This window comes from Hydrogenophaga sp., from assembly GCF_050250835.1.
Taxonomy (GTDB): domain Bacteria; phylum Pseudomonadota; class Gammaproteobacteria; order Burkholderiales; family Burkholderiaceae_C; genus Hydrogenophaga.
Genome location: NZ_JBFWNX010000002.1, coordinates 56,980 through 113,175 on the forward strand (window position 1 = coordinate 56,980; position 56,196 = coordinate 113,175).

Here is a 56,196-nt window from a genome sequence, read left to right on the forward strand (position 1 = left end):
TTTCGACCGCTGGTGTGGCTGCGAGCCACTGCGCTTCGAAGACGGCCTGTTGTTCAACAAACTGGTTCGCGAAGGCCATGCGGCACTTGCTCACATCCGCTGACTCCGGTGATTCGATCTCTCCACATCGGGTGGTCGTTCAACACACCCGCTTGCTGGAAATCCTTTCCAGGATTGCAGATTTGGGTCCGACAGGCGAAGTGATTTCTTTGTTCCGAGAGGCCGTGATTTGCCTTGGTGCTGAATCCGGGGTTTTTCTGAGCTGCCTTCGAGATGACGCGTCCCGAACATCCCTGCACACGCTTTGGGCGTGCGACCCTGAGTGGACTGCAGCCTACGCACGCCAACGCTGGTTCGAGAATGACCCGTGGTTGAGATACGCATCGCACGAAGCCGAACCCACTCGTTCCAGCGAGCTGATCACCGTATCGAGGGAGGAGGAAGCGTTTTCCCTTGCTGCAGCGGCGCATGGTTTCGCATCCGCGCTGGTTGCACCGGCCCCGAGTCAAGTCGGATTGTCGCGGGTTGGTGTCCTCTGCCTGGGCTCAAGAACCACGGCCTGCTTCGAGGGAGAAAACTTTTCACAGGCGCGTGTTCTGGCGCGAGCCCTTGCAATGGAACTGCATCATTGGATCGTGAAAGCCACGCGCCAGGAGTTGCTTGCCGGATCGGGCCTCAATGAAGCAGACCTGGAACTGCTACGGTACGAAGCGGCCGGCCACAGCAGCAAGGCCATTGGAGCCGCACTGAACCTGGAGGCCAAAACCATCGACTGCCGCTTCCAGAGGGTCAACGCCAAGCTTGACGCGCCGGACAGACGCACTGCCGCAAGGATTGCCCGTCTATACGGACTTTTGTAGGCAACCAATCAAGCGTCGTTGAATTGCCGGCGTTGCCCATCAACAGCCATTCACCTACTTCCCCCCCGTTCGCTCTGCGGCACCAGTGAGGCAACCGCCGGGCCCTCGGCCCCGCCGACTACTTCAACGAGAGGATGCTTCTCGCACCATTGAGCGCCACTAACGCAGCGATGGTGCCGATTGCGAGGTCCGGATAGCGTGGGCCTGTGAACGCGACGAGCACGCGTGCAAGGAAGACGCCACCGTTGGCAATCACGTCGTTCGCAAGGAAACTATAGCTCGCTCTCATGTGTGCTCCGTCATTCTTTCTCTTGGCCATCGCCCACAGGCAATAGGCATTAGCAACCAACGCAAGTGCCCCATGACGACCATCAACGTCGATGCAGGCTCGCCGCCGTCGATGAATCGACGCACCATCTCTCCGATGCTCTTGTATCGAACTTGGGCTATTTGTCTCGCCGTTGCGCTAGATCAAGTGACCTTACCCGCTGAAGATCAAACTGGTAGCAGCATCGGATTGGCCGGTGCGGCAACTCCATTGGAGATTTTCATGAACAGAATCGCAGTATTGGCCTTAGCAGCCGCTCTGAACGTCGCCGGTCCGGCCATTGCTCAGCAGCCCGCGGCACCACAAGCAGTAGCCAAAACACCGGCCGCCCCCAACGCTGCCGAGTTCGACAAGCAACTTTCTCGCCTGCAAGACCACTTCAAGCAAATGCAGTCCTACATGGAACGCATGCAGACTACACAAGATCCGCAGGAACGGCAGAAGCTGATCCAGCAGCACTGGGACGCCATGCAAGCTGGCATGAACCTGATGCACGGCACCTGGGGCCCCGGGCAGGGCTACGGTTGTTGCGGGGGTCCCGGTGGCATGGGCCAAGGCATGGGGCCGGGAATGATGATGGGACCGATGATGGGATGGGACCACATGCGCGGCTACTACTCGGGGCTGAACCCCGATCAGCTTCGCCAGCGTCAATACATGATGGACCAGTATGTGCCCATGCAGAACATGATGATGAACCACATGATGTGGCACCAGCAGTGGCAGCGTCTCCCGGCTCCCGCGAAGTGACGCCCAACAGGTGGGCCGTGCTCAGGCACAGTTGGTAGCTATTTCAACTCTTGCCCTCCAATGGGCCCCATGTCTTCGGGAGTCGGCTGTATTGGCAGGCACCGCAATTTGGGGGCTTCTCAATGGATCGCTCGATGCTGCCGAGCAGCCGGAGTTCTACTAAGGCGCGGCGCACGCCGATGTGATCCATAGGTCCAAACGGTGGTCCACTCCCAGAGTCCAGGGGAACGACAGGTCTGGAAGGAAACTGCCGCCGTTCGAGCGCTGCGTGCCGCGTTGACCGAAAGGCCACGGCGTAATAGTTCGATACCCTGACGACGAACATCCGAGACCAGACTTGAACAGGTATTGGGGTCCGCGGTCTGATTTGCAGCGATAGATGCCCGCGAAGAAATCGCTGTGTCCCATTGCTCTAGGCTCCATTGCTGCAATTCGGGCGCAAGCTTTCAATCGTGTCGAGCGGCAGATTTTGGAGGCGTTGCTGACCTTAGAGTTGAGGTTGAGGCGACAGCGGTCTGAGACTCGTCAACATTTACATCACGGTCTCGGAGATTTTCGAACGCGCTCTACCTCGCCCTTGACCAGCTCGAAGAGCTGTTCCGGATCGGTAGAAGACAGCGGCTTCCCGTTGACGAAGAAGGTCGGTGTGGCTCGAACCCCGATAGCCTTCAGATCCGAAACGTCCTGCGCCAGCAAGGTATCTACCGCACCAGAGGCGATATGCTTCCTTGCTTGGTCTACGTCGAGTCCGGCAGACTGTGCAAGGGCCCATGCGCGATCAGCGGCCTTCGCACCCTGGCCGGTCCACGCCCGTTGCCCAACCAACAAAGCTTCGAGCATGGGTTCGAACTTTCCCTGCGCGCGTGCCGCTTCAAGAATCTTCACCGCCTCCACAGACGCTTCCCGGTGAAATGGCGTGTACCGAATCACCAGGCGCGTCTCACGCGGAAACGCAGCAAGGATCTGCTTTACTCGGGGATGAAAAGCTTTGCAGGCTTCGCATGCAGGGTCGAAGAACTCGACTATGGTGACTGGCGCGTTCCCGGGACCTATGACTGGCGAGTGTGGTCGCACCATCGCACCGACTTGCTCTGAAGCCTGCAACGCGGCAGCCTGCAGGGTATGGCGCTGATAGAGAAAGACAGCGGCTGCAAACACCGCAAGGGCGATCAGCGCCGATAAAAAAACGATGTGGCGGCGGGTCATGTGGAATCCTCGGAGCGATGGGAGTTCTTGGAGACAAACAGCGGCGGCCCAAGTTCCCATCCCCTGCACCAGATGGCAACCTTGCTGTCGATGGGCGGGAAGAATAGTCCCTGCTGCGTTGAAAGCCGCCAGACCTTCGATGTGCCCGGTGCGCATGGGTTCTCAGGGCCAGCATCGTCAATCTCCATCGCGAATACACCCGCCAGTTTGAACCAGTACCTCACAAAGAGCTTGACACTGTAGTTGGTACAGGGTGTGAAATCATGGTCTCAAGTAAAGACCTATGGCCAACCAACACCACCACGAAAAATTGCCGATGCCCACCGCGCAACACGATCTCGAAGCCTGTTGCGGGACTGATCATGTCGCAGTTGCCCGGCCGAACCCTACAGACAGCTCGTCTTGTTGTGCGCCTGCGGCTCACGCTCATCTTGATTCTGGGAGCGTTGAATCGGCAGCGCCGAACACCTTTCGCATTTCGACGATGGACTGCACGGTCGAGGAGTCGGAAATTCGCAGCGCAGTGGAGCCCATCCCTGGAATTCGCGGTCTGCACTTCCGCCTTCCTCAACGGACACTGCGTATCGACGGGACCGATGAGGCGGTCACCGCCGCGTTGATCGCCATCCGCCGAGCGGGCTTCGCGCCCGAAGCCGTGACGGCTTCAGCGGGCCCTGAGGCCACGGACCATGGTTCGCACGACCACGCATCGGGCACTGGCACCAGCTACGCACGGTTCGCTGCTGCACTTATGTTTGCCATGGTTGCAGAAGGCATCTCCTTCTTCGCCCCCGAAACCATGGCCTGGAAAGCGGTGGGCATGGCGGTCGCTGCCCTCGCCATCGGGTTGGCAGGTCTGGAAACCTATGCCAAAGGCCTGATCGCACTTCGACACGGCAAGCTCAACATCAATGCCCTCATGTCGGTTGCCGTCACGGGCGCATTCGTCATTGGCCAGTGGCCTGAAGCCGCCATGGTGATGGCCCTCTATGCCATCGCGGAGCTCATCGAGCAACGCGCGGTCGATCGCGCCCGAAACGCCATCAAGGGCCTGGTTGACCTCGCGCCCGATGATGCCGAAATCCAGCAGCCTGACGGGAGCTGGCGCCGCATCAAGGCGACCGAGGTGGCGCTCGACTCCGTTGCACGGGTCAAACCAGGCGAGCGGGTCGCGTTTGACGGCATCGTCACCAAAGGCAACAGCAGCATCAATCAAGCCCCTGTCACGGGCGAGAGCATTCCTGTAGACAAAGAGCCAGGCAGTTCGGTCTTCGCAGGCACGATCAATGAAAACGGTGAACTCGAATTCCGCGTGACTGCGGCGTCGAGCAACTCCACCCTGGCCCGCATCATCCACGCGGTGGAGGAAGCGCAAGGCACCCGGGCGCCTACCCAGCGTTTCGTGGATCGCTTCGCGGCCATCTACACGCCTGCCGTGTTTGTCATGGCCTTGGGCGTCGCTGTGGTACCGCCGTTGCTGCTCGACTGGGCTTGGCTGACAGCGATATACAAGGCGCTCGTGCTGCTGGTGATTGCATGTCCTTGCGCGTTGGTGATTTCGACCCCTGTCACCGTGGTGAGCGGCCTGGCAGCCGCTGCGCGCCGAGGCATTCTCATCAAGGGAGGCACCTACCTGGAAGATGCCCGCCTCATCAAGGCCGTGGCGGTGGACAAGACTGGAACCCTGACCGAAGGCAAGCCGAAACTGGTGACGTCCAGGGCGTGGGGGCAAGCTGAAGAAGCCCGGGTGCAGCGTTGGGCCAAGAGCCTCGCCGCTCGCTCCGACCACCCCGTGTCCAAGGCCATCGCGGCGGGTATCGATGGCGCGGCAGAGGATGTTGATCGATTCGCAGCATTGCTGGGGCGCGGCGTCGAGGGCATGGTCGACGGCAAGGCCATGGTTCTGGGCAACCACCGCCTCATCCGGGAACGCAACCAGTCCGATGTCCAACTGGATGCCGAGTTGATCGCCCATGAAAAGCAAGGTCGTACTGTCACCCTTCTGGCGGACGACACTGGAGTTCTGGGCTTGTTCGCGGTGGCCGACACGATCAAGCTCACCTCCGTGGCGGCGGTTGCGCATTTGAAGCAACTGGGTGTCACCCCAGTCATGCTCACAGGCGACAACACGGCCACCGCGCAAGCAGTGGCCCAGGAGGCGAACATTGCCGATGCCCGTGGCGGTCTCCTGCCCGAGGACAAACTGACTGCCATTCAGGACATGCGCAAGCGCTACGGCCCCACTGCTATGGCGGGTGACGGAATCAACGACGCGCCAGCGCTGGCCCAGGCGGACATCGGCTTCGCGATGGGTGGGGCGGGCACGGACACGGCCATGGAGGCGGCCGACATTGTCATCATGAACGACAACCTGGGCCGGATCGCCGAAACCATTGAGCTGAGCCGCAGGACGCACGCGATTCTGTGGCAGAACATCAGCCTCGCTCTGGCTATCAAGGCGGTGTTCTTCGTGCTGGCCGTGGCAGGCAGCGCAACGATGTGGATGGCGGTTTTCGCGGATATGGGCGCGAGTTTGCTCGTGGTTGCCAACGGCTTGCGCCTTCTGCGTCAGGTCAAATCTGGCCAAGGCGAACCTGCCGCACTCAATACAGCACTGAACCTTCGCTGAACATGCTTGTTCCGCAAAAAGTGTGGCGCTATGCGCGCAACAACAAGTTGATATTTGAGTTTCGGGATACACCGGTGAAGCACCTCACGTCCTGCACGAAAGTTCGCCCATGAGCGACGCACTGGCCTTGAACCAGGTGAGTTGCGTTCGTGGTGGGCGCACCCTGTTCAGCGGCCTGAATCTGCTGTTGCCCAGCGGCCAGTTGCTTCGGGTGGCCGGGGCCAACGGTGCGGGCAAGACGAGTTTGTTGCGCCTGATGTGTGGCTTGCTCACGCCCACCGAGGGTCAGGTGCTTTGGCGCGGCCAGCCGCTGGCGGCGCAGCGCGAGCAGTGGGGCCGCGATCTGGTGTACCTGGGCCACGCCGCCGCGCTCAAAGACGATCTGTCCCCGCTGGACAACCTGCTGACCGCCTGCACGCTAGGCGGCCAGCCCGCGCACCGGGCAGGCGCGCTTCAGGCATTGGCCGATGCGGGCCTGCGCGGCTTCGAGCGCACACCCGCACGCCGGCTTTCGCAAGGCCAGCGCCGCCGTTGCGGACTGGCCCGGCTGGTGTTGGCGCGCTCGTCACCGCTGTGGGTGCTGGACGAACCCTTCAACGCGCTCGACACCGCTGCCACCGCCTGGCTCGAAGCGCTCATCCGCGCGCAGCTGCTGCGCGGCGGCTCGGTGGTGCTCACCAGCCACCAGGGTGTGGCGCTGGACGACACGCCGCACCAGGTGATCAACCTGTGAACACCCACGTGGCCACCCATGTCGCCACATCCGCCGCGCCGCAGGGCTGGCTGGAGGGCTTTTCCTGCGTCTTCCAGCGCGACTTGCGCATCGCCCTGCGGCGGCGCACCGACTCGCTCGCTGCGGTGGTGTTTTTCGTGATGGTGGTGAGCCTGTTCCCGCTGGGTGTGGGGCCGGAACCCGACCTTCTGCGCACCATGGCACCAGGCGTGGTGTGGGTGGCGGCCCTGCTGGCCTGCACGCTGCCGCTGGCGCGTCTGTTTGCCGACGATCTGCAGGACGGCACGCTCGAACAGCTGCTGCTCTCCACCCACCCGCTGCCCTTGCTGGTGCTGGGCAAGATTGCCGCGCACTGGTGCGGCTCGGTGCTGTTGCTGGTGCTCATCTCGCCGCTGCTGGCGTTGCAGTTCGACCTCTCGGCATCCAGCACCGGCGTGCTGCTGCTCACCCTCCTGATCGGCTCGCCGGTGCTCAGCCTGGTGGGCGCGATCGGCGCGGCGCTCACGCTGGGCCTGCGCGGCGGTGGGGTGTTGATGTCGCTGCTCACGCTGCCGCTGGTGATTCCGGTGCTGATCTTCGGCGCGGGCGCGGTGGAAGCGCACATCGCCGGGCTCGGTGTAGGTGGGCATTTTTCGCTGCTCGGTGCCTTGCTGCTGCTGAGCCTGTTTGCCGCGCCGCTGGTGACCAGCGCTGCCTTGCGCATCTCGATGGAGTGACCCCATGGGTTCAATCAACTGGTTTCACTACGCGGCACCGCAGCGCTTCTACCCGCTGGCGGGCAAGCTGGTGCCGTGGTTTGGCGCGCTGGCTGTGGTGCTCACCGCCGTGGGCCTCTACCTCGGCCTGTGGGTGGCCCCCACGGACGCGCAGCAGGGCGATGCCTACCGCATCATCTTCGTGCACGTGCCCACGGCCTGGATGTCGATGGTGGTCTACCTCGCCATGGCCACCTGGGCCGCCATCGGCCTGGTGTTCAACTCGCGCCTCTCGTCCATGATGGCCACGGCACTGGCTCCCACCGGCGCGCTCATGACCTTTCTGGCGCTGTGGACCGGCGCGCTCTGGGGCAAACCCACCTGGGGCACCTGGTGGGTGTGGGACGCTCGGCTCACCTCCGAGCTGGTGCTGCTGTTTCTCTACATCGGCTTCATGGCGCTGCACAGCGCCATCGACGACACCCGCCGCGCCGACCGCGCCGCCGGCCTGCTGGCCATCGTGGGCGTGGTCAACCTGCCCATCATCTACTTCTCGGTGCAGTGGTGGAACACGCTGCACCAGGGCGCCTCGGTCAGCATCACCAAGGCCCCGAGCATGGCCACGCCCATGCTGATGGGCATGCTGGTGATGGCGCTGGCCTGCTGGATGTACTGCATCGCGGTGGCGCTGGCCCGGGTGCGCTTGATCATGCTTGAGCGCGAACGCCACACCGTGTGGGCGCGACAGGCATTGGAGGCTGCATGAACTGGATTAGCTTCGGCGATTTTCTGGAGATGGGCGGCTACGGCCTGTACGTGTGGGGGTCGCTGGGCATGTGTGCCGCAACCGTGGTGGCCGAGCTGATAGTCATCCGGTTTCGCCGGCGTTTGCTGGCACAGGAAGCGGGCGATGAGCGCGCCACCGAGGAGCACACCGCATGAGCAACCGCATGAAACCCCGCAACCGCCGCCTGGTGGCCCTGGCCGTGGGCCTGGCCACATTGGCTGCGGCCACCGCGCTGGTGCTCAACGCCTTCAACAGCAACCTCGTGTTTTTCTTCAGCCCCACGCAGGTGATGGCCAACGAGGCGCCGAAGGAACGCAACTTCCGCGTGGGTGGCTTGGTGGAGCAGGGCAGCGTGGTGCGTGAACCCCAGGGCCTGACCATCCGCTTCATGGTCACCGACACAGCCCAAAGCATTCCCGTCACCTACACCGGCCTGCTGCCCGACCTGTTCCAGGAAGGCAAAGGCGTGGTGGCGCAGGGCAAGCTGGGCGCCGACGGTGTGTTTCGCGCCGAGCAGGTGCTGGCCAAACACGACGAGAACTACATGGCACCCGAAGCGGCCGAAGCCCTGAACAAAGCGCGCGATGCGAAAGCCCTGCCCGGGCAGACCTCGCTGGTGTTGCCCGAAGGAGCGAAACCATGATCCCCGAACTCGGTCATTTCGCCGCCGTGCTGGCGCTGGTCATGGCGCTGGTGCAGAGCGTGTTTCCGCTGGTGGGCGCGCACCAGGGCCGCCGGCACTGGATGGCGCTGGCCCGGCCCGCCGCGTTTGCGCAGTTCGTGCTGCTGCTGGTGTCGTTCGGCTGCCTCATGCACGCCTTCGTCACCAGCGACTTCTCCGTGCTGCTGGCCGCCGAAAACTCGCACACCAGTTCACCGTTGATCTACCGCATCACCGCCGTCTGGGGCAACCACGAAGGATCCATCTTGCTGTGGAGCCTGATCCTGGCGGGCTGGACGCTGGCCGCGGCCGTGTTCTCCGACCAGCTCGACGAGCCCATGCGTGCGCGTGTGCTCGGCGTGATGGGCCTGATCAGCGTGGGCTTTCTGCTGTTCACGCTGCTCACCTCCAACCCGTTCGAGCGCCTGTACCCGGTTCCGCTGGACGGGCGCGACCTCAACCCCCTGCTGCAAGACCTGGGCATGGCCATCCACCCGCCCATGCTCTACATGGGTTACGTGGGGTTTGTGGTGGCGTTTGCGTTCGCCGTGTCTGCGCTGCTGGCCGGCCGGGTGGACGCGGCCTGGGCGCACTGGTCTCGCCCCTGGACCACCATGGCGTGGTGTTTCTTGACGGTGGGCATTGCGCTGGGCAGCTTCTGGGCTTATTACGAACTGGGCTGGGGCGGCTGGTGGTTCTGGGACCCGGTGGAAAACGCGTCTTTCATGCCGTGGCTGGTGGGCACGGCGCTCATCCATTCACTCTCGGTCACCGAGAAACGTGGCGGCTTCAAGCTCTGGACGGCGCTGCTGGCGATCCTGGCGTTTTCGCTCTCGCTGTTAGGTACCTTCATCGTGCGCTCGGGCGTGCTGAGCTCGGTGCACGCGTTCGCCACCGACCCGGCGCGTGGCCTGTTCATCCTCGTGTTCTTCACCATCGTGGTGGGCGGCTCGCTCACGCTGTTTGCCTGGCGCGGCCCCAAGGTGGGCGGCGGCGGCCAGTTTGAAATGCTCTCGCGCGAAAGCCTGCTGCTGGCCAACAACGTGCTGCTGGTGGTGGCTGCGGCCGCCGTGCTCCTGGGTACGCTGTACCCGCTGATCATTGATGCACTCGGCATGGGCAAGCTCTCGGTCGGCCCGCCTTATTTCAACGCGGTGTTTGTGCCGCTGATCGCTCCCGCTTTGTTCCTCATGGGCGTGGGGCCGCTGGCGCGCTGGCGGCAGGCTTCGCTGGGTGACCTGGCGCACCAGCTGCGCTGGGCCGCCGGTGTGAGCGTGGCCAGCGCGGTGATCGCGCCCTTGGTGTTGCAGCGCTGGACACCGCTCACCGGCCTGGGCCTGCTGCTGGCAGTGTGGGTGGCCAGCACGGCGGTGCTGAATCTTGTGCAGCGCTTGCGCTCCCATCCGTCATCGGCCTGGGTCGCGTTTCGCGCCCAGCCGGGCAGCTATTTCGGCATGTTGCTCGCCCACTTCGGCGTGGCGGTGTTCATCGCCGGTGTCACGGTGGTGAGCAGTTTCCAGACCGAAAACGACGTGCGCATGGAAGTGGGGCAAACCGCCGATGTGGGCGGCCACAGCATCCGGCTTGACAAGATGGAGATGGTGCAAGGGCCCAACTACACCTCGGCCCGCGCCACGCTCACCGTGAGCCAGGACGGTGAGTTGGTCGCTGTGCTGAACCCCGAGCGTCGCATCTACACCGTGAGCCGCACGGCGATGACCGAGGTGGCCATCGACCGCGGCGTGATGCGCGATGTGTACGTGGCACTGGGCGAGCCGGTGAGCGAAACCGCCTGGAGCGTGCGCCTGCACCACAAGCCCATGGTCAACTGGATCTGGGGCGGTTGCTTGTTGATGGCGCTGGGCGGACTGATGGCCGTGATGGACCGGCGCTACCGCGTGCGCAAGGCCGCTGCCGTGGCGCCAGCTTCCACAGTGGGTGGTGGCCCTGTCTCGGCAAGACCGGTCTTGACGACGAAGAGCGCGCGCCCATGAAGCGTTACCTGTGGCCGCTGGCCATTTTTGTGGTGGTGCTGGGTTTTCTGGGTGTGGGCCTGCAGCTGAACCCGCGCGATGTGCCGTCGCCCCTGATCAACAAACCCGTGCCGTCCTTTCGCCTGCCCACGCTGGCCGCGCCCGACACGGTGGTGGCGCCCGACGACCTGCGCGGCCAGGTGTGGCTGCTCAATGTGTGGGCCTCGTGGTGCGTGGCCTGCCAGCAGGAGCATCCGGTGCTCATGGACCTGGCGAAAACCAGCGCCGTGCCCTTGATCGGCCTGAACTACAAGGACCAGCGCCACCTGGCGCTGGCCTGGCTCGGCAAATACGGCAACCCGTACAAGACCACGCTGTTCGACGCTGACGGCCGCGTCGGTCTGGACTTCGGTGTCTATGGTGTGCCCGAGACCTATGTGATCGACAAACAGGGTGTGATCCGCCTGAAATACACCGGGCCGGTCACGCCCGAGGTGGTGCGCGAGAAGCTGCTTCCGCTGATGAACGAACTCGGTGCCTGAGCCCATGCGTGTGTTGCTGATGACCGTGTTGTTGGCCTGGGCCCTGGGGCCGACTGGCGTGGCTGCGCAAGCGCCTACGGAATCGAAGGCCGCGCCCTTGTCGGCCGACCCGGCGCTGGAAGCGCGCGTGCTCAAGATCGCGGAGGAACTGCGCTGCCTGGTGTGCCAGAACGAAACCATCGCCGCCTCGCAGGCCGATCTGGCCAAAGACCTGCGCCAGCAGATCCGCGAGCAGCTCACGCAAGGCCGCACACAGGCGCAGATCCTCGAATTCATGTCGCAGCGCTATGGCGACTTCGTGCTCTACCGCCCGCCGCTGCAACTCAGCACCTTGCTACTGTGGGGTGGGCCGTTTGTGCTGCTGTTGCTGGGCGCCATCGTGTTGGTGATGCACATCCGCCGGCGCGATCCGCAGGCCGAGCCCGCGCCGCTGACCCCGGCAGAACTGCAGCGCGCCCAGCGCCTGCTCGACGATGCCGGAGACCCTACATGACCCTGTTCATCGCACTCGCGCTGGCCTTGACCGTTCTGGCGCTGTGGCCGCTGATGTCGGCGCTGAGGCGTCCGTCCGCCACGCCGGAGCGCCAGCGCGCATCACCCACCAACCTGGCCCTGCTGCGCGAGCAGCGCACCCAGCTGGACGCCGAACTGGCCGCCGGCCTGCTCTCGCCCGACGAGCACACGCAGGCGCAGACCGAACTGGCGCGCCGGGTGCTGCAGGAGTCGGCCTCGGCCGAGCGCAGCGCAGCAGCGTCGCCGCGCAGCGCGGCCTCGTTCGCGTTGTTGCTCGTCGTGCCCGCGTTGGCCGTGGGCCTGTACGCATGGCTGGGTGAACCCGATGCGGTGCGCTATGAGGCCGAGCTGGCCAAGGCACAAGGCGAGGTGTCGAACGAGGAGCTGGACGCCATGGTGCGCCAGATGACCCAGCAACTGGAGAGCAAGCCACCCGGTCAGGCGGTGGACGCGCCCGCCTGGGAAATGCTGGCACGCGCGCACGCCAGCCGCCAGCGGTTTGCCGACGCCGACAAGGCCTACCAGCGCGCGCTCGAACTCACCCCCGACAACCCCAACCTGCTGGCCGACCGGGCCGATCTGCTGTCGCTCTTGCAAGGCCAGAGCGCCGCGGGCGAAGCCATGCGTCTGGTCAACCGGGCGCTGGAAATTGATCCCGGTCACCCCAAGGCATTGGCGCTGGCTGGCAGCTCGGCCTATGGCCGCAAGGACTTTGTGTCGGCAGAAGCGTTCTGGCAGCGCGCCCGCGAGCGCGCCGCGCCGGGCAGCCCGTTTGCCCAGGGACTGGAGAGCAGCCTGGAAGCCGCGCGCGCGGGCATCGCGTCGCAACCGGGTGGCGCCGCGCGTCTGGCCGCAGCACCGGCCGATCCGCCACGGGCCGCCACCAACCACCCCGGTGTGCGCGGGCAGATCACCATCGCACCCGAACTGCAAGCGAAGCTGGCGCCGGGTGACACCTTGTTCGTGTTCGCGCGACCGGTGCAAGGCCCGCGCATGCCGCTGGCCGTGATGCGGGTGGCGGCGACCGCCGGCCCCCTGCCGTTTGCGCTTGACGACAGCCAGGCCATGGCGCCGGAGCTTCGCATCTCCATGCACGAGCAGGTGGTGGTGGAGGCGCGCATCAGCCGCACTGGGCAGGCCATGCCCCAAAGCGGCGACCTGCAAGGCAGCAGCGGCCCGGTGGCCAGCAACAGCGCTCAGCTGCAGATCAAGATCGACAGTGTCGTGCCCTGAAACGGCGCAGGTCAGGCGCGCGCGTCGAAGCGCTCAACGACGAGCCGCACCATGGTGTCAGGCTGCCACCCCGAACCGCAGGACTTCGTGTCGATGCTTTGAGACCGGATTGGCTGTCACTGGCCCGCGTGGGTACGGCGACTGGCAACAAGCCTACGCTTCAGAAGCCACAGGTGCACGCGTTACGTCCCCTTCTTGTCACCTCAATTTTTGAATCAAGCGAACGTACGCCAGCTCACTCATGAGTTCCACCAGTGTCTGCGTCACGATGACGGCCGGCAGGATGGGTATTGCTCCTGGCACCGAGAGCGCAAGTGGCAGGACGACCAATGAGTTGCGGGTGCCGGTACTGAAGGCAACGGAGCGTCCGGCCGTGGCTTCCAACCCAAACATGCGCCCCGTCAACCAGCCAAGCAGGGGCGCAAGGACAGCAAACGCGACGTAGATCGGCACCACGCGCCAAGCGGAGGTCGCCGCCGGGCCCAGTTGCGGCACCATCGCGGCAACCACGACGAAGAGCACCATCGCCGTCACCGGCACTGGTAGCAGGCCCAGCAAAGCCGAAACACGGGCTCCTTGCTCGCTCCTGGCGGCCCACAGTTGGGTCATGGCCGCCAGCACCAGTGGCACCGCAATCAGCCACAGGAATGCGTGAATGAAAGGCCCCGCCTTGACCAGGCGGGCGGCATCTTCGCCGAGGAACAGGCCCAGGTATCCAGGCAACAGAATCATCTGTGTGATGAGCAAGGCAGGCGTCGCCGCCAGCAGCAGGCGCGCGTCCGCGCGGCCGAGGTGGGCGAACGTGACCACATAGTCAATGCATGGTGTGAGCAGGACCAGCAGCACGCCCAGCCTGAGCATCGGATCAGCCGGCAGGAACTGAATCAGACCTGCGACCAGCAGCGGAATGACAACGAAGTTGGCGACCAGCAGCGCAGAAAGAAACCGCACCTGACCAAACGCGCGTCTGAGTTCCGCGACCGGGACCTGCAGGAACGTCACGTACAACATCAGCGCAAGGGCTGGGTTGATGGCGCCCTCGAGCACCGCGGTGCCTGGAATGGTCAAGGCCACAATCGTGGCGATCACAACCGCCATGAAATAAATCGAAACCTGATGCCGTTCCAGCGCATCTCTTGTGTTTTGCATGTTCAGTGGTTCTCGGGTCAGGCAAAGCAATGTGTCGCTGCCGAGTGGGAGCCTGCGCAGCAGGCCGTAGTATCGTAATGAGACCATAGGTCCGCCCGTCGGGGCAGTGGTTGCGCGTTCGATGGCGCCTTTTCCCCGCCTTCAGGTCAAAGGGCAGAAGGGGCAGCACTGGCGCTCCAGTTCCACAATGCTTCTGAGTTCGCCAATGGATGCGGGTGCAGACCAAGGTAACGTTTGTTGCGGGTCCGTTTGCCCGAAGGGCCGCTCAGCCCACTTTGCCATCAAAGAACAACAACCAGCGCCCGTTCTCTTTGGTCCAATACTGGCGCTTCGACGCCCAACGCGTTTCACCGGCCGGAACTTCAGAGTAGTTGACTACCGTGACCTCAGCGCCGCGCGTCCAGCGGAAAATCGACACATCTTCGAGATCGATCTGCAGTCTCTGTGGCACTGCAAGACGGGCCGGGGCCTGGATTTTTCCTGCTCTCTCCAGTGGTTCATCACCTGTCTCGAAGGCCCTGGAATACATGGTCTGAAGCAGCGCCTGGTTGCCCTGGGATCGGGCCTCTGCCCACTTGGAGAGTAAAGTACGGAACTCTCTTTTATGGACAGAGAGGGTGTCGGGCTTGACCCATTTCACCTCGTCGGCAATGACCACTGGCGTGCGACGCGGCTCCAGCAAACGCATCAGATAGGCCATGTCTTCATTGGCCAAAGCCACACATCCTTCGGTGGCATACGGGCTGCGGGTGTAGGACTCCCGGGGAACGCCATGCAGCCAGATGCCACTCCCCGTTCGACCCAATCGGCGATCGTGTACGTTCGGATAGTTCAGCGGCAGAGCACCAATCCCGTACAACTCTTCGAGCTGTTTGTCATCCAGTCGGCTGGTGATGTGATAGACGCCCAGTGGCGTGCGCAAGTCACCTTCCTCTTGTTTGTCGAAACCTGCTCGCCCAATGGATGCATAAAAGCTGCGGATCGGCTGCAGTCCGGTGGGCTGATGCTCGAAGACATAGACCCGTGAGTGGCTGGCATCAACGACCACGACATGACGAACGTTGCGAGAGAGCTCCAACACCTGTTCAGGTACTGTGCCGGGCGGTGGCATTTCTCTGAGTGACCTGAGACGCCTGGTGGCTTCGTCGCGCAACTTCTGCAGCTGCTCGCGAGCCGCAGGCGACCCATCGGGCACCGCTGCAAAGCCTGTCAAAGATCCACTGCGCGTAAGCAACAGGTCTCCGTAAACAAGCTGCCCCAACTGAAATCGAGGAACATCGCGCACGAGCGATACAGCCAGAGGCAAGGCATTCCGGTCTCCCGATGCGATGGCCCGGTAGATTTCGATCAGGCGCGCTTCTGGAGACGAACGCAGTGAGCCTGCAAGCGCAGCTCCAGCCGCCGTCCCAGCACCATCGGTCACCGCGCCCTTTGTGAGCTGGGCCCGGGCCCGCCCGGACTGCAATACAAGCGGCGCACCTGTCAACGCGGCTCTGACGAGCAGCGCTCGTCGAGTTGTGAGCGATCCGGAAGTCACGGGCTGGAGAGCAGCGTGTTGATATCCGCTGCAATCGTGGCGGCGTCGGTGCCATACGCGGAGAAGAGACGCACCCGGCCTTCGTTGTCGAACACATACTTGCCCGCTGAATGGTCCATCGTGTAGGAGGTCGGTGTGGGTCCGTCAACTTTGCGGTAGTAGATCTTGAAACTGTCTGCCACCGCCTTGAGTTCAGCTGGGTCGGGGCGCAGAGCCAGGAAGGTCGGATCGAAGTTGGTCATGTACTCCTTGAGCAGGGGCAACGTATCTCGCTCAGGGTCCACCGTGATGAAGAGGACCTGCAACTGGTTGCCTCGATCACCCATGAGACGCTTGACCTCGGCCAAGGTGGTCATGGACGTGGGACACACATCCGGGCACTGCGTGAAGCCGAAAAACACCACCACTGCCTTGCCGCGGAAATCTGCCATGGTCCTCACCTGGCCGGTGTGGTCGGTCAGTTTCAGGTCTTGTGCAAAAGTGGCGCCGGTGATGTCCGTGCTCTTGAACGTGGGTGTCTCAGGCGAGCACCCAGCGAGCAAGCCGCCCGCGGCGAGCCACAAGGCACCCAACGCCAGAGTCCTGCGTCGGTTGAAGGGAAGAGTCGGTGTCATGGACTTCATTTCTTCGCCTTGGCAACCTCTTCCGCCACCAAAGCGGCCAACTGCTCAGGTCCAAAACTCGGCAGGCTTCGACCATTCACAAAGAAGGTGGGCGTCTTGGTGACTTGCAGCGCCGTCAGGTCTTCAATGTCCTGTTGCAACAAAGACTGCATGCCGGGCTTCTCGATGTCCTGGCGCGCCTTGACGAGGTCCAGTCCGGCCTGCTCCGCCACCTTGAATGCCGTCTCGATGTTGGGCTGACCATGATCGGCCCAGGAAGGTTGAGCGGCAAGCACGGCCTCCAGCACCGTCTGGTACTTGCCCTGGGATTTGGCGGACTCCAGCAGCTTGACTACCTGGTCTGAGCCCTGGTGGAAAGGTGCATATCGAATCACCAGTCGCACGTCGGTCGGGTACTGAGCCATCAGGTTCTTGACGATGGGATAAAACGCGCGGCAGGTCTCGCAAGCGGGGTCAAAGAACTCCACGATGGTGACAGGTGCACCTTGTGGGCCAAAGACCGGCGAGTGCATGCGCACGAGACGGGTCTGCTCGGCCTTGACCTGTACTTCCTGTGCGGTCTGCACGCGTTTTTGATAAGCGTTCATGCCCAGATAGAAGAACAGGGCAACGATGGCCACCAGGCCGATGACGGTGAATCTTTTGGCGTTCATGAACGGGTCTTTCTCAGGTAAACAAAAAGCAGGATGACGATGGCGATGAAGGCCGCGAGCGACATCCAGGGAATCTGGATGCCGCCCAAAATTTCCAAACTCTGTTCGCTGCATGAGGGGCCGGTACCGCAGGGCACCCACCACTTCGGCACCCACCCGGCGATCAGTGCGGAGTGGTAACCGGCCATGGCTGCTCCCCCCAACGCCAGCGGCAGCGCATAGACGGCACCCCGTCTGTCTTCTGCGAAGGCGGCCATGCCCAGGATGATCGCCAACGGGAACATGAAGATGCGTTGGTACCAGCACAGCAGGCAAGGCGTCATTCCCATGACTTCGCCAATGAACAACGCACCGAGTGTGGACACCAGGGCAAAGACCCAGGCGGCCATGATCCATAACCAGCCACGCTTCATGAAGGCAGCTCCTCGGGCGTCTTGCGGGGCGATTGGCGCGGCGGCGATTTCAGCGATGCGAAGCACCACACAAGCATGGAGCACACGATGAAGATATCGGCCAGATTGAAAGCCGGCCAGTGGATGCTGCGCCAGTGAAAGTCAAGGAAGTCCACCACGGCACCGATCTGGACGCGGTCCACGAGGTTGCCGCCGCCGCCGCCCACCACAAAAGCGCCCACCCACCGATCCAGCGGCTCGGCCTGCCGGGCCAGGCACACCACAGAGACCACCCCCACCACCAGCGCTGTCACGCCGATGAAGAACCAGCGTTGCCAGCCACCCGCATCGGCCAGCAACGAGAAGGCCGCGCCGGTGTTGAGCACATGCACAAAGTTGAACCACTCGGTCACCTTGATGGCTTCACCGAGTTCGAGGGCGGTTGAGAAATACGATTTACTGATTTGATCAAGAAACAAAAGCACCGCGACGGCAACAAGCCATGTCCATCGAGGGTTTCGCTGGGTCCAGCGAGCATTCATGAGAGAGTCCTTCCAAAACGATCCGGGAAGGGTCACCGTTAGAGGGGGTGACCACTTGAAGCCAGTGGATCGGGGAAGAGGTGCCTGTCAGCGCATCAGGCAGAAGCAGTCAACCCCGAACCTTGCGGGGCGAACCATTGGGGCCGGTAGGGTTGCTCGTGCCAAGGCGGCAGGATGAGTTCAGCGAGGTGTTCGCCACGCTCGACGCCAGCAGGGTCTGCCATGGTCTCGGCCGTAGCCATCACTGCGGCGGTGCAATTGGCATGGCAGGTCCCGCAGTCAAGATCAAAGTCCAGAATGGCCGAAGCAACGCCTTCCGCACCCTGAACCACCGATAGATGGGTTGGCTGGTGGTGCTGGGTTTGGGGTTGTTGGGCAAGTGCAACGTGGCCGCAACAGTCAGCCGCCGCAGCGGCAGAGAACTGCAGCGGCAGCAGCGTGAGCATCAATAGAACCAGAAAAAGGCGCATCTCAGGATTTTAAGGCTGCGGGATAGACCAGATGGAGCGTGGCAATTCACGGCGCAGGCCTTTCAACCTCCGCGACATGCCGAGCAAGCAGGCGCCACCGACGCTGTCGGTGCCGGTAGAACGCTTGTGCAAACAACCAAACGGGGAGCGTGAACACGCCTGCATTGATGGTCACCGTATCCATGTACCGGGTTTGACCAGCCTCCGATGAGATCGAGATAGTGTGATCCCAGACGTTGACGAGGGCACTGAACCCGTTGTCGCGGAGAAGGAATCCGTCCTCGGACGGTGGGAAAGAGATCACGATGGCCTGTCGGCCGAAAGGCAACAACCCCAGGATTCGCACCCCCACCCAATACGTGCCTTCAGCCCATGCATCGGGCCAGGTGCTCGGCGTGATCGGCGTGAAGTGAACCAAGGGATAGGCAACGAACTTCAGCATCCGCGTTGTCTTGGCGTGGGTAATCGCTTTTTCAACAGAACAATCAAGATACGTAGAAATTTGGAGCTCCATGTTTTGGCTTGCTTTGTTTTTTTTGCCAGTCTTCAACGCAGCGGCCTGGCCGCTTGCGCTATCAACTCGGCCAGCTCCTGGCGCACCGGGATAGGCTCAAAAGCGCTCACCGTCGATCGTCCCGGGTTGCCCAAGGGCAAGCGTCCGCTCAAATGGCCCAAGGGCACCAAAGCCAGCCTGAGCACCTGGCCTGCAGCCTCTGGCCAGTCGCGCGTGCGCCACGCCAAACCCAACATGAGTGCGTGCGTCCGCACATGCGGTTTGAAGTGGAGCTGCCCCACCACATGCGCGGCCTCAAGGTACAGCCAGGCACGTTCTGTGGAGCCAGCCAGTTCGGCTCCTTGGACGAGTCGAGCGAAAGTGGCTTTGTCGAACTGGCGGCCTGCCAGCGTGTCAGTGGACGTAGTCATGATGGCCTCCTTTGATGTTGCCCTTTCCAATCTCACCCCGAGCCTGTCGCAGCACTGTCCAGCCACCGTGCAGAGCCAGTGCAGCCATCAGGCTTGCGACCGCCAGGTCGGGCCAGGCAGAGCCGGTACCGAACACGCCCAGGGCGGCCATGAAGACAGCCACGTTGCCAATGGCATCATTGCGTGAGCACAGCCACACGCTGCGCATGTTTGCATCGCCCTCGCGGAATGCATACAGCATCCATGCTACAGAGACGTTGGCCACCAACGCCATGAGGGCGACCACACCCATGGTCAAGGCCTGTGGCACCTCGCCATGCCACACCGACCACACGGTAGCACCCAGCACGTACATGCCAAAGCCGATCATGCTGACGGCCTTCAGGATGGCCGCGCGTGCACGCCAGGCCAGCGCCGAGGCCAGCACCGCAAGTGAGACGGCATAGTTCAAGGCATCTCCGGCGAAGTCCACCGCATCGGCCAGCAGCGATAGTGAACCGGCTTGCACACCCGCGCCTATCTCCACCAGGAACATGGTGGCATTGACGATGAGCGCAATCCAGAGGATCTTGCGGTAGCGTGGCAGGTCCACGATGGCTTCTATCTGGGGAGCGTGATGGTCGCAATGGGCGGACATGGTTTTTCCTTTCAATGTTTCCATTGGAAACCTTGGAGCCACTACAATGTCAACAACTTGTTGAACGAAGGCTTTCACGATGCAGATCAAGGAACTGGCCAGAGCCACGGGTGTGGATGTGGAGACGATCCGCTACTACGAAAAACAGGGGTTGCTGCCCGCACCAGCAAGGCGGGACAACGGCTACCGCGAATACGAAGTGGCACACTTGGAGCGTCTTTCGTTCATCCGCCACTGCCGCGCTCTTGACATGCCGTTGGCCGATGTCAATCGATTGCTTGGTTTTGTGGATGAGCCCGATGCCCACTTCGGAGAGGTGGACCTGCTCGTGGACGATCAGCTGGCTAGCGTGAGGGCGCGTCTCAAGAGCATGCGGGCGCTGGAGAAGCAGTTATTACAACTGCGAGCGCGTTGCTCTGGCACACATGAAGGGCGCTGCGGAATTTTGGACGAGCTGGTGTCGGCAGCTCACGGCGAGGCTTGCGCTTGCCATGCAGTGCCAAGCCACGTCAATGATCGGTAAGAACTTAAAGCCGGTCATTGCCTTCTGAATCCTGAGCGGCTGCATTGGGCAGGACGCCTGGGGCCCATACTGCTTCTGCTAGCGTCCGCAACCAGTCTGAGCACTGGCCGGAAAGATGATGCAGGCGAATGGCTGTTGATGTCCGCATGTTGTCGGTCGCGGCTCAAGGCTACCCAGCAGCAGTCCCGCTGCACTGCGGTTGTTCACGATCAGGACCCCTCGAGCTGCTTGGGACTGGAACTTGAAAGTCAGCACTGGGGCGCACTGACGTCGCGCTAGCGCTAATGTGGTTGATCTCGCACCCATTTGCGCTGGAAAACAGCCCGAATCCAGCAGCGGCGCAAGGTGTTTCAAGTCCTACATTGAGTTCACGGTGTTCAAAGAGCCGGCAAGAAGTGCCTCCTCCTGAACGGCGTCGAACCGAAGGACTCGACCATGAACCATCCATCGCAAGCCGACACGCTGTTTGGGCGTTCCACCGAAGCAGCAGGCCAGCCGAGAAGCTTGGCAACAATGCTGACCAGCGCTGCAACCGGATTGCTGCTCACGTTGGCGCTCCTCGCCCCGACAGCTGCCCGCGCTGTCGACGGCTGCCTCGTGCTGCTTTGCTTCGCGGCACCTAGCTGGAAGTCGATTCCTCAGTGTGTGCCGCCGATCAGGCAAGTGCTTCGTGACCTGGCGCGTGGGAAGGGGTTCCCGTCGTGCGACATGGCCGGCGCCGGCAACTCGGCCAACCACGCATGGGCCAGAGCACCGGGCAACTGCCCGCTTCAATACACCCGGGTCCACGAATCGGAAAGCAGCCTCATCTACACCTGTGATTACGTCGGTGCAGTGGCTGTCTCCATCGACGGCAAACCGTTCTCGCGCACCTGGTGGAACATGGGCGGTGATACCGTGACGGATTTCAGTCCTGCCGCCAAGGCCCAACTCGGAAGTTGGGACAACCAATTTGACGACGATCATGCAGCCTGGCAGGCAGCTCTACCCCCTGCGCCTCCTACCGACTCGGGGAATTGAGGAGCGCCGTCATGGAAGCCTCCACATTCCTGGCGCTCGCACTGGCCTGTGCACCGCAGGTGCACGCCAACACTGCGCACGCCCTGGTCACCGTTGAGAGCGCCTTCAACCCCTGGGCCATCGGTGTGGTCGGTGGAGCGTTGCAGCGCCAGCCGCGCCACCGCACAGAAGCCATCGCCACGGCAGAAGCGCTGCAGGCCGCTGGGCGGAACTTCAGCGTTGGCCTTGGGCAGATCAATGTGGGCAACTTCTCTCGCCTGGGCCTTTCGCTGTCCACAGCCTTCGAGCCTTGTACCAATCTGGCCGCTATGCAGGCCGTTTTGACCGAGTGTTTCGATCGGGCACAGCGCAAGCCGCCTCGGGCATCGACTGACCAAGCCGCGCTCCGCGCCGCCCTCTCCTGCTACTACAGCGGCAACTTCTCCACCGGCTTTCGCCATGGCTACGTGGGCAAGGTGGTTGCGGCTGCCAGAAATCCCATCCGCATCAGTCCACCCAACCCTGTGAAGGAGCCGTCATGAACCGCTTTCATTTCTTCGTACCTCAGCGTCCCATTTCAAGCGCCCTGCTGCTCTCGGCCGCAGCCTCCAAGGGCTGGGCGCAGGGCTTCGACAAGATCAACACCACGGTCACCAACGTCAACACCATCCTGGTGACGATCTCGATTGCGGTGGTGACCATCGCGATCATCTGGGCAGGTTTCAAGATGATCTTCCAGGGTGCGCGCCTGGCCGATGTGGCCAACGTGCTGATCGGCGGCACGCTCGTGGGTGGAGCCGCAGCCTTCGCCAGCTACATCGTCAGCTGAAGGCCCAAGGTGCTGAACATGCAAACCGAAGCCATCTACAAGGGCGCCACGCGCCCTGCCATGAAGCTGGGCATTCCGCTGGTGCCGCTGGTGATCTTGTTTGGCACCGGCATGTTGCTGATCATGTGGGGCGGCATCTTGGTGAGCTGGTGGATCGCGCTGGGCGTGGTGCTGTCCATTGCACCGATGTTGCTCTGGATGCGCTGGTTGACAGCCCGGGATGACCAGCGGTTCCGGCAGATTTTTGTTGCCTTGAAGCTGACGCTGTACGACCACAACCGGAGGTTCTGGCGTGCGCGCAGCTACTCGCCCACCCTCTACCGCGGAGCTTCCGATGTTTGGCATCTTTGACCGCACTGGCGGCGCGACCCGTCGCAGCCCTGCGCGGACTGCATCAGGCAAGGCACAACCGCGCCACTGGACACAGGCACTGAAGGACAATCCGCTTGCGCGGTTTGTGCCCTTCTCTTCGCTGGTCAGCGAGCACGACGTCATCACGCGTGGGGGCGATTTCATGCGCGTCTGGCGGCTGGACGGGGTGGCCTTCGAATGCGCCGATGACCACCTGATCGCTGAACGGCATGAGGCCCTGTGCAGCCTGCTGCGCAACTTGGCTGGCGGTCAGTGGGCCGTGTGGACCCACCGGCTGCACCGAAAAGTCCAGGACCGGCTGGAGGACCCGCCTCAACCCGGCTTCGCGCGCGACCTCTCGCAGTCCTACCAGGCCAAGCTGGGTGGCCGAGCCATGATGAGCAACGAGCTGTACCTGACGCTGGTCTACCGGCCCAGCACCTCTCGGATCAGCCGGGCGCTGCAATCGACCCAGCGATCGAAAGCGACCATCGCCGCAGCGCACGTTGAGGCCTTGCGCGTGATGGAGGAACGGACCGCCTTCGTACACCGGGTACTTCGCGGCTTCGGCCCGCAGCTGCTGGGTGCACGCGCACAAGGTGGGCGTCGGTACTCCGAACTTGCGGAGTTTCTGGGATATCTGATCAACGGCTGCTGGAAGCCGGTGCCGCTGGCAGCCGGGCCGCTCTACCGGACCCTGCCGACCAACCGGCTGTCTTTCGGCGGCGACAAGCTGGAGCTCCGCCACGGCGAACAGCGACGCTGCGCGGCCTTGGTGGACATCAAGGAATACGCTGATGCGGTGGAGCCTGGCATTCTGAACGCGCTGCTTTATGAAGACAGCGAGTTCATCGAGACCCAGAGTTTTTCTATGCTGCCACGGCGCGAAGCCATGCGGGCGCTGGAGCTGCAGCGCGACCAGTTGATCGCCAGCGACGACGTGGTGGCCAGCCAGATCGCGGACATGGACGAAGCACTCAACGAGCTGGGCGATGGCCAGTTCTGCATGGGCGAGTACCACTACAGCCTGGTGGTGTTTGGTCAGCCTGGGGAAGACAGTCTGGCCGATGCGGGGCGCCGGGCGGCGCAAGCTATCGGCGCGGTGGGCGAAGCGTCCAGCCTGCAGATGTCGCCGGTCGATCTGGTGGCTGACGCCGCCTGGTTCGCTCAGATGCCCGGCAACTGGCAGTGGCGCCCGCGCGATGCCAAGCTTTCGTCCCGCGCCTTCGCGGCCCTGGCCAGCGGGCACAACTTTGCCCGGGGCAAACGCGACGGCAACCCCTGGGGTGAAGCGCTGGCTTTACTCCGCACTCCTTCCGGTCAGCCCTTCTACCTGAACCTACACAGCAGCCCGGAAGGTGAAGAGTCGGCCGACAAGAAGCTGCCTGGCAATACCATCATCATCGGGTCCACCGGCGTCGGCAAGACCACGCTGGAGATGTTCTTGCTGACCCTCACCCGCAAGTGGGACCCGGCGCCGCGCCTGGTGCTGTTTGATCTGGACCGGGGATGCGAGATCGCCATCCGCGCCCTGAATGGCCGCTACTTCACCTTGGAGGCCGGCAAGCCCACGCACTTGAATCCGCTGCAACGCGACCCCACCCCGGCGCGCATCCAGTTCTGGGAACAGCTGATCCGCACCTGCATTGCCACCCCGGCTCTGCCGCTGCTGCCGGCTGATGAACGCGCCATAGCGGATGCCGTCAAGACGGTGGCCATGATGCCGTCAGCCCTGCGTCGTTTCTCCACAATTCGGCAGAACCTGCCGAAGTCGGGTGAGAACAGCCTGTACGAGCGGCTGGGTCGCTGGTGTGAAGGGGGTGCCCTTGGCTGGGTGTTCGACCAGGCCAACGACCAGTTGATGGACCTGGACGCGGCGTCGGTCATTGCCTTTGACACCACGGAGTTTCTGGACCTGCCCGAAGTACGCACGCCCGTCATGCTCTACCTGCTGCAGGTGATGGAAGAGTTGGTGAATGGCGAACGGCTGATCTACGTGATCTCGGAGTTCTGGAAAGCGCTGGACCACGAGATTTTCAGCGACTTCGCCAAACATAAGCAGAAGACCATCCGCAAGCAAAACGGGCTGGGCATCTTCGACACCCAGAGTCCATCCGATGTGCTGCGCCATCCCATCGGGCGGACCATGGTCGAACAGAGCGTGACGAAGATATTCCTCGCCAACCCGGAGGCAGTGCGCGAGGAGTACGTTGAGGGCTTCGGCCTGAGCGAAGCCGAGTTCGGCATCGTGCGCAGCCTGGGCGCACAGGGTGGGCGCCGCTTCCTTGTCAAGCAGGGCCACACCAGCGCCATCTGCGAGCTGGACCTCGGCGGCATGGACGACTTCATCACCGTGCTCTCGGCAACCACTGACAACGTAGCCCTGCTCGACACCGTTCGTGAACGACACGGTAACGATCCGTTTATGTGGCTTCCGGAGCTGCTGCGCGAGGTTCAGGATCGCAAATCCCGCACTTCCAGGAGAGCTCAATGAAGACCCACGCTCAATTGTTCGCACTGATCGCTTTGGCGCTGGCCAGCAGCGCCGCATCTGCCCAGTTTGTCAAGGGAAACGAGGCGACCCGTGCCCTGCCCGGTGGCGGCAGTCAAGTGGAAACAGCGCCATTGCCAACGACAGGCCCCATCCGCAGCACCAAGCCCTGTGCCGCAATAGCTGGCTGTCATGCTGGGCCATGGCACATGGTGGAGACGCCAGAGGGCCTGCGCGAGTGCACCGAGGTGTATGCCCGCGCGGGCACTTGCAGGCCATCGAGCTACGGCACGACCAAGCTCGCGCGCCTGTGGGTGGTGAAGTCGGGTGGCGAATGGCTGCAATGCCAGTACCCCGACCTGGGCAGCAGGTGCGTGAAGGTCTTCGCGCGCCCACCGGCCAACCTGCCGTTTGACGCCGTTCAATAGGAGTACACCGCCATGTTTGCCTGGGTCGGGTCACAGTTCGATGCCATCTTGAGCAGCTACGTTCTGGGGGTGGTGTCGTCGCTGATGGCTGCCATCGCACCCATTGCCTTGACGTCGATGACGATCTGGGTCGCGCTGTACGGCTGGGCGGTGCTGCGCAACGAGGTGCCTGAGACGGTGCCCACCTTTGCCTGGAAGGTGTTCAAGATCGGACTGGTGCTGGCCTTCGCCCTGCAATCCGGCTTCTACATCAGCAACGTGTCCGACGCCGCCAATGCGCTGGCCATGGGGGTGGCCTCAACCTTTCTGCCGTCGGGAGTGGACCCGAGCACGGTGAGTTCGCCATACGCGTTGCTGGACAAGTTCAACGACGACGCCAGTGCGCAGGTGGCGGACATCATGAAGGAGGCCAGCATGTTCCGACTGGACCTGATGCTGGCCGGGGCCATCTTCTCCATCGGATCGGTCTTGTTCCTGTGCATTGGCCTGTTCGTTGTCACGCTGGCCAAGCTGTTCCTGACCTTCGTCATCGCGGTCGGGCCTCTATTCATCCTCTGCCTTGCGTGGCGTCCCACCGCCCGCTTCTTTGACAGCTGGTTGTCGATGGTGTTGAACGCGGTGGTGCTCACCTGGTTCGCCTTCTTCGCGCTGGGCCTGAGCGCCTACATGGGCGCAGCCATGTTCAAAGCCATTGCCGACGGTGGCGGGTTCATGGGCAGCACTTTCAATGTCTTGGGAGAGGCCACGCGCTACTGCGTGCTCATGATCCTCATGGCCATCATCTGCTTCCAGGCGCCCAGCCTGGCCTCGGCCCTCACAGGCGGTGCCGCCATTCAACAAGGCATCCAGATGATCCAGAACGCCATGATGGTTTCGGGTCTGCGCTCTGCCTCGTCCGCGCGGGGAGCCAGCGCCGCTGCGGGTGCGGGTGCGGGCGGCGTCATTCGCGCAGGCAATGCTCTTCCGCATGCAGCCACTACCGTGGCCCGCCGAGGCTACGGCGCCGCCCGTTCCGCAGCCTACAAACTCGCCGCGCTGCGCGGCCGGTCCTGATCACCACACAGTCAAGGAGTTCAACATGCACAAATATCTCAAAGTAGCCACTGCCGTTCTCATAGCCGTGAGCGGTAGTCATGCCCGCGCCGGAGGAATTCCCGTGATCGATGTGGCGAACCTGGTTCAGACTGTCCAGCAGGTCGTGAACGACATCACCCAGATCAACCACCAAGTACAGCAGATCCGACAACTGCAGACCCAGATCGAAAGCATCAACGGCATTCGGAATTTGGGCAATGTGTTCAATGATCCACGTCTGAAGAACTACGTCCCGGTCGAAGCCTTCACCCACCTGAACGCGGTGAACACCTCGGGCTACAGCGGGCTGAACGCCACGGCGAAAACGCTGCGCGACGTGAGCATGCTCTACAACTGCATGGACCTCACGGGCGACGCCCGCACCAGCTGCCAGGCCGCCCTTGCACAGCCGTATCAGCAAAAGGGCTTGCTGCAAGACGCAATGAAGACCGCCGCCGGCCGCCTCACACAGATCCAGTCGCTGATGACCCAGATCAACGCGACCACCGACCAGAAGTCGGTGCTGGAAATTCAGGCCCGCATCGGCGCTGAAAATGCCCTGCTCGCCCACGAGGTGTCGCAGGTGCAGATGCTGCAAGGCATGGCCGACAGCGAAGAGCGCATCGCCCGCTCGCGCGAGCGCGAACGGCAGTACGAAATGCTGGGCCGCACCGGCAAGTTGGCGGACTACCTGCCCTAAACACAGACCACCGGACCCCCCCATGAGTGCCATCCTGATGTCAGGTAAAGCCGCCGCATGGCCGGATCGGCTCCGCGACCCTGCGAAAGACGCCGAATCGCCGACTTTCACGTCGAACCGCGAATGGGAAATCGACCGCGCCCTGATGCTTGAACGCTCGGAACGGCGGGCCTGGCGCGTCGCGGTGGCCGGGCTGGTGCTTGGCCTTATCGGCATTGCTGCCGTGTTCGTGCAGGGGCCGCTGCGCCGCGTGGTGGAAATTCCCATCGTCGTGGACCGCGTCACGGGAGAAACCACCGTCCAGCAGCGGCTGAGCGAAGAAACCATCCCTGTCATGGAGGCACTGGACAAGCACAACCTGGCGGCCTTTGTGCGGGCGCGTGAGAGCTACAGCTGGATGTTCCTGCAGCGCGACTTTGACCAGGTGGCGCGCATGGCCGTGCCGAGTGTCTTCGCCGAATACAACCGGCAGTTCGAGGGCGACGGCGCGCTGCAGAAGAAGATCGGCGCCGCCGAGGAGTGGCGCATCAACATCGTCGGGGTGCGCCTGCGGGCTTCGGGGCGCAGCGGCAACCTTAGCGACGCCACAGTCACCTACGACAAAGTCGTGCGGCAGATCGACCGCAACCTGCCGGATGTCACCACCCGCCACGTGGCCAGCATCGTTTACCAGTACCAGCCCAAGGTGCTCGTCAAAGAAGCCGACCGGCTGGAGAACCCTTTCGGCTTTGTGGTCACGGCCTACCGGTCCGATCCAGAGATCAACACCCAGGCACCGGGAGCACGGCCATGAAGCGCACCGTCTTGGCAGTATTGATCGCCTGCTCGCTGTCTTCGAGCCTGTTCGCGCAGACGCATGCGAGGCCGGCCGATCCGCGCCTGCGCGAGGTGGTCTACAACCCGCTGGCGGTGGTGACCGTTCCCGTCAAACGGGGCATGGTGACCCTGGTGGTGTTCGACCAGGACGAGGTGATCACCGAAGTGGCCGTGGGCCAGGGCGGCGACTGCAGCAAGGCCGACGCCGTCTGGTGCGTGGCGGCACAGCCGGGCGGCCGAACCCTGTTCGTCAAAGCCAAGTCCGGCGCGGACGCCCCCAACAACCTGGCTGTGGTTACCGACCGGCGCACGCATGCGCTGCGCTTCGTGGTGCTGGGGGATAACGACCGCCAGCAACCGGTCTACCGCTTGAGCGTCAAGGCCCCGCGTCAACCCAAGCCTGCATCCGGCTTGACCCCGAAAGACCTCGCCGCGCTCGCCGCCCTACCCCCGATTCCGTCACCACCCACGCCCCAGCAGTTGGTGGCCGAGCGCCTCCAGGCCAAGCCCACCGTGATGAACACCCAGTATTCGCTGGCCGAAGGCGCGGGCTCGCAAGACATCGTGCCCACCCTGGTCTACGACGACGGGCGATTCACTTACCTGCGTTTTCCGGGCAACCGCGAAGTCCCAGCGGTGTTCCATGTGCTCGGTGATGGCAGCGAAACGCTGGTTAACGCCCGGATGGAAGACGACCTGCTGGTCGTGGACCGCGTCAGCCGCCGCCTGATGCTGCGGGCAGGCTCGGCGGTGATCGGCATCTGGAACGAGGCCTTTGACCTGGAGGGCGCCACTGCGGAAGGTGCGACCACCGTGCCGGGTGTCCAACGAGTGCTCAAGGCTGGCCATGCGCCCCTCGACAACCGCGCCACCGGAGTCACACCATGAACGATCAAGCCAACGCACACAGCTCGTCCACCGGTGAGCCCTCGGATGGCAACACCATCACCCCGCTGCCGGGTGAGCCAGGCATCCCCCAGGTGACGGCGGCACGCAGCATCAACTGGTCGCGCAAAGGGGCGTTTGGGCTCGGCATGATGGTGCTGACCCTGGTGCTTTTCGCGGGCTTTGCCATCAACCGCTACTTCACCAGCAGTCCGACCTCGGATGAAGACGCCAAGCTGGTACGGGACAGGCCTTCCGCTGCCAGCGCCGGGACACGCGCACTGGACATGACGACCCCACCCGCGCCGCGCGTGCCCGCTTTGCTGCCGACCAACGAGGTGGCAGAGCCTATTGGCGTGCGCAGCAGCGGACCAGCATCGCCCAAAGGCCTCTCGGCAGACGATGCCCCCGTGCTGATCGTGTCTTCACACGCCGGCGCGCTTTCCGGATCGTCAGGCACGTCGAATGCATCGCTCCCCGGCGAAGCCTCACCGGATCCAGACGATCCGGTCGGTAACACCAGCCGAAACTTGCAAGCCTACCAGCGCCAGCTGCAGGGCCTGCTCGACAACCTGACCCAGAGCGCAACCATAGCCAGCGGCCAAGGTGGCAACGCAGCCAGCCTCGGTGCCATGGGCTCGATGGCGGGCACCTCACCGGGCGCCGGCCTGCCTGCAGCCGCTGCGGGTCTGTTCGGCGGTCAGTTGCAAGGTTCCGCCACCCCCAAGGTCGCGGCCAGCACAATGGGCGACCGCAGCCTCACCTTGCCCAAGGGGACGGCCTTCACCTGCGCGCTCAAAACCAAGGTGATCAGCGCCACGTCGGGCCTGGTCGGCTGCCAGGTCCAGCGCAACGTGTACGGCGACAACGGGCGGGTGCTGCTGATCGAACGCGGTTCGCACCTGGACGGCGAATACCGCATCTCGTCGGTCCGGCCCGGCATGGTCCGCATCCCGGTGTTGTGGACGCGGGTGCGAACGCCCCATGGGGTTACGGTGGACATCGATTCGCCCGGCACGGGCCAGCTCGGCGAGTCGGGGATTGATGGCTACGTGGACAACCGCTGGGGTGAACGCATCGGCGCGGCCATGCTGCTCTCGCTCATCGACGACTCGGTCAAGCTGGTGATTCAGAACCAGACACAAGACCCGCAGGCCGACACCATCGTCCTGCCGTCCACCACCGACAGCACCAGCAAGCTGGCGGAGAAGGTGCTGGACAGCACCATCAACATCCCGCCCCTGCTGTACCAGAACCAGGGCGGCATCGTAGGCATCTACGTCGCACGCGACGTGGACTTTTCGGCGGTGTACGAACTCCTGCCGGTGCAACGATGAACACCCTGACCGGCATCGAAGAACACCTGCTCGACGGCTGGTGTGGCGACGCCACCTCGGTGGTGGAATTCTTGCGCCCGCTACGCGAACAGCTGGACGCTCCGGGTGTGCTGGAGGTCTGCGTGAACCGACCGGGCGAACTGCAAGTTGAAACGGTGGGCGGCTGGCAGGTCGTCAACGCACCGTCGATGACGCAGGAGCGTTGCCTGTCCCTGGCCACGGCGTTGGCCACCTACTGCGACCAGCAGATCAACCAAGAACGACCGCTGCTGTCGGCCACGCTGCCCACGGGGGAGCGCATCCAGTTCGTCATACCGCCTGCGGTGCCGCGCGGCACCGTGTCCATCACCATCCGCAAGCCGTCAGTCGTGGTGCTCCGCCTGCGCGACTTCGAGCAAGACGGTCTGTTCGGCCGCGTCGGAGAAAAGACCACCGCGCCGAGCCTTGAGAGCAACGACGGCCTGCAAGCCTTCGAGCGGGAACTGCTGGCTCTGAAAGCCGCAGGTCGCTATGCAGACTTCATGCGCCTGGCCGTGCTCCACCACCGCACCATCGTCGTCAGCGGTAAAACCGGCTCGGGCAAGACCACCTTCATGAAAGGCCTGGTCGAAGAGGTGCCGAAACACGAGCGCCTGATCACCATTCAGGACACGGCCGAACTCACCCTGCCCAATCATCCGAATGTGGTGCACCTGTTCTACAGCAAGGACGCCCAGGGCACCGCCCGGGTCACCGCCAAGTCATTGCTGGAAGCCTGCCTGCGCATGAAGCCGGACCGCATCTTTCTGGCCGAGCTTCGGGGAGAAGAGTGTTTCTCCTTCATCCGGCTGGCCGCCTCGGGCCACCCGGGCAGCATCACCAGCGTGCACGCCGGCAACTGCGATCTGGCGCTGGAACAGATGTCGCTGATGATCCGCGAAAGCGGTGCCGGTGGCGGCCTGCGCATGGACGAGATCAAGGGCCTGCTGCGCATCGTGATCGATGTCATCGTTCAGTTCGACCGGGACGAACGGGGCCGCTTCATTGCCGATGTGGCCTACGAACCCCGCTGCAGGTACCACGCCCCAAGCCACAGCCCGCTGCGCGCCAGCTCCCTACACGAGCCAGGAGCTGCCGCCGGCGAGGGGGTGCCATCATGAGTCAGGCATTGGCCTTGCCTTTCGCCTCCTGGTCACTGGGCCGACGGGTTGCCGCTGGTGCCTTTGCGGCGCTAGTCGCCACCGCCCTGCTGAGCGCAGCGGTTTACGTCTCGGGCGTGTTGTTTCTGGTGCTCAGCAAGGCCGACCCCTGGCAGGCCCGCTGGAGCAGCATCGCCACCTACTGGCAGCTCTATGCCGACGACGCCGTTTTGCGCCAGCGTCTGCTGGCCGCCATGGCCCTGTCCGGCATTGGCTTGCTGGTGCTACTGCCCGGCGCCTTGTTCACTGCAGCCCGACCGCGCCGGGCCTTGCATGGCGACGCGCGTTTCGCCTCGGCTGGCGAAGTGGCCCGAGCAGGCCTCATTCATTCGGCCTATCGTCCAGACGCCCCGAGCATCCTGATCGGCCGATTCAAAGGCCAGTACCTCGCCCTGCCCGGCCAGCTGTCGGTGATGTTGTCCGCTCCCACCCGCAGCGGCAAGGGCGTGGGCGTGGTGATTCCCAACCTGCTCAACTGGCCCGACTCCGCCGTCGTGCTCGACATCAAAGGCGAAAACCACGCCATCACGGCCGGTTACCGCGCCGCCCATGGCCAGGCGGTGTATGCCTTCTCCCCGTTTGACGAACAAGCCCGCAGCCACCGCTGGAACCCGCTAACTGCCGTGCGCACCAGCCCGCTGCACCGGGTCGGTGACCTGCTGGGTATCGGCCAGGTGTTCTTCCCCAACGACGGCAGCGGCACCTCGTCCGAGGCCTTCTTCAACGACCAGGCGCGCAACCTGTTTCTGGGCCTGGGCCTGTTGCTGCTTGAAACGCCTGAGTTGCCCCGCACGGTGGGCGAGATGCTGCGCCAGTCCTCGGGCCAGGGCCGTTCCTTGAAAGACCACCTCAATGGGTTGATCAAGCAACGAAAGGAAGCCGACAAACCCTTTTCCGACGAATGCGTGGACGCGCTGCAGCGGCTCCTGAGCAACTCGGACAACACGCTGTCCAGCGTCGTGGCCACCTTCCACGCGCCATTGACCATCTTCGCGGACGCGGTGGTCGATGCGGCTACCAGCGCAGACGACTTTGACTTGGGCCAGCTCCGCCGGCAGCGTATGTCGATCTACGTGCGCATCCCGCCCAACCGGCTGGCCAACGCCCGGCCACTGCTGGCCCTCTTCTTCTCGCAACTGGTCAGCCTCAACACGCAGCATCTGCCCTCGCAGGACAAGACCCTCAAGCACCAGTGCCTGCTGGTCAACGACGAGTTCGCCGCCATGGGCCGCGTGGGGATCATTTCCCAATCGGCAGCTTTCCTGGCGGGCTACAACCTGCGCCTGCTCACGGTGGTTCAAGCCATGTCGCAGCTGGACGCGGTCTACGGGGACAAGGAGGCACGCACTTTCGCCACCAATCATGGCCTGCAGATTCTGTTTGCTCCGCGCGAGCAGCGTGACGCCGATGAATACAGCGCCATGCTGGGCCACTTCACCGAGCGTGCCACTTCCCGCGGGCGCAGCCGCTCCTTCAGCGGACACGGCCACAGCACCGTCAGCCGCAACGAAAGCGAGCAGCGCCGCGCCCTGCTGCTGCCGCAGGAATTCAAAGAGTTGGGGCGCGAGCGCCTGGTGGTGATCTTCGAGAACTGCAAACCGATCCTGGGCGAAAAAATTCGCTACTTCCAGGACAAAGCGTTCACGACTCGCCTATTGCCCGCGCCTGAAGTGAAGCCGATGAACATGGACCTGCACCTGGCCAAGGTTCAACAGCGCTGGCACATTGCCGATGACGAACTCCCCCCGGGGAAAAAGGAGTTGCATGTCGAGGAACTGGCCCACGACACCACCATCCTCAATGACAAGCTGGAAGGTTCTGCAGCCCAAGCGGCTCAAACATGCATCGAGTTCTTCTGTCAGTTCTCAGCGCCAGAAGTGGATGGTGGAGCCATCGAACCCGTCGACGAAGAAGAGCGTGTTCCCATCCCCTCCGCCCAACTCGTTGCACCCGAGGTGGAACCCGTACGCCTTGAAACCTTGGGAGAAAGCCCATGAACACGCCCCTCGTCAGCATCGCCCTGACCGCCTCACTGATCGCGCTGTTGAGCGCTTGCAGTTCGCCTCCCAAACCACCCACCGTGGACGAGACCCAAAAGCGGCCCGCCAACGTCCAGCTGGCCGTGGAACTGCAGGTCTGCAAGAACGAACTGCAGAACACACGCATCCTGGCCAATGAATCGAACCGCCTTGCCGAGACCACAGCGGCCACGCTGGCCCACATGGCTGTACGGCAACAGCTGGTGGCGTCGATGCAAGAGAAGGCGATGGCCAATCGCGTGCACACCGTTCACTTCGCTTTCAACAGTACCCACGTGTCGATTCCAACAACCGAGGCTACCGCCCTGGTGGATGAATCCAGAGCCGCACCGCTCGTGGTCCTGCGAGGGCGCACCGACGGCCACAGCGACTCATCCGGCGAGAGCCGCATCGCTCAGGCCAGGGCCACCGCCGTGCGCGACTACCTTATCGCCGCCGGCGTGGACCCCACGCGCATTCGCGCCACCCACCAGCCCAGCGGTGACCACGTGGCCGACAACCGCAGCCCACAGGGCCGCAACCTCAATCGCCGGGTCGAGATCGAGGTGTACCGCGTCCTCCCCACACCCACACAGGCCTCGGCAGAGCCTCAACCCTGACCTGTGGCCATCTGAACCCACCACCGAAGGAGATCCCCATGGACGAGAAAACCGCACCCTCCCGCCGCGCGGATCGGTCTGCATCGGATGCCCCAGCGTCTGTGGGTGGCACGGTGGAACCTGCCGACCGCGCCCAAGTCGCCATTCGAACCTTCCAGACGCCGGGGCCAGAACCGGGCGAGCGGTACGAACTGCGCGACCCCTTTGCCGACCTCACCTACCGAAGCGACCGCTACCAGGACATGACTGCGAAAGCAGATCAGCTCGGGGCCAACCGCTTCGTGGTTCTGGACGCCAGGGGCCAGAAGTCGTTCGTTCACAAGGTCGATGGGCAATGGCAGCGCGAAGAACCGCGCGAGCAACAGCGTCCCTCACCGACCGCACAACCAGAAAAGACCGCGCCAGAAGCTGCACCGTCTAAGGCGTTTGACCGACTGGAAGCAAAGGCTGAGCGCGAAGCGCTCGTGGCCCGACTGGAGGCCGCGCTGACCGACCGCTACATCATCAAGCGCGCCCCAGTCACCGTGGGTGACCTCAGCATCGGCCTGACCGAATACCGCTACCGGGGTGACACTTCGCGCGTCGCCTTCACCGAATCCACCTTCCGGCTGGCCACCGACACCAACAGCCCATCGGTGGCTCGCTCAATGGTCGATGTGGCCGAAGCCCGCAACTGGCAGTCCCTGCGGGTGACCGGCAACGAAGACTTCCGGCGGATGGTGTGGCTGGAAGCGGCCGCCCGTGGTGTGAAAGCCCTGGGCTACGAACCCAACCCGGCCGACCTGGAACGCCTCAAGGTGGAGCGCGAAGCGCGGCAGATCAACCGTATCGAGCCCACGCGGGACGCCAGCACCCAAAACACTGCCACCGCAGATAAAGCCTCTGGCCGTGGCGGGGGTGCGCGAAAAACCGTGCTGGCTGCCATAGAAGCCATCCTCGTGTCCAATCGCGTCCCTGAGAAACGGCGCGAAGCCATCATGGTGGCGGCAGCAGAAAAGTTGGCGGAGCGCATCCGAAACGGCCAGGCACCCAAGGTCAAGGTCTACGACAAGGCGGCGCCATCGCAGCGAACCGTCGCAGTGCCAACGCCAGAAAGGCAACGCTCGCGCGACCGGGCCATGCCTGCGCCCGCCCGTTGAGGCCACCTCCGTGGAAGTTTCGGCCTTTGGCGTTTCAGCGACCGGCACGGTCTACGAGATCGGGGGCCAGCGCTTCGAGGTCGCGACCAGCGGCTTTGCACAGGCCATCGCCAATGCACACGCCGCCCGCCAGCGGCCGCGCTGCCAGTGCACCCCAGAGGGCGTCGAGATGTACGTAGCGCGGCTGGCGGGGCCGCACAGGGGTTACATCGTCAAACGCATGCCGGACACCGGCTGTCGCCATGCCTGCGACTGTCCGTCCTACGAGCCACCGGCTGATCTCTCATGCCTGGGCCCGGTGCTGGGCACTGCAATCAACGAAGACCCCGCCACGGGTCAGACCAACTTGCGGCTGGGCTTTTCTTTGACCAAGTTACCCGGTCGCTCACAGATGCCAACGGAAGGCGGCGAAAGTGAAAGTGTATGCACCGACGGCACCAAGCTCTCCCTCCGCGGCCTGCTCCACTACCTGTGGGATCAGGCCGAACTCACACACTGGAAGCCGGGGTTCGCCGGCCGACGCAATTGGGCCACCGTGCGGCGACACCTGCTGCAGGCGGCAGAAAACATAGCCACCCATGGTCAGCCCCTGCTGGTCAGCCTCTACATCCCGGAGGTTTTCTCTGTCGAACAGCGTGACGCCATCCACACAAGGCACCGGCGGCAATGGTCACGGGCCATTCCCAGACCGGGTCAACCTCAACCCCTGATGTTGATGGTGGCCGAAGTCAAAGAAATCGCACCATCCCGCTACGGTCACACGGCCATCCTGAAACACATCCCCGACCAGGCATTCACGCTGGACGAGTCGCTGTATCGACGGCTCGGTCGCTGCTTCGAGCGGGAACTCACCCTCTGGGGTACAGAAGCCGATCTGCACCTGATCGTGATGGCCACCTTTCGGTTGGACGAGGCCGGCGCCCCCGCCATCGTCGAAATGACCCTGATGCTGGCCACTGCCCAGTGGCTCCCAGTGGAGGACGCGTGGGAACGACAACTGATCAACGCCTTGGTGCGCAACGGGCGCAGCTTCATCAAAGGGCTGCGTTACAACTCGCGGCCTGTTCAGGCGCTGGCTTCTGTCAGCCTGCTGGACTGCGGCATCGCGGCACACCCCCTGTTCATCGACCGCGACCACCGCCACGGCGACGCCCTGGCGCAAGGTTTTGCAACGCTGGACACCGACGAAAACCCACCCGCCTGGCGCTGGCTCCCTGCCGATGGCGACATGCCCGCCCTGCCGCCACAACAGCTCTGGCAACCGGCCGCCCCACTGCCGTAACATTCCCCGGTTCAACCCAATTTTTTTTCAGGTGCCCAATGGCACCTTTTTTGCGTTCCCCATGGCCATCAAGAAATCCGAGCTGTATTCATCCCTCTGGGCCTCGTGCGACGAGCTGCGCGGAGGCATGGACGCCAGCCAGTACAAGGACTACGTGCTGGTCCTGCTGTTCATCAAATACATTAGCGACAAATTCGCCGGTCAGCCCTTCGCCCCGATCCAGATTCCCGCTGGCGCCAGCTTTGCCGATATGGTGGCCCTCAAGGGCAAGTCCGACATTGGCGACCAGATCAATAAGCACATCCTGCAGCCGCTTGAAAAAGCCAACAAGATCCGCCTCAAGGCCGACTTCGCTGACACCGCCCTGCTCGGCCAGGGCAAGGAAATGGTTGAGAAGCTGGGCAACCTGATCGCCATCTTTGAAAACCCGGCGCTCGATTTCTCCAAGAACCGTGCCGACGGCGACGACATCCTGGGCGACGCGTACGAATACCTCATGCGCCACTTCGCCACCGAGAGCGGCAAGAGCAAAGGCCAGTTCTACACACCGGCCGAAGTCAGCCGTATCCTCGCGCAGGTTATCGGCATCCACCTGTCCAAGACTACGCCTGACACCACTGTGTACGACCCGACCTGCGGATCCGGATCTCTGCTATTGAAAGTGGCCGACGCCGCGCCCACCCCGGTCACGCTGTACGGGCAAGAGATGGACGAAGCCACCAGCGGCCTGGCCCAGATGAACATGGTGCTGCACAACAACGCCGGCGCCCTCATCACTCAGGGCAACACGCTGGCCAACCCCAAGCACCTCGACGGTGCCGCGCTCAAAACCTTCGACTACGTGGTCGCGAACCCGCCGTTCTCAGACAAGCGCTGGAGCACCGGCCTCACGCCCGACAAAGACAAGTTCGAGCGCTTCAAAGGCTTTGGCATCCCGCCCACCAAGCAGGGCGACTACGCCTACCTGCTGCACATCATCCGTTCGCTCAAGCCTCAGGGCAAAGCCGCCTGCATCCTGCCGCACGGCGTGCTGTTCCGGGGCAATGCCGAGGCCGAGATCCGCAAGAACCTCGTTCGCCGCGGGCTCATCAGAGGCATCATCGGCCTGCCGGCCAACCTGTTCTTTGGCACCGGCATCCCGGCCTGCATCGTCGTCATCGACAAGCAAGACGCGCAAGCCCGTCGCGGCATCTTCATGGTGGACGCCAGCGCCGCCTTCATGAAAGACGGGCCCAAGAACCGCCTGCGCGAGCAAGACATCCACCGCATCGTGGACGCCTACACCAAGCAAGACGGCAGCGACCCGGCCTACGCCCGCCTCGTGCCCCTGGCCGAGATCGAGAAGAACGACTTCAACCTCAACCTGCCGCGCTACCTGCAAAGCCGCCAGACCGAAGACCGGCAAGACATTGAAGGCCACCTGCGCGGCGGCATTCCCCAGGCCGATGTGGACGCCCTGCAAACCTACTGGGCCACCTGCCCGCAGCTGCGCGCCACCCTCTTCAAGCCGTTGCGCCCCGGCTACCTGGCCCTGGCGGTGGACAAAGCCGCCATCCAGACTAGCATCCACCAGCACCCCGAGTTTGTGGCCTACACCGCGCGCATGGCCGCGCACTTTGACGCCTGGCGCAGCCGCACCAGCCAGCGCCTGAAAAAGCTCAAGCCCGGCTTCAAGCCCAAGGCGCTGATCGTGGAACTGGCCGAAGACCTGCTGGCGCATTACCAGGGCCAGCCGCTGCTCAACGCCTACGACGTGTACCAGCGCCTCATGGACCTGTGGGCCAGCGCCTGGCAGGACGATGCTTACCTGCTGGCAGCAGACGGCTGGAAGGCCGCCACCTACCGCGTAATCGTGACAAAGAAGGGCAAGGACGGGAAACCCGGCAAACATATCGACAAGGGATGGGCCTGCGACCTGGTGCCCAAGGATCTAATCGTGGCGCGCTACTACGCCAAGGAGCAGGCGCACATCCAGACCATGGGAGCAGAGATCGTAGTCCGCGCGGAGCAGCTGGCCGAGCTGGAGGAAGAGCACGGTGGCGAAGACGGTGTGTTCAACGAGCTGGACAAGGTCAACAAGGCCGAGGTAGCCGCATACCTCAAGCAGATTCAGACCGATCCAGAGATGGCCGACGAAGCTGCCGTGCTCCGACGCTGGCAACACCTTAGCGACGAAGAGTCGCAACTTAAGAAGGCCCTTAAGGACCTGGAAGCCCATGTGGACCGACAGGCCCACGACCACTATCCGCGCCTGAGCGAGACAGAAATTCAGGCTCTGGTGGTGGATGACAAATGGCTCGCCGCAATGGGTGCTGCTGCGCATGCTGAGCTGGACCGCATCACCCAGCGCCTGACACAACGGGTGAAAGATCTAGCCGACCGCTACGACGCGCCCTTGCCCGCCGTGGCGAAACTGGCCGACGAACTGCAGGCCCGGGTGGACGAGCACCTGATACGGATGGGGTTCACATGGAACTGAACGAGCCGAGTGCGAAATACTTGGTGAAGGCGGAGTGCTCTCAGACTGATGTGAGGCTTGTTCCACCAGATTGGCTGCTAAAGACCATAGGAGATCTCTTCAGGTTTGAGGGTGGCTCTCAGCCAGACAGAAGTCATTTTGTTGGATCGCCAAGGCCAGGGTACGTGCGGTTGATCCAGATACGAGACTACAAGTCGGACAGATTCGAAGTATTTATTCCCAGATGCTTGGCTCGTCGATTTTGCAATTCGACCGACATCATGATTGGTCGATATGGCCCTCCGGTTTTTCAGATTCTTCGAGGCCTCACGGGTGCATACAACGTCGCATTGATCAAGGCAATTCCATGTGCAACACTGGATTCTCGATACGCCTATCAATTTCTCAAGCAGGACTCACTCTTCGCTTTTATTGACAAGCTGTCTCAAAGATCGTCCGGTCAAACAGGTGTCGACCTGAAAGAGCTCCGGTCCTACCCTCTTTCGTTGCCGGCGACCCCCGCTGAGCGGCTAGCAATCGCAGATGCTCTGACCGACGCAGACGCCCTGATCGACTCGCTGGAGCAACTGCTGGCCAAGAAGCGCCAAATCAAGCAAGGCGCGATGCAGGAACTGCTTACCAGCCAGCTGCGTTTGCCCGGATGGCAGCAGGAGTGGGCCATAAAGCCCATGAGTGAACTCTTCGACTTCAGCGGTGGTGTCTCTGCCTCGCGCGATCAGTTGGGAACGGCTGGTCATGCTTACCTGCACTACGGTGACATCCATGTTTCAAACAAGAACTATGTGCATGTCACCACCGAATGGCCTGACCTGCCGAAACTAGTCGTTCCATTGAACAAGGTGGGGGCTGGTGCTCTGCTGAACGACGGCGATGTGGTTTTTGTTGATGCCTCTGAAGATGACGAAGGCACCAGCAAACACATGGTGGTGGTCAACCCGAAGCAGCTACCCTTCATTTCTGGTTTGCACACCATCGTGGCAAAGCCAAAGACAGGCGAACTAGTTGACCTCTACAAGCGCTATTGCTTCCAGACGACGGCAGTCAAAGAACAGTTTCGCTTCTATGCCGTGGGCACGAAGGTGTCCGGTGTCAGCAAAACCAACATTCGGAAGATCAGCATTCTGGTTCCCCCACCCGAAGAGCAGACCGCCATCGCCACAGTGCTGTCCGACATGGACACAGAGATCACCGCCCTCGACGCCCGCCTGAGCAAAGCCCGCCAGCTCAAACAAGGCATGGCCCAGGCCCTGCTGACCGGCCGCATCCGGCTGGTGTGATGCCTCCCGGGCACTCTTTTATTGACATTTATTTTGATTTCGATAAATTATCCAAATCAACATAAAAACAGATAAACATGATTGCCTACCCTCGCACCGCCCTGGCTGACGAGCTGGTGCACCAACTCCAGGGCAAGACCGCCTTTGGCGACGCCCAGAACGGCCTGTTTCTGGCGGCGCCTCGGCGCACCGGCAAAACCACCTTTTTGCGGGGCGACCTGTGCCCGGCGCTTGAAAAAGCGGACGTGGTAGTGGTGTACGTGGACCTCTGGGCCGACGCCGCACGCGACCCGGGCGTGCTGATTGCCGACGCCATTGGCCGCGCCCTGCAGCCCCACCTGGGCATGATCGCCCGCGCCGCCAAAAAGAGCGGGCTGAACAAGGTGAGCCTGGCCGGCTGGCTGGACGTCGACACCAGCCGCATCGGCAAGCTGGACGGGCTGACGCTGGTGGACGCCTTGCGTGCCTTGCACGAAACCGCAGGCAAACCGGTGGCGCTGGTGATTGACGAAGCCCAGCACGCGCTGACCAGTGAAGCGGGCGAGGCGGCCATGACAGCGCTGAAGTCAGCCCGAGACCAACTGAACCGCCCGGGCGTGGTGAACCTCATGCTGGTGATGTCGGGCTCGGACCGCGACAAGCTGCTGCGGCTGGTAAACACCAACGGCTCGCCGTTCTATGGCTCGCAGATCAAGACCATGCCAGCGCTGGGGCAGGACTTCATTGCGCACATCGTGCAGCTGATCGAAGCGCAGCGCCCCGACTTGGCACCCGTGAACAAGGCCACGCTGCAGGCAGCGTTTGAAGGCTTTGGTAACCGGCCGCAGTTCTTCATGGAAGCGCTGGGCCAGGTGCTCAGCCCGCTGGCGGCGCTGACGGGCCGGTTTGAGCCCGCCATGCTGCAGGCCGCCGCGCAGCGCCAGCAAGACGACGAGGGCCAGATGGAGTCGGACTACCTGGGCCTGAAGCCGCAGGAGCAGGCGGTGCTGTGGCGCATGCTGGAGCAAGGCCCGCGCTTTCGGCCCTACGACGCCGAGGCGCTGCGCTTCTACCGTGAGAAGACCGGGCGTGACAAGGCCGTGACGCCGCAGCAGGCACAGAACGCGCTGGAATCGCTGCGCCAGCGCACGCCAGCACTGGTGTGGAAATCGGCTCGGGGTGAATACGCGGTGGAAGACGCTGCCATGCACCGCTGGTACGAAACCCGCACCGCGGCCGGCACCTGGCCACCGCTGAGCCGGCAAGGCAACCTGCTGCCAGACAACGAGTAGCCCGCCGCAGCAACCCATTGACCCCAACCGACGACACAAAAATCAGGGAGCCCGTCGTGAACGATGTCAGCAAACCGGAGAGCGCCACCCAATACCGGGTGGTGCAGCTGTTGTGCCAGGAACTGGGCTACCGCTATCTGGGCGACTGGACGGAGCGCGCCGGCAACGCCCCGATTGAGGAAACCCTGCTCACCGCCTTCTGGCAGACCAAGGGCTACACGCCCGAACAGATGAGCCGGGCGCTGAACACGCTGCTCAGCGAGGCCGCCAACCCTACCCGCACGCTCTACGGCAACAACCAAGCGGTGTACAGCCTGTTGCGCTACGGCGTGGCGGTGAAAACCGGCGCGGGCGAACAGACCGAGACCGTGCATCTGGTGGACTGGGACTACCCCGAAGCCAATGACTTTGCGGTGGCCGAGGAAGTGACACTGAACGGCGGCCTGGAGCGCCGGCCCGACGTGGTGCTATACCTGAACGGGCTGGCGGTGGGGGTGCTGGAGCTGAAGAACAGCCGGGTGAGCATTGGTCACGGCATCCGACAAAACCTGTCTAACCAGTCGCCAGGGTTCAACGAAGGCTTCTTTGCCACAGTGCAGCTGGTGATGGCAGGCAACGACAGCGAGGGCCTGCAATACGGCACGATCTGGACGCAAGAAAAATACTTCCTGAAGTGGAAGGAAGACGAGGCCGACAACGCAGGTTACAAGCTCGACAAGTACCTGCGCAAGCTTTGCAGCAAGCCCCGGCTGCTGGAGATCGTGCACGACTTCGTGCTGTTCGACGCCGGCATCAAGAAGCTGCCGCGGGTGCACCAGTACTTCGGCATCAAGGCGGCGCAGGCGCATGTGCAGCGCCGCCAGGGCGGCATCATCTGGCACACGCAGGGCGCGGGAAAGAGCATCTTGATGGTGCTGCTGGCGCGCTGGATTCTGGAAAACTTGCCGAAGGCGCGTGTGCTGATCGTGACCGACCGGGACGAGCTGGACCAGCAGATCGAACGCGTGCTGGGCGATGCGGGCGAAACGGTGTACCGCACCGACAGCGGCAAAGACCTGATGCGCCAGCTGGCCCTGCCGTCGCCCAGGCTGATGTGCTCGCTGGTGCACAAGTTTGGCGGACAGGCGCGCGGCAAGAGCGAGGTGGAGTTTGAGCAGTTCATCAAGGACGTGCAGGCCGCCCCCAGCGCCACCTACGGTGAGCTGTTCGTGTTTGTGGACGAATGCCACCGCACCCAGAGCGGCCGGTTGAACCGGGTGATGAAGGCACTGATGCCCAACGCGGTGTTCATCGGTTTCACCGGAACCCCGCTGCTCAAGGAGGACAAGGCCACCAGCCAGGAGGTATTTGGTGGCTACATCCACACCTACAAGTTCGCCGAAGCGGTGGAAGACAAGGTGGTTCTGGACCTGGTGTACGAAGCGCGCGACATCGACCAGCGACTTGGCTCGACCGACCAGATCGACCAGTGGTTTGCCGCCAAGACCAAGGGCTTGAACGACTGGCAGCGCGACGAGCTGAAGAAGCAATGGGGCACGATGCAGAAGGTGCTGAGTTCCCGCTCGCGCATGGACCGGGTGGTGGCCGACATCGTGTTCGACTTTGCGACCAAGCGGCGCCTGTCGAACGGGCGGGGCAACGCCATGCTGGTGGCGGCCAGCATCTACGAGGCCTGTAAGTATTTCGAGCTGCTGCAGAAGACGCCGTTCAAGGGGCGCTGCGCCATCGTCACGTCGTACAACCCGCTGGCCAGCCACATCACGCTGGAAGAAACCGGCGCCCACACCGAGAGCGACAAGCAGGTCATCTACAACACCTACACCGAGCTGCTCAAAGATGTGGTGGCCGACCCCCACAAGACCAAGACCGAGACCTACGAACAGCAGGCCAAAGAGCGCTTCATCAAAGAGCCGGCCAACATGCAGCTGCTGGTGGTGGTGGACAAGCTGCTGACGGGCTTTGACGCCCCACCCTGCACCTACCTCTACATCGACAAGTCGATGCAGGATCATGGCCTGTTCCAGGCCATCTGCCGCACCAACCGGCTGGACGGTGACGACAAGGACTTTGGCTACATCGTCGATTACAAAGACCTGTTCAAGCGGGTTGAGAAAGCCATTGCGGTCTACACCTCGGAGCTGGACACCAGCGCGGGCGGCAGCAACCCGCAGGTGATGCTGAAAGACCGGCTGGACCTGGCCCGCGAGCGGCTGGATGCGGCGTTCGAAGCCTTGCACCTGCTGTGCCAGCCGGTGCAACCACCGCAGGGTGACCTGGAACACATTCACTACTTCTGCGGCAACACCGAGATTGCTTCGGACCTGCAGGAGCGGGAGCCGCAACGGGTGGCGATGTACAAGGCCGTGGTGGCGCTGATCCGCGCCTGGGCCAACGCGGCCGACGAACTGGAGAGCGCTGGCTATTCGCCCCAGGATGTGGACCGCATGAAGGCCCAGCTGAAGCATTACCTGGACCTGCGCGACCTGGTGCGACAGGCCGCGGGCGAGACGCTGGACCTCAAGGCCTACGAGGCCGACATGCGCCACCTGATCGACACCTACATCGAAGCCTCGGCACCGCGCAAGATTTCGCCGTTCGACGACATCGGTCTGCTGGACCTGATCGTGAAGACCGGCATTGCCGAAGCCATCGCCAACAAGCTGGCGAACGTGAAGAACAACCACGAGGCCGTGGCCGAGAGCATCGAGAACAACGTGCGCAGCAAGCTCATCAAGGAGCAACTGACCGACCCGGCGTTCTTTGAGCGCATGTCGGCCCTGCTGGACGAAATCATCCGGCTGCGCAAGCAGAAAGCCATCGAGTACGAGGAGTACTTGCAGCGCATCGCCACTCTGACCCGACAAGTCATGAGCGGCAAAACGGACGACACCCCGAAACAGTTGAACACCCCGGGCCGGTTGGCGCTGTACAACAACCTCAAGGCTTGGGTAACCACCAACACCGTTGGGCAGCCACACGCACCCTACGGAGGAAACGATGCGACGGTGGGTTTGGTGATGGCGCTGGACGCTTCAATCAAGGAACACCGGCCTGATGGCTGGCGCAGCGTGACGGCCCGGGAGCAACTCGTAAAGCAGGCGATCTACAACGTGGTCAAGGACATCGACGCGGTGAACCGCATTTATCCCATCGTGTTCGCCCACAAGGAATACTGATGGCGGTGCACATCGAGCTGGGCGACATACGGGCCGAGGTGATCCGCAAGGACATCAAGCACCTGCACCTGAGCGTGTTGCCGCCGATGGGGCGTGTACGCATTTCGGCGCCGCAACACATGAAGCTGGACACGATCCGCGTGTTTGCCATTTCGCGGCTCGCCTGGATCAAGACAGAGCAGCACAAGATGCAGGCGCAGCCACGCGAGGCACCGCGCCAGTTTTTGACCCGCGAGAGCCACTACGTCTGGGGTCAGCGTTACCTGCTGACCAGGCATGAGCATGAGGGTGCGCCAAAGGTTGAGCTGAACCGCAACCGACTGGGCATGTGGGTTCGGCCCGGTACGGACGAAGCTCGGTGCCAGGAATTGCTGGACGCCTGGTACCGCGATCAGATTCGAGCGACGGTACCCGCCCTGATTGCTACCTGGTCGTCAGTGCTGGGCGTGAACGTGAAGAAGGTGTTCGTCCAGCGCATGAAGACCCGATGGGGCAGCTGCAACCCAACCGCTGCGACGATTCGCCTGAATACCGAGCTGGCGAAGAAGCCTGCGGAGTGTCTTGAGTACATTGTGGTGCACGAGCTAACCCACTTGCTTGAACCCACCCACGGCACTCGATTTGTACAGCTGCTGGACCACTTTTTGCCGCACTGGCAGCAACGGCGCGAACTGCTGAATGCGTTGCCGGTTCGGCATCATGAGTGGGGGTATTAAGCGTTCAGTTCAGCTGTTCCTGGTCAGACAAGATTCGTACGCTGGATGGTCACTTAAGATTTCGCAGCACGAACCACAACTTCCGACCCACATCCATCAACGAGACAAATGCTGCTGCGTGAAATCCGACGGCAAAGCAAGCCACATACGGAGTCAGTGGAAATCCAAACAGCAGCGAAATCCCCAATACGGCGCACAAGAGGAACAGCAAGAAGTCAACAAGCATCGTGTCGAGCAAGTCGCGGTAGTAGCCCTGTTCTCGCATGACCTTCAGCAGATGCGTGTGACTAATACTTGCTAGAACGGCCAAGGCCGCGAGCAAAAATCCCAGCATCGTTGTGCTGATGGAAGCAACCGTTCCACCGAATGACGCAACGGAGGATGCGTCAGCGAACGATGGGTAAGACTTCCAGTACCAAGATGCCAATGCAGCTCCTACACCTACGATAGTTGGAGCGATAAAGGGGTTCACGGCTACTCCTTGCAACTAGCGTTCAACTTCTAGACGTGGGATGCTGCCTCTTTGGCGATCGAAGGCTTGTTCAAGGCCCTCAAACACGTGCACAGCGAGCGGGTACCGCCCAATCATTTCAACTCGCAATGAGTCTTTAAGGGGCGCCATAAATAGCTCGATGAGCTCTTTGTCTTCCGCAAGCTTTATCCGGACTTTGCCGGTTCCGGGAGTACCCAGAATCTGTCTGACCATTTGCTTGGATTGCTCTGCCAGTCCCCCATTTCGTGGCGCTCGCAACGTGAATTTCGCATGTGCTGCATCTATGCCTGCCATCATGTCGAACGCATCTTGATTCCATCTTGGGGCTCGCCCGGGAACAGCAGGAGGCCGATCGTACGCAAAGTCGAGTTCATAGAGCTGCCCGTTCAGAACTCCATCCAGCTCAGCGTCATTCATCACATGAGGCAGCAGCACCGCCGCGTCGAAAAGGCTGCTTAGATAGTTTTCCGCTCGACTCAATCCCCCTGCTGAACGGTTGGCTTGCCAAACCAACACGTTGCCACGAGTCCTGAGCAAAAAGTTGCACTTTTCGATCAAGTGTTCGCCCTCCTCAAGATCAAGCTCATGTTCTTGATCATTTGCTGCAACCACGTGAGGCGCATCGTCGCGCAACTTCACAAAGGTCCCCTTCCAAACCGTACCAACCAGATGCATATCCCGCATCTGAAATCGCTCTCCACTTACGTCGAGCATTGGCAAGTTCTGACCATGTTGTCTGACGGCATCAGCCAAAAACCCAGACAGCGGCAAACCTTCCGCCCCAACAGAGGTCCTCGCGAAAAAGACCTTGAACACCTTGAATGTCATTAATTCAGCTCCCTGGAAGTCACTCAGATTCAGAAACCAATTTTCAACACATCTTGTCACAAAATAGACCGCCACCTTTCGTGGAGCGTTTGCCGACGACAACCTCAGCGAATCAAATGCATATGATCAAAGGGTTCCATTCGCGCAGGAGTCCCAAGGTGTGGCCTAGACTTTGTTGGCAGCCACGTAGCAGCAGTCTCCTGAAGGAACACTGCAATCGATCCAGCCAGCTTCACGTCGCGGGCATCGGGTGATCCGGCTAGGGCTTGCCCAATGTGGAGCCAGCTGTTCAAGGCATCTGCTCTGCTGACGCGTGCCTTATCCCCTGAACTGGTGGTGGGTCGGGCTTTTCTCAATCGACCATCTTCCTTGGCCTTCAACCGCCAGAGGTCCGGGTGGCTCATGCTTTGGCCACGGGTGACCTGTCGGGTGGCTTCTGCCTCGACCCCATAGCCACGCAGCTTCTCGGCAAAGGTCTCGCGCCACCGCTGCAGATCGGCCTTGCGCGGGTTGAGTCGTCGGCCGTATTGAGACTCAGCCCGCACACTGACGTGCACATGCGGGTTGGCCTGGTGGTCGTGCAGCACCATCACGTATTTGTGGTCTGCCAGTTCGGTCTGCGCGAACTCGCGCGCCGCACGCTGGACGATCAACGGATCGGTACCTCTTGGCATCGACAACATGATATTGAACGCTTTGCGCCTGTGCCCAACGTCTTCGATCAGACTGCCCCCGTAGCGCCATTCGTCGGTCAACTCATACACAGCCGATTTGCCGCGCACCGTGTCCCCTTGTTCGGTCTCGATGTCGAGCCGACCGTTCTTGCTGATGTAGCGGAAGTGGGCGGCGATGGCCAACATGCCCCGCCCTCCCCCGGTGACCTTGACCATGACCTGTGGCGCCCGTCGCACTACCGTGGCTTCGATGCGCTGGCGTATGGCGGCTGCCCGCTCCCTCAGGCCGCCCCCATCCAGCCGGGGCTGGGGTTGGACCTTGACGACCCGATTACCTGGATAGAACAAGCGGTCGCCCCACTGAACGATCACGCCATCGATGTTGGGTGTCTGGGCCATGGTGTTCTCCTGGGTGTCAGCGGTTGGAACAGTGCCGGGTTTCGCCGGTGTGCCCACGCGGGCGCAGATCGGCCAACAAGCGAGCGGCATGGGTGAGGTGGCGACGAACATCCCCATCCAGCGTGTCGAGCGTGTCGCGGTACACCATCGCCTGCGGCACGTTGCCCAAAGTCAAGAACCGCGTCAGAGCGTGAATGTTGCGGCTGAGGCCAGACAGCTGGGCATTGGACGCTGTGAGCGCTGCGAGCTGATCGTTTCGGCAGGTACCGGATGTCAGCGCGGGAATACCAGCGACGAGACCGGCCAGGTAGGCGCCGCGTGAAAGACCCGATGAACGAGCGCCAGCAGCCAGTTGCTCTGCTTCAGAAGTTGTCAATCTGATTGACAACTTGACGATGGGTCCTCCAGGTGTTGAGCCTTGTCCAGACGCAGAGACCTGAGGTGGGGACAACTCATCCAGCTCGAGGTCGCGGGCCACGGCACGCCGGACCAGCACCGACACACTCACCCGTTGTGCCGTCGCACGCGCGACCAGTGCGGCTTTCAAACCGCGCATATCGACCGTTACGAAGTCAGGGTTGTGGGTGTTCATGTACCTACCGAAGGTTGCAAACGTGAGCGAAGCGAGGCGTTTGAGAAACTGGCGGCAAGCCGCCTATCCTGCACTCAATCTATGAGCCTATGGTCGTGGAGGATCGACAGAGCCGAGGCGCTGGATTCGGTCGAAAATCCAGCAGAACGCATGCGGCACTGATGGCAGACAGGTTGTCAATCTGATTGACAACCGACCAGGCGATGCACGTCTGCATGCACCTTGATCCACACGGGAGGAACCCAGTTGAACAACGAATCACGGCCTCGCGGATTGGACCGGACTCCAGAGAGAGACGAGGTACTGCGCCGAATCGGTCGAAATGTCGTGAATTTCCAGATGGTTGAAGCCATGCTCAAGCAATTGAATGCCAATGCTTCGGTGCACGGGCCAGCAAGCCAGCTGGAAGAGCGCATGGAAGCGCAGAGAACTGCGGTGTACCGGAAAACCATGGGTGAACTGGCCGGAAAGTTGGTGACCCACGTACTGCAAGCGCCACCGGAACACCAGACGCCCGATGAGATCACGGAGCCCTGGATTGGCTTTCACTTCACCGTTGAGACCGATGCGCAGTTCATAGACCAGCACGACCAAGAGATGCGCGCCTTGGTCGATGCTCGCAACGATCTGATCCATCACTTTCTGCCACGCTGGCACTCTGCGGTAGACGGTGACGCGGAAACGGCGCTGGCGTACTTGGATGCCCAGCGGGACGAGACCTTTCGCATGATGGACAGGCTCAAGGGCTGGGTGAAGGCGCTTGACGAAGGCCGGCGACAGATAGCTACCTTCTGGGCCTCCCCCGAGAGCGTGCGGCAGATGGAACTGGGTTTTCTGCAGAGCAGTCACCTTGTGGCGATGCTCGGTGAAATTGCCCTGAAAGCCGCACGGCCAGACGGTTGGGCGTATGTCACCACTGCGCTGAACCTGATCCGTCGCGAGGCACCCGACGAACTGATCGATCTGCAGAAACGGTACGGGCACCAGAACCTCAAGGGTATTCTGTTGGCGGCCGAGTACTTCGACGTGCTGGACGAGGCACTACCCAATGGGGGCATTCGAACGGTTTTCAGGATCAACGATCGGTACACGCTGCACCTTGGCCAGGATGTCGCAAGCGAGCCGAAATCGGTTGCGAAGACCTTGCCCTCTGTCAATCAGATTGACAACTCACGTCACGCACCAGACCAACGAGAGTAAGGCGACTGGTTTCCACCATTTCCTTCTGACCACCATTCAGCGGGGTCACATAGAGCTGCCCGGCTTGCGGCGGAGCCTGCAAGGTGTTCACTACCACTTCGGTACCACCCATGCTGGCCAGTAGCCTCAATGGTGGCTGCCGAGGAGCGCGAGGTCCAGGTGCCGCAGGCGGAGTAAAGACTTCCATCATCTTCTCTGCCGGATCCAGGGCTACGCCTTCCCCAAGGCTTGCTTCCATGGACTCAATCAGTTTAGAGGTGCCGCGCCGCAAGCTACCAGACCCTTCCGCCAGATCGGCTCGCAGCGCCATCACGCGATCCCGGGTGATGGCGCTGCGATCAGACGCCCAGGCCTCGACATATTGCGGATGTTTGTTGGCCAGTTTGCGCAGTTCGTAGAGTTCATTCAGTCCCCGGCAGCGTCCCTCCCGGTACGCCGACATCAACCAGTCGGGTGGATCGATCAATGCGGTCGCCAGGGTCACGTACTGTCGGCTCTTACAAATGGTTCTCGCAATGTCGGCCTGCGACTCGCCCCGGTTGAGCGCCCGCTGCACGAACAGCGCGATCTCAAGCGGAGTAAGCCCTTTGCGTTGTTCGTTCTCGATGAACTGGTCGACGCTGTTGGCCGTGTTGTCCAAGAAGGCCGGGATCTCAGGTATCCCTGCGAGCTTGGACGCCCGAAGGCGCCGCGCCCCGAAGTTGAGCATCCATCGGCCGGGCTGTGTGGGGTGCGTGCGCACGGACACTGGCTGGCGCACGCCGCGCGCCTTGATGGTCTCGGCGAGTTCGGCAAGGGACTCGTCGTTGAACTCCTGCCGGGGTTGGTCCGGATCTTCATCAATGGCACCGAGCGGGATCTGCATCGGAGTGCCGCTCTCCCGTGCCGCTGGCAGCAGATCCAGGTCATCCAGCGACAGGGCCATGGTCCGCTCCGTTGATGGTTGTGGCAATGGCTGTCGCCTCCGCCGGACGCAGCGACAGCACCGTATTGGCGATGAAGGTCAGTCCAGGCTCGATCTCGCGCCAGGCGTCGCGGGCTGCGGTTTTCTTCATCTCCCACAGGACGAGCCCTTCGGCCTGCGCTTCGGCCACTGCTGAACGGCGCGGCATTGACGCGATGTCGCCCGGCTTCGGTCCAAAGAAAATGAGCAGGGGATTGAATTGCTGGATCAGCTGCATGAAGTTCTCTTTCTGCAGCGGCGTGGCCTCCACCATCGTTGGGTACAAACCAATCAGGTGCAGCTTCGGATTGAGCACCGCCTTGATCTTGCGAACACCGACCCGGGGGTGGTTGAGCAGCGCGGACACACCGCTGAGGGCCTCCTGATTGAGCTGGATCGGTGAAAGCACGAAGTCGACCGAGACCAGCGCTGCGATGATGCGGATGTCGGGGTTGGGATTGGTATCCACGATGCAGACGTCGAAGCGCGTTTCCATGGCTGCCAGAAAGACACGGAAGTTGCTGGCAAAGGTGTTGTGCAGCGTGGGCTGGCGTTCCAGATCCGAGAGGTCCCGATCAGCAGCCACCAGCACGAAGTTGCCACTCGGCATGGCTGGGTTGCTCTGCGCAAGCAAACAGCTGGCCGGGACTTCGGCCACAGCGGTGCGCTGGCACTTTCGCAGGGGATTGGAGAAGTTGCCCTGGTGGTCCAGGTCGATGGCCAGCACGCGCAGGCCTAGTCTTCGGTAGTGGTGAGCCAGCAAGGTGGCGACGGCGGATTTACCGACGCCACCCTTCTGGTTGGCGAGCACAAGGGTCTTCATGGGGGATTCCTCCGGCGCGATCAACAAGGGGATCACCGAGGCGGAGAACGTTTCCAGGGCGCCGCGCTCGATGCGCCAGCGGCCGGGATCGCGCGAGCCGGCGCCAGCCGGCGAGCGCGCTTCAGAATCTCACGCGCACGCACCGCTCGATGATGAGAGCGGTGCGAGACTGTGCAAACGCTGGATTCGAGGGTGAATCCAGCGCCGCCTTCGTTCAGGCCTTGAGCTTGCGCATCTCCTCGGCCAGCACCCACAGCGCGCGGTTCAGGCTCACGCTGCGGTCGATGCTGGCCACCGGGCGCGTGTGCAGACGGCGGCCCTTGGCTCCCCTGCCCAGCTGGCCGCCTCTCAATGCGTTCTCCTGCACGCGCTGGAAGGTGGTCCACAAGCTGGCGCCGAAGTCTTCGGGGCGGCGGGCCTCGATCAGTTGGTCCGCGGTCACCGGTGCCGGTGGTTCGCCCTCCCCTCGCTCGCCGTAGCGCAGCGCCAGTGCGGCAGTGGCGTAAGCCCGCTGTTCCTCGGGTTGAAGGGTCAGGCACTTCATGCTTTCGGTGGAAGCGTCCACGGCCTCGAAATCCTCCAGCACCCGGAACGCGCCTTCAATCACCTCGTCCTCGATGTTGCCCTTGTGGGGGATGCGGATGTCGTTGGACACGTTGCCGACCACCAGACCATTGCAGCAGACAAAGCGGAAGACCCCAGCAAGCATCTGGTAACTGCTGGCGCCGTCGTGGCTGTTGATCAGGATGATCTCGTTGGCCTCGGGCCGCGAGTTCACCTGCCCCGCGTGGCGCATGCGGATCATGTGCTTGGTGAACTCAGTCTTGCCTTCGATGCGGCTTTTGCTCTGGGCGACCATGAGGGGCTCGAACCCCTCGTTGCGCAGGCCGCGAAGTACCTCGATGGTGGGGATGTAGGTGTAGCGCTCGGAGCGGCTGCCGTGTTTGCCTTCGGCAAAGATGGACGGGGCGGCCCGACGCATCTGGTCTTCAGCCAGTGGCGTTTCGCTGCGAATCACGAAGGTGTTCTGGCCAAAGCGCGTGGCCAGACGGGGTGCGTTGGATGTTGAAAACATGGTGATGCTCCTGAATCGGTGAATGGTTGGGGAAACGGTGTGGGTGTATGCCGGACGGCCGAACCGCCCGGTGTGTGGCTTCAAGCGCTGGCTGCCTGTTGGGCGCTGTTGCTGCGGGTGCGGCGGGCCTCACTCTCGGCCTTGCTGTCGAGGTAGTCGATGTCCTCAACGGTGAATTCCACGCCATAGACCTCACGGCCCCCGCTGTCCAGGTACTGGTTGTTGTGCAGGCGCCCGACGAGGTTCACGTGCGAGCCTTTGCCCAGGTACTCGGCGGCGTGTTCGGCCTGCTTGCCCCAGAGCGTCCACTGGATGGCAACAGCCCGCTCCTCGCGGTCTTCACCACTGCCCCGGTACTGGTTGCTGATGGCGGTCAGCAGTGCTTTGGCGAGCTTGCCCTCGCGCCCGTTGACGAATTCGAACTTGACGGCACCGGCCAGGTGCGCGTGGCGCTGAATGACTAAAACGTTGGCCATGTTGGCTCCTTGCATGAGCGAATCAGCCGGGCCCCGATCTGGGTTCCCTGAAAACCGATCCTCTCGCTCGGACTCCTCGCTCCCGCCCACGGGCGGGCGGGGGGTGGGCACGGCCCCTTCCCTCGGGAAGGGGTGGGGGATGGGGAAAAATCGCAGCCGAAGCAGTGAGCCCGTTGCCTGGCCCACCGCTGAAAGATCCCCCCACAAGTCCCCCTCACAGGGGGATGGGGGCGCTGTGGGGGGAATGCGGTGGGTCGACTGGCGCACGCGCTGCCCTTACCTCTTCGGGCGCCGCAGCAACGCGCAGGCGACCGCATCACATGAGCAGCGGCGGCTCTGCGGGCGGCGTGACACCAAGCGCAGCGACTGGCGCGGCGTTCGAGCCGCTGTGATCACTTGAGCCCAAAAAAAAATGGGCCCGAAGGCCCAAAGGTCACACGAGGCCGCGCTCGGCCATCGACTGCACCGCGCTTCCCGCCACGATGAAGTGGTCCAGCACCCGCACATCAATCAAGGCAGCGGCCTGCTTGAGCGTCTGCGTCAAGACCTCGTCGGCCCGCGACGGGTCGGCCAGGCCCGAAGGGTGGTTGTGCACCAGCAGCAGCGCCGAGCTGTTGCGCAGCAACGCATCGCGCACCACTTCGCGCGGATACACCGATGTCTGACTCACCGTGCCGCGGAACATCTCCACGTAGTCCAGCACCCGGTTTTGCGCATCCAAGTGCACCACCGCAAACACCTCATGCGGCAGCGAACCAAGACGGGCGCGCAGGAAATCCTTGACCACCGCAGGCGAGGACATCACGTCGCTGCCACGCACCTGAGCGGCCAGCAGTTGCTGAGCTGCCAGCAGCACCTCGTCGGCCTTGGCCGCACGGTACTGGCCCGCGACATCGCGCACCATCAAAGATGAAGCGACAACAGAGATTGCCTGAAAGGAATCCAGTGAAGAGAACAGATCGTGCTGCATGACCAACTCCAGTGATCGGGCGGGATTGCCCGAGACCGGAACCGGCACTCCGCAGCGCAGCGGTCAAAGGTTCGAAGACGGCCGAACGGCCGCCAGCGCACACCGTGCGCGCAGACCTTGACGGCGAGAACGGTGTGCAAGGATGAAGGGACCAGCAAGCCAGCCCCACCACACCTGCAGGCGTGAGGAAGGCAAGCGCAGCGCGCAGGCCGAGGGCATGCCCTCGACCGGAGGCGTCAGGGATCGAAGCCGCATGGCCGCGACCCGGCACGGGGCGCGGGGCGTAGCCCGCAGAGCCCGACGGCGATAGCCGGGACGCACAAATCCTCACTGCGGCGAATATGGATCAATTTCGTGCATCAACGCGCAGGGTGTTACGTCGCGCCGGCAAGACGGTGTTGATCAGAGTCCACAGGCTCCAGCAGCGCATGTCAGCTGTGGTCATTGAGTGCTCACGGTAAGGAGAATGGCCCGTCCAAGTGCGTATTCATCGTGCATCGGCACGACATCCGAAACGCCCAACTTTTAAGCAGCCGCCCGCAAGTCAGGCTGGCTGTGGCCTGCGGGCGTTGTCCACCTGGTTATCCACAGGCTAGGACACAGTCTCTGTGGGTAATGGATCTGAAGTTTTCCCATCCGATCCTGCTGCAAGTGTTGTGACGCCGTCATCAGCGTTCGCCAGCCACCTGCCTGACTCATTGCTGCCGCCGCATCAACCTGTAAACCACCGGCACCACCAGAAGCGACAGCAAAGGCGCGCTGATCATCCCGCCGATCATGGGTGCCGCAATGCGCTGCATCACCTCGCTGCCGGTACCCATGCCCCAGAACAGCGGCAGCAAGCCGGCCACGATGGTGGCCACCGTCATGGCCTTGGGCCGCACCCGCAACACGGCACCCTCCCGGATGGCTTCCAGCAACGACAGTTCATCGGTGCGCCCGGCGTCCAGCCGCTCTTGCCACGCCTGCTTGAGGTAGATCAGCATGATCACGCCGAACTCGGCCGCCACACCGGCCAGTGCAATGAAGCCCACCACGCTGGCCACCGACAGGTTGTGCCCGAGCAGCCAGAGAAACCACACCCCGCCCACCAGCGCGAACGGCAGCGTGGCCATGATCAGCAGCGCCTCGTCGAAGCGGCGGAAGATCAGGTAAAGCAGCACGAAGATGATCAGCAGCGTGACCGGCACCACCAGCTTGAGCTTGGCCGTGGCCCGCTCCAGGAACTCGAACTGCCCCGACCACGACACCGAGTACCCGGCGGGCAACGCCACCTGCTCGGTCACCGCGCGCTGCATGTCCAGCACCGCGCCGCGCAGGTCGCGCCCGCGAATGTCCACGTACACAAAGCCGACCAAGCGCGCGTTTTCGCTGCGCAGCATGGGTGGACCCTCGGTGATGCGCAAGTCGGCCACATCGGACAGCACCAAACGCTGGCCGCCGGGCGCGACGATGGGTAGTGCACGCAGTTCGGGCAATGAGTCGCGCAGCTCGCGCGGGTAGCGCAGGTTGATGGGGAAACGCTGCAGGCCCTCGACCGTCTCGCCGATGTTCATGCCGCCCACGCCACCGGCCACGATCTCCTGCACGTCGGCAATGTTCAGGCCGTAGCGCGCGGCGTCCGCGCGGCGGATGTCCACGTCGATGTAACGCCCACCGGTCAGGCGCTCGGCCAGTGCGCTGCTGACGCCGGGCACGTCCTTCACCGCGCGCTCGATCTCGCCGGTGAGGCGGTCGATGGTGGCGAGATCCGGCCCGGCCACCTTCACGCCCACGGGGCTCTTGATGCCGGTGGCCAGCATGTCGATGCGGTTGCGGATCGGTGGCACCCAGATGTTGGAGAGACCGGGCACGCGCACGGTGCGGTCGAGCTCTTCGATCAGCGCCTCGGGCGTGAGGCCCGCGCGCCATTCGCCTCTCGGCTTGAACTGGATCGTGGTCTCGAACATCTCCAGCGGCGCCGGGTCGGTGGCGGTCTCGGCGCGCCCGGCCTTGCCGTACACGCTCTGCACCTCGGGGATGGTCTTGATCAGGCGGTCGGTCTGCTGCAGCAGCTCGGCCGCCTTCGCCGCCGAGAGGCCGGGCAGCGCGGTGGGCATGTAGAGCAGGTCACCTTCGTCCAGCGGCGGCATGAATTCGCTGCCCAGCTGGCGCAGTGGCCAGATGCTGACCACCAGCACCAGCGCCGCCACCACGAGCGTGAGCTTGGGCGCTTTCAGTACCGCATTCAGAACCGGTTGGTACAGCGCCATGAGCGCGCGGTTCAGCGGGTTGGCGGTCTCGGCCGGAATGCGCCC

57 protein-coding genes (2 of these 57 cut by a window edge) are annotated in these 56,196 nt (G+C 62.8%); 36 read left to right on the forward strand and 21 right to left on the reverse strand.

The window, feature by feature from the left end; genetic code table 11:
* The 3 genes from AB7F11_RS03415 to AB7F11_RS03425 all read left to right on the forward strand — a co-directional run.
* Positions 1-103 carry the 3' portion of a hypothetical protein gene (locus tag AB7F11_RS03415; protein ID WP_428300720.1) on the forward strand. It extends 71 nt beyond the left edge of the window, so only the last 103 of its 174 coding nucleotides appear in the window; its start codon lies off the left edge, out of view; the stop codon is at positions 101-103.
* A 49-nt stretch (positions 104-152) separates the two neighbouring features.
* Entirely contained in the window at positions 153-860 is a 708-nt protein-coding gene (locus AB7F11_RS03420; protein WP_428299834.1) for an autoinducer binding domain-containing protein, read from the forward strand.
* Positions 861-1,221: 361 nt separating this feature from the next.
* Complete coding sequence (locus AB7F11_RS03425; protein WP_428299835.1) at positions 1,222-1,938, forward strand: hypothetical protein; 717 nt, start codon at positions 1,222-1,224, stop codon at positions 1,936-1,938.
* A 537-nt stretch (positions 1,939-2,475) separates the two neighbouring features.
* On the opposite strand, the gene AB7F11_RS03430 is transcribed toward AB7F11_RS03425, so the two are convergent.
* Positions 2,476-3,144: a DsbA family protein gene (locus AB7F11_RS03430; RefSeq protein ID WP_428299836.1), complete on the reverse strand. Its 669-nt coding sequence runs from the start codon at positions 3,142-3,144 to the stop codon at positions 2,476-2,478.
* A 484-nt stretch (positions 3,145-3,628) separates the two neighbouring features.
* Between AB7F11_RS03430 and AB7F11_RS03435 the strand changes: the two genes are divergently transcribed.
* The 10 genes from AB7F11_RS03435 to ccmI all read left to right on the forward strand — a co-directional run bounded on the left by AB7F11_RS03435 (position 3,629) and on the right by ccmI (position 12,910).
* Entirely contained in the window at positions 3,629-5,773 is a 2,145-nt protein-coding gene (locus AB7F11_RS03435; protein WP_428299837.1) for a heavy metal translocating P-type ATPase, read from the forward strand.
* Between the two features lie 109 nt (positions 5,774-5,882).
* Positions 5,883-6,506: a cytochrome c biogenesis heme-transporting ATPase CcmA gene (ccmA, locus tag AB7F11_RS03440; protein WP_428299838.1), complete on the forward strand. Its 624-nt coding sequence runs from the start codon at positions 5,883-5,885 to the stop codon at positions 6,504-6,506.
* Positions 6,503-7,222: a heme exporter protein CcmB gene (gene ccmB, locus AB7F11_RS03445; protein WP_428299839.1), complete on the forward strand. Its 720-nt coding sequence runs from the start codon at positions 6,503-6,505 to the stop codon at positions 7,220-7,222. Before ccmA ends, ccmB begins: the two co-directional genes overlap by 4 nt.
* A 4-nt stretch (positions 7,223-7,226) precedes the next feature.
* Positions 7,227-7,967, forward strand: a complete 741-nt coding sequence (gene ccmC / locus AB7F11_RS03450) for a heme ABC transporter permease CcmC (RefSeq protein WP_428299840.1) — start codon at positions 7,227-7,229, stop codon at positions 7,965-7,967.
* Positions 7,964-8,143 carry a heme exporter protein CcmD gene (gene ccmD / locus AB7F11_RS03455; RefSeq protein ID WP_428291777.1) on the forward strand — a complete coding sequence of 60 codons (180 nt, stop codon included), beginning with the start codon at positions 7,964-7,966 and terminating at the stop codon, positions 8,141-8,143. The genes ccmC and ccmD overlap by 4 nt, the downstream gene beginning before the upstream one ends.
* An 8-nt stretch (positions 8,144-8,151) precedes the next feature.
* Positions 8,152-8,631 carry a cytochrome c maturation protein CcmE gene (ccmE, locus tag AB7F11_RS03460; RefSeq protein WP_428291780.1) on the forward strand — a complete coding sequence of 160 codons (480 nt, stop codon included), beginning with the start codon at positions 8,152-8,154 and terminating at the stop codon, positions 8,629-8,631.
* Positions 8,628-10,643, forward strand: coding sequence for a heme lyase CcmF/NrfE family subunit (locus tag AB7F11_RS03465; protein WP_428291778.1), 2,016 nt, complete (start codon positions 8,628-8,630; stop codon positions 10,641-10,643). Before ccmE ends, AB7F11_RS03465 begins: the two co-directional genes overlap by 4 nt.
* Entirely contained in the window at positions 10,640-11,164 is a 525-nt protein-coding gene (locus AB7F11_RS03470; RefSeq protein ID WP_428299841.1) for a DsbE family thiol:disulfide interchange protein, read from the forward strand. Before AB7F11_RS03465 ends, AB7F11_RS03470 begins: the two co-directional genes overlap by 4 nt.
* A gap of 4 nt (positions 11,165-11,168) precedes the next feature.
* Positions 11,169-11,657, forward strand: coding sequence for a cytochrome c-type biogenesis protein (locus tag AB7F11_RS03475; protein WP_428290752.1), 489 nt, complete (start codon positions 11,169-11,171; stop codon positions 11,655-11,657).
* Entirely contained in the window at positions 11,654-12,910 is a 1,257-nt protein-coding gene (gene ccmI / locus AB7F11_RS03480) for a c-type cytochrome biogenesis protein CcmI (RefSeq protein WP_428290753.1), read from the forward strand. The genes AB7F11_RS03475 and ccmI overlap by 4 nt, the downstream gene beginning before the upstream one ends.
* Positions 12,911-13,108: 198 nt before the next feature.
* Here the strand turns inward: ccmI and AB7F11_RS03485 are convergent, their stop codons facing one another.
* From AB7F11_RS03485 to AB7F11_RS03530, 10 genes are all read right to left on the reverse strand, one after another.
* Positions 13,109-14,059 carry an arsenic resistance protein gene (locus AB7F11_RS03485; protein ID WP_428290754.1) on the reverse strand — a complete coding sequence of 317 codons (951 nt, stop codon included), beginning with the start codon at positions 14,057-14,059 and terminating at the stop codon, positions 13,109-13,111.
* Between the two features lie 265 nt (positions 14,060-14,324).
* Positions 14,325-15,596: a L,D-transpeptidase family protein gene (locus AB7F11_RS03490; protein ID WP_428300721.1), complete on the reverse strand. Its 1,272-nt coding sequence runs from the start codon at positions 15,594-15,596 to the stop codon at positions 14,325-14,327.
* A complete protein-coding gene (locus AB7F11_RS03495; protein ID WP_322341224.1) occupies positions 15,593-16,219 on the reverse strand; it encodes an SCO family protein in 627 nt (208 codons plus the stop codon). Before AB7F11_RS03495 ends, AB7F11_RS03490 begins: the two co-directional genes overlap by 4 nt.
* Complete coding sequence (locus AB7F11_RS03500; RefSeq protein WP_322341225.1) at positions 16,216-16,872, reverse strand: DsbA family protein; 657 nt, start codon at positions 16,870-16,872, stop codon at positions 16,216-16,218. The genes AB7F11_RS03495 and AB7F11_RS03500 overlap by 4 nt, the downstream gene beginning before the upstream one ends.
* The gene (locus AB7F11_RS03505) at positions 16,869-17,285 is read right to left on the reverse strand and encodes a disulfide bond formation protein B (RefSeq protein WP_428290756.1); all 417 of its coding nucleotides are present in this window, start codon (positions 17,283-17,285) and stop codon (positions 16,869-16,871) included. The genes AB7F11_RS03500 and AB7F11_RS03505 overlap by 4 nt, the downstream gene beginning before the upstream one ends.
* Entirely contained in the window at positions 17,282-17,806 is a 525-nt protein-coding gene (gene lspA / locus AB7F11_RS03510) for a signal peptidase II (protein WP_428290757.1), read from the reverse strand. Before lspA ends, AB7F11_RS03505 begins: the two co-directional genes overlap by 4 nt.
* A gap of 95 nt (positions 17,807-17,901) precedes the next feature.
* Entirely contained in the window at positions 17,902-18,276 is a 375-nt protein-coding gene (locus tag AB7F11_RS03515; RefSeq protein WP_428300722.1) for a hypothetical protein, read from the reverse strand.
* Positions 18,277-18,322: 46 nt separating this feature from the next.
* The gene (locus tag AB7F11_RS03520; protein WP_428299842.1) at positions 18,323-18,790 is read right to left on the reverse strand and encodes a hypothetical protein; all 468 of its coding nucleotides are present in this window, start codon (positions 18,788-18,790) and stop codon (positions 18,323-18,325) included.
* Positions 18,791-18,822: 32 nt separating this feature from the next.
* Positions 18,823-19,200, reverse strand: coding sequence for a DUF3703 domain-containing protein (locus tag AB7F11_RS03525; RefSeq protein ID WP_428290760.1), 378 nt, complete (start codon positions 19,198-19,200; stop codon positions 18,823-18,825).
* Positions 19,184-19,837: a cation transporter gene (locus AB7F11_RS03530; RefSeq protein WP_428290761.1), complete on the reverse strand. Its 654-nt coding sequence runs from the start codon at positions 19,835-19,837 to the stop codon at positions 19,184-19,186. The genes AB7F11_RS03525 and AB7F11_RS03530 overlap by 17 nt, the downstream gene beginning before the upstream one ends.
* Before the next feature lie 79 nt (positions 19,838-19,916).
* Here AB7F11_RS03530 and AB7F11_RS03535 point away from each other — a divergent pair, with 79 nt between their 5' ends.
* The 22 genes from AB7F11_RS03535 (at position 19,917) to AB7F11_RS03640 (ending at position 45,426) form a co-directional block, all read left to right on the forward strand.
* Positions 19,917-20,360 carry a Cd(II)/Pb(II)-responsive transcriptional regulator gene (locus tag AB7F11_RS03535; protein ID WP_428290762.1) on the forward strand — a complete coding sequence of 148 codons (444 nt, stop codon included), beginning with the start codon at positions 19,917-19,919 and terminating at the stop codon, positions 20,358-20,360.
* 435 nt (positions 20,361-20,795) lie between these two features.
* Positions 20,796-21,380, forward strand: coding sequence for a hypothetical protein (locus AB7F11_RS03540; protein WP_428290763.1), 585 nt, complete (start codon positions 20,796-20,798; stop codon positions 21,378-21,380).
* A gap of 11 nt (positions 21,381-21,391) precedes the next feature.
* Complete coding sequence (locus AB7F11_RS03545; RefSeq protein WP_428290764.1) at positions 21,392-21,901, forward strand: lytic transglycosylase domain-containing protein; 510 nt, start codon at positions 21,392-21,394, stop codon at positions 21,899-21,901.
* Positions 21,898-22,188, forward strand: coding sequence for a TrbC/VirB2 family protein (locus AB7F11_RS03550; protein ID WP_056278003.1), 291 nt, complete (start codon positions 21,898-21,900; stop codon positions 22,186-22,188). Before AB7F11_RS03545 ends, AB7F11_RS03550 begins: the two co-directional genes overlap by 4 nt.
* An 18-nt stretch (positions 22,189-22,206) precedes the next feature.
* Entirely contained in the window at positions 22,207-22,539 is a 333-nt protein-coding gene (locus AB7F11_RS03555; RefSeq protein ID WP_428290765.1) for a type IV secretion system protein VirB3, read from the forward strand.
* Complete coding sequence (locus AB7F11_RS03560; protein ID WP_428290766.1) at positions 22,523-25,033, forward strand: VirB4 family type IV secretion/conjugal transfer ATPase; 2,511 nt, start codon at positions 22,523-22,525, stop codon at positions 25,031-25,033. Before AB7F11_RS03555 ends, AB7F11_RS03560 begins: the two co-directional genes overlap by 17 nt.
* Positions 25,030-25,458 (forward strand): hypothetical protein, encoded by a 429-nt coding sequence (locus AB7F11_RS03565; RefSeq protein WP_428300723.1) that lies wholly within the window; start codon positions 25,030-25,032, stop codon positions 25,456-25,458. Before AB7F11_RS03560 ends, AB7F11_RS03565 begins: the two co-directional genes overlap by 4 nt.
* Positions 25,459-25,470: 12 nt before the next feature.
* Entirely contained in the window at positions 25,471-26,511 is a 1,041-nt protein-coding gene (locus tag AB7F11_RS03570) for a type IV secretion system protein (protein ID WP_428290768.1), read from the forward strand.
* A 103-nt stretch (positions 26,512-26,614) separates the two neighbouring features.
* Complete coding sequence (locus AB7F11_RS03575) at positions 26,615-27,232, forward strand: type IV secretion system protein (protein WP_428290769.1); 618 nt, start codon at positions 26,615-26,617, stop codon at positions 27,230-27,232.
* 22 nt (positions 27,233-27,254) lie between these two features.
* Positions 27,255-28,025: a virB8 family protein gene (locus AB7F11_RS03580; RefSeq protein WP_428290770.1), complete on the forward strand. Its 771-nt coding sequence runs from the start codon at positions 27,255-27,257 to the stop codon at positions 28,023-28,025.
* Positions 28,022-28,936, forward strand: a complete 915-nt coding sequence (locus tag AB7F11_RS03585; RefSeq protein WP_428290771.1) for a TrbG/VirB9 family P-type conjugative transfer protein — start codon at positions 28,022-28,024, stop codon at positions 28,934-28,936. The genes AB7F11_RS03580 and AB7F11_RS03585 overlap by 4 nt, the downstream gene beginning before the upstream one ends.
* On the forward strand, positions 28,933-30,270 hold the full coding sequence (gene virB10, locus AB7F11_RS03590) for a type IV secretion system protein VirB10 (protein ID WP_428290772.1): 1,338 nt from the start codon (positions 28,933-28,935) through the stop codon (positions 30,268-30,270). Before AB7F11_RS03585 ends, virB10 begins: the two co-directional genes overlap by 4 nt.
* Complete coding sequence (gene virB11 / locus AB7F11_RS03595; protein ID WP_428290773.1) at positions 30,267-31,409, forward strand: P-type DNA transfer ATPase VirB11; 1,143 nt, start codon at positions 30,267-30,269, stop codon at positions 31,407-31,409. Before virB10 ends, virB11 begins: the two co-directional genes overlap by 4 nt.
* Positions 31,406-33,445 carry a type IV secretory system conjugative DNA transfer family protein gene (locus AB7F11_RS03600; RefSeq protein WP_428290774.1) on the forward strand — a complete coding sequence of 680 codons (2,040 nt, stop codon included), beginning with the start codon at positions 31,406-31,408 and terminating at the stop codon, positions 33,443-33,445. The genes virB11 and AB7F11_RS03600 overlap by 4 nt, the downstream gene beginning before the upstream one ends.
* On the forward strand, positions 33,442-34,086 hold the full coding sequence (locus AB7F11_RS03605; RefSeq protein ID WP_428290775.1) for an OmpA family protein: 645 nt from the start codon (positions 33,442-33,444) through the stop codon (positions 34,084-34,086). Before AB7F11_RS03600 ends, AB7F11_RS03605 begins: the two co-directional genes overlap by 4 nt.
* A 38-nt stretch (positions 34,087-34,124) precedes the next feature.
* Entirely contained in the window at positions 34,125-35,225 is a 1,101-nt protein-coding gene (locus AB7F11_RS03610) for an LPD7 domain-containing protein (protein ID WP_428290776.1), read from the forward strand.
* A gap of 10 nt (positions 35,226-35,235) precedes the next feature.
* Positions 35,236-36,507: a DUF1173 domain-containing protein gene (locus AB7F11_RS03615; protein WP_428290777.1), complete on the forward strand. Its 1,272-nt coding sequence runs from the start codon at positions 35,236-35,238 to the stop codon at positions 36,505-36,507.
* Between the two features lie 61 nt (positions 36,508-36,568).
* The gene (locus AB7F11_RS03620; protein WP_428290778.1) at positions 36,569-38,986 is read left to right on the forward strand and encodes an N-6 DNA methylase; all 2,418 of its coding nucleotides are present in this window, start codon (positions 36,569-36,571) and stop codon (positions 38,984-38,986) included.
* A gap of 260 nt (positions 38,987-39,246) precedes the next feature.
* Positions 39,247-40,263, forward strand: coding sequence for a restriction endonuclease subunit S (locus tag AB7F11_RS03625; RefSeq protein WP_428290779.1), 1,017 nt, complete (start codon positions 39,247-39,249; stop codon positions 40,261-40,263).
* 77 nt (positions 40,264-40,340) lie between these two features.
* Positions 40,341-41,534: an ATP-binding protein gene (locus AB7F11_RS03630; protein WP_428290780.1), complete on the forward strand. Its 1,194-nt coding sequence runs from the start codon at positions 40,341-40,343 to the stop codon at positions 41,532-41,534.
* A 56-nt stretch (positions 41,535-41,590) separates the two neighbouring features.
* Positions 41,591-44,710: a type I restriction endonuclease subunit R gene (locus tag AB7F11_RS03635; protein WP_428299844.1), complete on the forward strand. Its 3,120-nt coding sequence runs from the start codon at positions 41,591-41,593 to the stop codon at positions 44,708-44,710.
* Positions 44,710-45,426 carry a M48 family metallopeptidase gene (locus tag AB7F11_RS03640; protein ID WP_428299845.1) on the forward strand — a complete coding sequence of 239 codons (717 nt, stop codon included), beginning with the start codon at positions 44,710-44,712 and terminating at the stop codon, positions 45,424-45,426. The genes AB7F11_RS03635 and AB7F11_RS03640 overlap by 1 nt, the downstream gene beginning before the upstream one ends.
* A 49-nt stretch (positions 45,427-45,475) precedes the next feature.
* Here the strand turns inward: AB7F11_RS03640 and AB7F11_RS03645 are convergent, their stop codons facing one another.
* The 4 genes from AB7F11_RS03645 to AB7F11_RS03660 form a co-directional block, all read right to left on the reverse strand.
* Positions 45,476-45,898, reverse strand: coding sequence for a hypothetical protein (locus AB7F11_RS03645; RefSeq protein WP_428299846.1), 423 nt, complete (start codon positions 45,896-45,898; stop codon positions 45,476-45,478).
* Positions 45,899-45,913: 15 nt separating this feature from the next.
* The gene (locus AB7F11_RS03650) at positions 45,914-46,747 is read right to left on the reverse strand and encodes a DUF6731 family protein (protein WP_428299847.1); all 834 of its coding nucleotides are present in this window, start codon (positions 46,745-46,747) and stop codon (positions 45,914-45,916) included.
* 104 nt (positions 46,748-46,851) lie between these two features.
* The gene (locus tag AB7F11_RS03655) at positions 46,852-47,820 is read right to left on the reverse strand and encodes a relaxase/mobilization nuclease domain-containing protein (protein WP_428299848.1); all 969 of its coding nucleotides are present in this window, start codon (positions 47,818-47,820) and stop codon (positions 46,852-46,854) included.
* A 16-nt stretch (positions 47,821-47,836) separates the two neighbouring features.
* Positions 47,837-48,412, reverse strand: a complete 576-nt coding sequence (locus AB7F11_RS03660; protein ID WP_428299849.1) for a hypothetical protein — start codon at positions 48,410-48,412, stop codon at positions 47,837-47,839.
* A gap of 246 nt (positions 48,413-48,658) precedes the next feature.
* Here AB7F11_RS03660 and AB7F11_RS03665 point away from each other — a divergent pair, with 246 nt between their 5' ends.
* A complete protein-coding gene (locus AB7F11_RS03665) occupies positions 48,659-49,612 on the forward strand; it encodes a hypothetical protein (RefSeq protein ID WP_428300724.1) in 954 nt (317 codons plus the stop codon).
* On the opposite strand, the gene AB7F11_RS03670 is transcribed toward AB7F11_RS03665, so the two are convergent.
* The 6 genes from AB7F11_RS03670 to AB7F11_RS03695 form a co-directional block, all read right to left on the reverse strand.
* Positions 49,566-50,537, reverse strand: a complete 972-nt coding sequence (locus AB7F11_RS03670; protein WP_428291496.1) for a ParB/RepB/Spo0J family partition protein — start codon at positions 50,535-50,537, stop codon at positions 49,566-49,568. The genes AB7F11_RS03665 and AB7F11_RS03670 overlap by 47 nt on opposite strands.
* Positions 50,518-51,378: a ParA family protein gene (locus tag AB7F11_RS03675; protein WP_428291497.1), complete on the reverse strand. Its 861-nt coding sequence runs from the start codon at positions 51,376-51,378 to the stop codon at positions 50,518-50,520. Before AB7F11_RS03675 ends, AB7F11_RS03670 begins: the two co-directional genes overlap by 20 nt.
* Positions 51,379-51,592: 214 nt before the next feature.
* Complete coding sequence (locus AB7F11_RS03680; RefSeq protein WP_428291498.1) at positions 51,593-52,453, reverse strand: DUF932 domain-containing protein; 861 nt, start codon at positions 52,451-52,453, stop codon at positions 51,593-51,595.
* Positions 52,454-52,533: 80 nt separating this feature from the next.
* Positions 52,534-52,929, reverse strand: a complete 396-nt coding sequence (locus tag AB7F11_RS03685) for a single-stranded DNA-binding protein (protein ID WP_332748670.1) — start codon at positions 52,927-52,929, stop codon at positions 52,534-52,536.
* 433 nt (positions 52,930-53,362) lie between these two features.
* A complete protein-coding gene (gene radC / locus AB7F11_RS03690) occupies positions 53,363-53,899 on the reverse strand; it encodes a RadC family protein (protein ID WP_428291499.1) in 537 nt (178 codons plus the stop codon).
* 695 nt (positions 53,900-54,594) lie between these two features.
* Positions 54,595-56,196: the 3' portion of an efflux RND transporter permease subunit gene (locus AB7F11_RS03695; protein ID WP_428291500.1), read on the reverse strand. Its footprint extends 1,518 nt past the window's final position; only the last 1,602 of its 3,120 coding nucleotides appear in the window; the start codon falls outside the window, past its right edge — the gene reads right to left on this strand; its stop codon occupies positions 54,595-54,597.

Bases quoted from the DNA above. Each gene is read 5' to 3' on its own strand.
- AB7F11_RS03600 (WP_428290774.1), top strand. From the start codon at position 31,406: ATGAGTCAGGCATTGGCCTTGCCTTTCGCCTCCTGGTCACTGGGCCGA.
- AB7F11_RS03555 (WP_428290765.1), top strand. From the start codon at position 22,207: ATGCAAACCGAAGCCATCTACAAGGGCGCCACGCGCCCTGCCATGAAG.
- AB7F11_RS03525 (WP_428290760.1), bottom strand. From the start codon at position 19,200: ATGACTACGTCCACTGACACGCTGGCAGGCCGCCAGTTCGACAAAGCC.
- AB7F11_RS03675 (WP_428291497.1), bottom strand. From the start codon at position 51,378: ATGAAGACCCTTGTGCTCGCCAACCAGAAGGGTGGCGTCGGTAAATCC.
- AB7F11_RS03425 (WP_428299835.1), top strand. From the start codon at position 1,222: ATGACGACCATCAACGTCGATGCAGGCTCGCCGCCGTCGATGAATCGA.
- AB7F11_RS03475 (WP_428290752.1), top strand. From the start codon at position 11,169: ATGCGTGTGTTGCTGATGACCGTGTTGTTGGCCTGGGCCCTGGGGCCG.
- AB7F11_RS03505 (WP_428290756.1), bottom strand. From the start codon at position 17,285: ATGAAGCGTGGCTGGTTATGGATCATGGCCGCCTGGGTCTTTGCCCTG.
- AB7F11_RS03605 (WP_428290775.1), top strand. From the start codon at position 33,442: ATGAACACGCCCCTCGTCAGCATCGCCCTGACCGCCTCACTGATCGCG.
- lspA (WP_428290757.1), bottom strand. From the start codon at position 17,806: ATGAATGCTCGCTGGACCCAGCGAAACCCTCGATGGACATGGCTTGTT.
- AB7F11_RS03515 (WP_428300722.1), bottom strand. From the start codon at position 18,276: ATGCGCCTTTTTCTGGTTCTATTGATGCTCACGCTGCTGCCGCTGCAG.
- AB7F11_RS03680 (WP_428291498.1), bottom strand. From the start codon at position 52,453: ATGTTTTCAACATCCAACGCACCCCGTCTGGCCACGCGCTTTGGCCAG.
- AB7F11_RS03500 (WP_322341225.1), bottom strand. From the start codon at position 16,872: ATGAACGCCAAAAGATTCACCGTCATCGGCCTGGTGGCCATCGTTGCC.
- AB7F11_RS03535 (WP_428290762.1), top strand. From the start codon at position 19,917: ATGCAGATCAAGGAACTGGCCAGAGCCACGGGTGTGGATGTGGAGACG.
- AB7F11_RS03435 (WP_428299837.1), top strand. From the start codon at position 3,629: ATGGACTGCACGGTCGAGGAGTCGGAAATTCGCAGCGCAGTGGAGCCC.
- radC (WP_428291499.1), bottom strand. From the start codon at position 53,899: ATGCAGCACGATCTGTTCTCTTCACTGGATTCCTTTCAGGCAATCTCT.
- ccmI (WP_428290753.1), top strand. From the start codon at position 11,654: ATGACCCTGTTCATCGCACTCGCGCTGGCCTTGACCGTTCTGGCGCTG.
- ccmC (WP_428299840.1), top strand. From the start codon at position 7,227: ATGGGTTCAATCAACTGGTTTCACTACGCGGCACCGCAGCGCTTCTAC.
- AB7F11_RS03610 (WP_428290776.1), top strand. From the start codon at position 34,125: ATGGACGAGAAAACCGCACCCTCCCGCCGCGCGGATCGGTCTGCATCG.
- ccmD (WP_428291777.1), top strand. From the start codon at position 7,964: ATGAACTGGATTAGCTTCGGCGATTTTCTGGAGATGGGCGGCTACGGC.
- AB7F11_RS03585 (WP_428290771.1), top strand. From the start codon at position 28,022: ATGAAGCGCACCGTCTTGGCAGTATTGATCGCCTGCTCGCTGTCTTCG.
- ccmE (WP_428291780.1), top strand. From the start codon at position 8,152: ATGAAACCCCGCAACCGCCGCCTGGTGGCCCTGGCCGTGGGCCTGGCC.
- AB7F11_RS03580 (WP_428290770.1), top strand. From the start codon at position 27,255: ATGAGTGCCATCCTGATGTCAGGTAAAGCCGCCGCATGGCCGGATCGG.
- AB7F11_RS03655 (WP_428299848.1), bottom strand. From the start codon at position 47,820: ATGGCCCAGACACCCAACATCGATGGCGTGATCGTTCAGTGGGGCGAC.
- AB7F11_RS03545 (WP_428290764.1), top strand. From the start codon at position 21,392: ATGGAAGCCTCCACATTCCTGGCGCTCGCACTGGCCTGTGCACCGCAG.
- AB7F11_RS03470 (WP_428299841.1), top strand. From the start codon at position 10,640: ATGAAGCGTTACCTGTGGCCGCTGGCCATTTTTGTGGTGGTGCTGGGT.
- AB7F11_RS03530 (WP_428290761.1), bottom strand. From the start codon at position 19,837: ATGTCCGCCCATTGCGACCATCACGCTCCCCAGATAGAAGCCATCGTG.
- AB7F11_RS03560 (WP_428290766.1), top strand. From the start codon at position 22,523: ATGTTTGGCATCTTTGACCGCACTGGCGGCGCGACCCGTCGCAGCCCT.
- AB7F11_RS03550 (WP_056278003.1), top strand. From the start codon at position 21,898: ATGAACCGCTTTCATTTCTTCGTACCTCAGCGTCCCATTTCAAGCGCC.
- AB7F11_RS03565 (WP_428300723.1), top strand. From the start codon at position 25,030: ATGAAGACCCACGCTCAATTGTTCGCACTGATCGCTTTGGCGCTGGCC.
- AB7F11_RS03520 (WP_428299842.1), bottom strand. From the start codon at position 18,790: ATGGAGCTCCAAATTTCTACGTATCTTGATTGTTCTGTTGAAAAAGCG.
- AB7F11_RS03620 (WP_428290778.1), top strand. From the start codon at position 36,569: ATGGCCATCAAGAAATCCGAGCTGTATTCATCCCTCTGGGCCTCGTGC.
- AB7F11_RS03485 (WP_428290754.1), bottom strand. From the start codon at position 14,059: ATGCAAAACACAAGAGATGCGCTGGAACGGCATCAGGTTTCGATTTAT.
- AB7F11_RS03540 (WP_428290763.1), top strand. From the start codon at position 20,796: ATGAACCATCCATCGCAAGCCGACACGCTGTTTGGGCGTTCCACCGAA.
- virB11 (WP_428290773.1), top strand. From the start codon at position 30,267: ATGAACACCCTGACCGGCATCGAAGAACACCTGCTCGACGGCTGGTGT.
- AB7F11_RS03650 (WP_428299847.1), bottom strand. From the start codon at position 46,747: ATGACATTCAAGGTGTTCAAGGTCTTTTTCGCGAGGACCTCTGTTGGG.
- ccmA (WP_428299838.1), top strand. From the start codon at position 5,883: ATGAGCGACGCACTGGCCTTGAACCAGGTGAGTTGCGTTCGTGGTGGG.
- AB7F11_RS03465 (WP_428291778.1), top strand. From the start codon at position 8,628: ATGATCCCCGAACTCGGTCATTTCGCCGCCGTGCTGGCGCTGGTCATG.
- AB7F11_RS03630 (WP_428290780.1), top strand. From the start codon at position 40,341: ATGATTGCCTACCCTCGCACCGCCCTGGCTGACGAGCTGGTGCACCAA.
- AB7F11_RS03570 (WP_428290768.1), top strand. From the start codon at position 25,471: ATGTTTGCCTGGGTCGGGTCACAGTTCGATGCCATCTTGAGCAGCTAC.
- AB7F11_RS03685 (WP_332748670.1), bottom strand. From the start codon at position 52,929: ATGGCCAACGTTTTAGTCATTCAGCGCCACGCGCACCTGGCCGGTGCC.
- AB7F11_RS03625 (WP_428290779.1), top strand. From the start codon at position 39,247: ATGATTGGTCGATATGGCCCTCCGGTTTTTCAGATTCTTCGAGGCCTC.
- AB7F11_RS03430 (WP_428299836.1), bottom strand. From the start codon at position 3,144: ATGACCCGCCGCCACATCGTTTTTTTATCGGCGCTGATCGCCCTTGCG.
- AB7F11_RS03670 (WP_428291496.1), bottom strand. From the start codon at position 50,537: ATGGCCCTGTCGCTGGATGACCTGGATCTGCTGCCAGCGGCACGGGAG.
- AB7F11_RS03640 (WP_428299845.1), top strand. From the start codon at position 44,710: ATGGCGGTGCACATCGAGCTGGGCGACATACGGGCCGAGGTGATCCGC.
- virB10 (WP_428290772.1), top strand. From the start codon at position 28,933: ATGAACGATCAAGCCAACGCACACAGCTCGTCCACCGGTGAGCCCTCG.
- AB7F11_RS03660 (WP_428299849.1), bottom strand. From the start codon at position 48,412: ATGAACACCCACAACCCTGACTTCGTAACGGTCGATATGCGCGGTTTG.
- AB7F11_RS03495 (WP_322341224.1), bottom strand. From the start codon at position 16,219: ATGAAGTCCATGACACCGACTCTTCCCTTCAACCGACGCAGGACTCTG.